A 57,671-nucleotide genomic window follows, 5' to 3' on the forward strand; every position below is an offset into this window, starting at 1 on the left:
GGTCTTCACCACGCAGGCCGGACCGGCCTGCGAGTAAACGGAGTTGAACATGACGCGCTCGGCGGACCGCATCGTCGAGCCGTCGGCCTTGACGCAGTCGGGCCGGGTCACCAGGGTGTCGCGCGGGATGGACACGGCGACGGCCTCGGTGCGGCCCTCGGGTATGTGCACCACCAGTGCGGTGTCGGACCGCGCCCCACTGACACCGCCACCCCCGCCCAGCTCCTTGTTCTCCGCCCCGGCGCGCGAGTCGGAGCCGAGGACGAGCAGGTTCTGACCGGTGGTGGGGAGCTTCTCGGGCCGGTCTTCGCCGAGTGCCTTGTTGATGTCGACGCCCTTGATGTTGCCGTCGAGATCCTTGAACATCCAGTACGCCGTGCCGCCGCCCGCGAGCAGGAGAACGAGGAGGACCCCGAGCGTGATCTTGAGGCCGCGGCGGCGCTTGTGTTCTTTCTTGCGGCCCCGCTTCGGTGCTTCCGCCCGTCGAGAGGCGCGCGGGCCCGGGGGTACGGCGTCGTGGCTCATCCTGCACGAGTCCCTTGGTCTGTGGCCCGTGAGGGCTGGGTGCGGAGTTGGGGACTCGGGTGGGGCCGGTCCACGCATGTGGGGGGGCTGGCCGAGAAGTATAGACAAACTTTCGATTCGCGTGTAAATCTTCGCGGACTCTTCGTGTCCCGCACACCGCCACCGCCGGTCGGCGATGTCCGAGGCGAACACCGGGCGGCAAGTCGGTGTCGATCGAACGGAGATTCTATGATGACCGGTGCCGGACCCCTGGCGCGTCCCTGACGCAGATGACCGTGCAGCAGCCGGTGCCGGGTCCGGGCGGGGAATCATGGGAAGGACGACCTCACATCATGCGGGCCAAGTCTGGGCGTACAGACCGCGGGGCCACCCCGGCGCGAGCTGTTCGGGAGCACCGGAGCGACGGACGTCAGGCGGTGGCCGCCGTCGGCGGGCAGTGGCTGGTGCGGGGCAAGGACCGAAGGCTCACCGCGTACGCGCGGCACCCCGACGGGGTCCTCCGCTGGACGGAGTCGCGGCCGGGAGGACCGGAATGGTCCGGCCCCGACCTCCTCGAGATCCCCCACCTGACGCACCTTTCGCTCGCGCAGGGCGCCGACGGCTATGTGCACTTCCTGGCGCGCCGCTCCGTTCCGAAGAAGGACGGACCGCCCGTGGTCGATGTGATGCACGCCATGCAGTACCAGAGCGGCCGCGCTCTCAGCGCATGGCATTCCCTGGGTAATCCGCGTAAGAACACCGACCAGGCGTCCGGCATGGGCGCGCCCGCCGGAGTCGTGAGTCCGTCGGGGCTGGTGCATTTCTTCGTGCGGACCGCGGCCGGTGGCGTGATGCTGCGGCGCGACGACAAGGCCGGCAAATGGGAGTCGTGGCACAACATGAACGCCCGCGGCGCGGAGGAGGGGATGGCCGTCACCCTGGGTGTGTCCGGCGCCGTCGATCTCCTCGTGCAGGGCCCGGGCGCCGCGATGCACTGGCGTCAGACGTCCCCGGACGGGGGCTTTTCGCGGGAGCAGGACATACCCGTCCAGATGGCGCCCGGCAGTGTCACGGCACTGGAGACCGCTCCGGGACGGTGCACGTACTACTGGACCGATCCGGCCACGGGGGGAGTGGTGGCCTATCGCATCGGGGGCTGGGTGACCCCGCTGGGCGGCAACCCGGCCGACGGGCCGGTCGCGGTTCTGCGGGCCGAGCTGGACGGTTACGACTGCACGGTCCTTGCGCACCGCGATCCCGACGGCCAGGTCGTGGTCGCCGCGTGCGGTACCGAGAACGAGGGCGGCGGTCTGTGGTGGTCTCCGACCGGTGAACGGACGAGCGAGCCCCCGGCCCTGGCGGTGGACGGCGCGGGGCGGGTGGTGCTGGGGATGATCGGTGCCGACGGGTCGCTGTGCATCGCTCGGCAGAATCCCGAGCCGGGGCTCGCCATGGGGCCCGCCGAGCGCGTCTGAACATTCGAACCCACGCACGAGACCTGTCGGTCATCGACTCCATGGTCGCTATATGTCCGGTATCGCTATTTTTTGCATTTTATGGCTTTTGGGTCTGACATTGACACGGAGCGTACAACTGATGAAGATGTGACCGCTCTGTGAAAGTTGAAACTTCTTTCAGTTGCCATCAATGACTGCTTGTGGCGAATAAAGCTCGCAGAGTAGCGGCATCCACGGGGGATCCGCGAGGACTCTGCCGGTCGTCGACCGCAGGTAGATCAAGGAGTGATGGCGTGCGGCGGCGACTTTCCGGCCCCGGTGGGGGGTGGCTGGGGTGACGATCATTCCCGGGCCTGCGGTGAGGCCTGTCGCGGACAGGATTCCCGGCCCTTCGCCGGTGCCCCCGGCACCGGCGCCCTCGTCCCCTCGGCAGCCGGACACGTCCGGCGGCGCGACGGACGACGTCTACGTCGAGCCGGGGCTCACGCCCCTCGGTGCCAGAGAGGCGAATCGCTCCGCCGTCGCCGATCTGCTCCAGTCCGCCGGCGTCTCCTTCTTCGCCGTGCGTGGAACCTCCGACCACGGGACTGTCGTCGCCGTCGCCGAGGAGGACCGGGAGGTCGCCCTGGGCGCCCTCTTCAGGGGCATGGGACAGTACGCGGGCCACCTCAGCGTGATCGACCCGCAGGCACCCGTGCCCTCCCCTCCGCGCTCGTCGCGGGACCCCAAGGCATGGCGTGGTGTCCGTTCGGCGTCCGCCGTGCAGGTCAGCTGGTATCGCACCGACGTCGGCAGGCACCTGGTCATGGGCCACGAGTACGGCTGCACGGTGGAGTTCTGGAGGTGGCACGGTACGCATCTCGTCGCGCCCCGGGCCAACAGGGTCACCTGGGCGGTGTCGGGTGAGGGTGGAAACGTCCTCGGGGCTCCGCGGCTGTTCAGCCGCTTCGTGTCCGACCACACGTCGCGGCACGACGCGCCCCCGCTCGCCACCAGGCCGGAGTTCCTGGTGAGTTGCGTCGAGGACATCGCCTTCCCCGTCGATGCCGTGTACACGTGGGTGGACGGGAACGATCCCGCCTGGCAGCAGCGCAAGGCCGCGGCGAAGGGTGAGGTCTACCACGCCGAGTCCGCGAGTGACGCCCGCTTCATCAGCCGCGACGAACTGCGCTACTCGGTCAGGTCGCTGCACATGTTCGCCCCGTGGATCCGCAACATCTACATCGCCACGGACGACCAGGTTCCGGCCTGGCTCCGCGAGGACCTGCCCGGGATCCGGGTGGTGAGCCACCGGGAGATCTTCCGGAACACGGCCGACCTGCCGACGTTCAACTCGCACTCCATCGAGAGTCAGCTGCATCACATCGAAGGGCTCTCCGAGCATTTCCTGTACTTCAACGACGACATGTTCATCGGCCGCCCAGTGGCCCCTCACGCCTTCTTCACACCGAGCGGAACAGCGCGGTACTTCCCCTCGCGCAACCGCATACCGCAGGGACCGGTCGTCGAGACGGACACCCCGGTCGACGCGGCCTGCAAGAACAACCGCGCCCTCCTGAAGGAACGTTTCGGCCGGGTGATCACCCAGCCCATGGAGCACATCCCGTACGCGCTGCGCCGCAGCGCGATGGAGGAAGCCGAAAGGGACTTCCCGCAGGCATGGGCCCGTACGGCCGCCAGCCGCTTCCGGGCGATGACGGATCTGTCCACGACCTCGTCGTTCGGGCTCTACTACGCGGCGCTGACCGGCCGGGCCCAGCCGGGAACCATGCCGTTCACCTACCTCCAGCTGGCGGTTCCCGACCTGGCGGACAGGCTGCAGCGCCTCCTCGACGGCCGGAGCCAGGACTCCTTCTGTCTGAACGACGCATTCTCCACGCCGGAGGACATCGAGGCGCAGCAGGAGCTGCTCGACGGTTTCCTCAACGCCTACTTCCCTGTTCCCAGTCCCTACGAGCGATGAGTCGGGGTTCATGACATGACCGATTCGAGTTCCGCTGCCAGGGTCTACAAGCGCATCGTGCCCCAGCCGGTGCGTGCCGTCGCGGGCAGCCGCGTGCCGCCCAAGGTCCGGCGCAAGGTCAAGGGCGGGCTCGTACGCACCCTGAACCGCCGTGAGGCGCGCCTGCACCGACGCGCGCTGCGGCTGGTCAGGAAGGGGGATTTCGCCAGTGCGTCCGAACGCAGGACGCGCACACCCGACGGCCGTGTCGGGCATGTGCACCAGGGCCTGACGGTCGACCTGGCGCGCCGCCTCGACCACGATCTCGTGACCTCGGCCCTGGATGCCGCCGACATCCCCTGGTTCGCGGTGCCAGCACTCGACGACCGGCGTATCTGCCTCGCCGTCGAACAGCAGGACAAGGGGCAGGTCCGCAGGGTTCTCCGCGCGCTGCTGGAGGAGCACACCGGGTACGTCGTGTCGGCTTCCCCCGTCAACAACGACACCCGTACGGTGCCGGGCAGCCACCTCAAGGCATGGAAGAACTACGGCAGGTCCAAGGCCATCCGGATCACCTGGCTGCGCACCGAACCCACCGAGAACCTGTGGGTGGGTGAGGACCAGGGCATCGAGATCGAGTTCTGGACGGTCAACACCGACCTGCCGAACGAGCGCCTGGTCGGCCCTCGCCCCAATCGGGTCCAGCGGGTCGTTTCCAGGGACGCCGTAGGGATCGAGATCGGCTTCGACCGGCTCTCCGGCTACTGCGACATCGACGGTGACATGGACCCCTCGGTCACCGTCGAACAGTTCGACATCGCCCGCCTCGAGGAGATCTCCTTCCCCGTCGACGCCGTGCTGCTGTGGCAGCACCCCGGTGCCTGGGGCGAGGAGCTGCTGCGGGCGTCGCTGCGCTCCCTCCACCAGTACGCCCCCTGGGTCGACGTCGTCCACGTCGTGGCCCAGGCGCCGGCCCCCGAGTGGCTGAGGGGCGACGACGGCAGGCTCGCCGTGGTCTCCGGCGGCCGGCACGGGGCCGACGGCTACCTCCACCTGCTTCCCGACCTCGCGGAACACTTCCTTCTGTTCCGGCCGGGCGCACTGCTCGGGCGGCCCACGCGTCCGTTCGACTACTTCACTCCCAACGGCACGACCCGGCCGCGGCGGGGACTGTGGACGGCCGAGGAGTCGTTCGCACCCTGGACCGTGCACGCGTATTCCGCGACCGGTCGCGCCGTGACGCAGTCCTTCGCACCGGGACCGCAGCCGTTCACCTGCTCGGGTCTGGGCCGGCTGGCGGAGGGTGAAGCGGTGGTGGAGCCCCCGCCCGACGGGCAGGTAGAGCCCAGGCTCACCGGAACGCACCCGGTCGACGGGCTGGCCCACCACTTCGCGTACGCCCATGGGCTCGCCGATCCGTCGGGCGAGACGACCGCCGTCGTGCATGCGGCCCTTCCCGGCCTCGCTCTGCAACTCGAGCGGCTCCTCGTGCGCCGTGACCTGCAACAGCTTCAGTTCTTCGGGCTCGGGAGCGACGAGGCTCTCAGCCGTGGCGGCAGCCAGGCGGTCATCGGTTTCCTGCACCGCTACTTCCCCGTGGCGAGCCCGTTCGAGCACGGCAATCCAGAGGACCCGGAAACGTACACGTGAGCACAAGTAATCCGGAGGCATCCGCTGTCGTCGGGGTGTACCGCACTTTCGTTCCCCGCTCCCTGAGACGCCGCGTCGCCCGACGCGTTCCCGTGCGCCTTCGCGCCGGTCTCAAGGGGCTGCTGCGGCGCCTGCACGTCCTCACCCTCGCCGCACGGTTCGTCCGGGGGCGCAGGGCGCGTCGACGCTGGCCCCACCTCTTCCGCGCCTCCGACCGCCTCGCGGTCCTCTCGGGCCGGGGAGGGATGATCGCGCTCGTGCGTGCCACCGCGTCCCCGCTGGGCCTGAGGGAGGCGAACCTGGAGCTGATCGTCTCGCTGCTCGAGGACGCGGGCATCGACTACTTCGCGGTACGGGGCAACTCCGACTTCAGGTCCGTCCTCGGAGTCTCGGAGGCGGACCGGGAGCGTGTGGTGGCCGCTCTCGCCACGACTCGCGTCACCGCGCCCGTCTACGTCTCCGCCTGCTCCGGCGAGCGGCTCGTCGGGAGATCGGCCCTGTGCGGATCCTCCCGGGCGCGGCGTACCGGCAGGCAGGCGCGTGCGCTGCGTACCGGCATGGTGTGGGCCGATCCCGGCAACTCCCTCGTGCTCGGGCTTCGTTACGGCTGCGATATCGAGTTCTGGCGCCCCGAGGGCGGCCGGCTGGTCGCCCCCCGCCCCAACCGCATCACCGAGGACGTCGCCCTGGACGAACCGCGGATCAGGGTCCCCGTGAGCCGGCTGACCGGGTTCGCCGCCCTGCACACCCGCCGCACCGGGTCGGTGCGCACGATCGAGGCCTGTGCCGACGTGCTCCCCGAGGACGTGCGTTTCCCCGTCGACGTCGTCTACACCTGGGTGGACGGGTCCGCCCCGGAATGGCAGCAGCGTCGTTCCCGGTTCGGCGAAGGCGGCTACCACGCAGAGTCGGCGAACGCGGCCCGCTACATCAGTCGCGACGAACTCCGTTACTCTCTGCGCGCGTTGGAGCAGAACGCGCCCTGGGTCCGCCACGTCTACCTGGTGACCGACCGGCAGAAACCGGACTGGCTCAACCTTCGCAGTTCCCGTCTCACGGTGGTCGACCACACGGAGATATTCCAGGATCAGGCCGCTCTGCCGACGTACAACTCGCACGCCATCGAGAGCCAGCTGCACCACATAGACGGCCTGTCCGAGCACTTTCTCTACTTCAACGACGACATGTTCCTGGGCTGCCCCACCACACCCAAGGACTTCTTCCTGTCGAACGGGATGACCCGCACCTTCTTCTCCCCCTCACAGGTGCCCAGATGGGGCCTCACCGACGGCGACCGGCCCGTCGACGCCGCCGGGAAGAACAACCGGAAGATCATCCTCGACAGCTTCGGCTCCGCCATCGTGCAGAAGCTCCGGCACGCGCCCTACGCATTGCGCCGCAGTGTCCTGTACGAGATGGAGAACGAGTTCGCCGAGGCGCACCACAGCACCTCGCACAGCAGATTCCGCAGCGCGACAGACATCTCCATCCCGTCCTCGCTCTACCACTACTACGCGTACTTCACAGGACGAGCCGTGCCCTCCGACATCAGTTTCGCCTACCTCGATCTGGCGAAGCCCGAAATATCCAGAAGGCTCGGCATCCTGCTGGCCCGGCGTGACCGGCAGGCGTTCTGCATCAACGACACGGTCTCGGACACGTTCGAGGTGAACAGACAGACCCTCATGCTGAACACGTTCCTCGAGTCCTACTTCCCGGTGCCGAGCCCGTTCGAGCGGAAGGGACACGAGGCCCGGTGAAGATCTCGTTCCTGATCAACAACATCTACGGCATCGGCGGCACCAACCGTACGGTGATCAATCTCGCCGAAGCGCTGGCGGTCCGCCACGAGGTCGAGATCGTCTCGGTCTTCAGACGCGCCACCGCGACGAAGTTCGAGATCTCCCCGCGCATCGCGGTGCGGGCCCTGGTGGACCTGCGCTCCGGATCGGCGGACGTGAAGGCCGCGGGCGGCGACGAGCCGAGCGCGGTCGTCCCGCGCCAGGAGGAGTTCTACGCCCAGTACAGCAAGTTCACCGACGCGCGGATCATCCAGGAGCTCAGCCGGACCACCGCGGATGTGGTGGTGGGCACCAGGCCCAGCCTGAATCTCTTCGTCGCGCAGTACACCCGTGACTCCGCCCTGCGTATCGCGCAGGAGCACATGACGCATCTGGCGATCCCGCCCGCCGTCCGGGCCGAGATGGCCCGCGTCTATCCGCGGCTCGACGCCGTGACGACGGTCACGGAAGCCGACGCGCGCTCGTTCCTGGAGAACACCCCGGTGCCGGGTATCCCCGTCACCGGCATTCCCAACAGTGTGCCGCGCCCCGTGGTCGAGCCCGCAGACGGCTCCCACAAGGTGATCGTGAGCGCCGGCCGCATGCACCACGTAAAGCGCTACGACCTGCTGATCCGCGCCTTCGGCATGCTCGCCGACGAGTTCCCCGACTGGCAGCTGCGGATCTACGGCGACGGGGGCGAGGCGGCGAAGCTGCGAGCACTCGCCACCGAACTCGGGCTCGCCGGGCGCGCGCTGCTCATGGGCGGCTTCTCACCGATCGAGTCGGAGTGGGCCAAGGGATCGATCGCCGCCGTCACCTCCAGCGCCGAGTCCTTCGGTATGACCCTGGTGGAGGCCATGCGCTGCGGACTGCCCGTCGTGTCCACCGACTGCCCCGTGGGGCCACGCGAGATCCTTCGCCACGGCGAGGACGGCCTGCTGGTCAGAACCGAGGACGCGGAGGCCGTCGCGCAGGGCCTGCGACTGCTGATGGCCGATGACAGGCTCCGGCGGGACATGGGACTGGCCGCCCTGCGGAACTCCGCCCGCTACGACCCCGAGGCGGTCGCGGCACGTTACGTCGAGCTGTTCGAGGACGCGATACGCCGGCGGTCCGCCTCGGACCGCGGCTACCGGCCCCCTGCCACGACCACGGCCGCCGCCGTCGCGGCGCAGCCCACCGTGCCTCCCGTCTCGATCGCGGCGGCCACGGTGGATGTGGCGGCCGACGACGCCTGCTGGCTGAGGTTCTCGGCCATCGGGCCGCTCGACGGCAAACACCGCTGGCAGTTCGTCCTCAAACACAGCCCGTCCGACGGGAACCGGCTGCCGGACATGCCTCTGCGTACCACTCGCAAACCGCTCGGCAACGGTGGCACGCGCTACACGGCCGCGCTGACCCCCTCCGCACTGGAGGACCTCGGCGACGGCAGGTGGCGGGTCACCATGACCTCGGCCAAGTCGGTCAACGTCCACATGAAAGCCGGGATCCGGGACACCCGGAAGCTGATCGGGGCGAGAGCTGCCGTCCTGGCGGCCGCCGGGCCGGCGCCGGTCGGATGGAACCTCCCCTACGCACAGCCGAACGGAAAGCTGATGCTCCGTACGGTTCTGCGGCAGGACCACGTCGAGTCGACCGCCGTCGACGTCGATGAGCACGGGATCACGCTGACCGGCGTTCTCTGCGGTGCGAGCCGGATCGAGCCCGGTGCGCTCCTCGTGGTCAGCAGGCGAGGGCCGTACCCGGCCAATTTCACCGTCCCGGTCCAGGTGCTCGCGGACAACGCCTTCCGAGCCGAAGTGCCGGTCCGCAAGGTGGTGGACCACCGCCTCGACCGCTGGGAGGACTGGGACTGGTGGCTCCAGCCCTCTCCTGACAACTGGCGCAAAATACGCGTGTGTCACCTCCTGGAGGACTTCCCGGACGTCAAGGGTGCGTTCGTGTACCCCGGTGTACGGGTCGTGGGGGACGAGACATCCGACTTCGTCTGCGTCCACCCGGCCAAGCCCGTTCAGGTGCGCCCGTACTGCTCGGCGTCCGGGGCCATGGCCATGAACGTCGTCGACCGCTAGAACTCCTTGAATGGGATGAAATGAACCGCACGATATTTGTCCTCGGGGATTCCGTTCCGGCGCCGCGCACGGACGAGGAAGCCCCCATGGCCGGCTGGGGGCAGAAGATCCAGGAGCTGCTCGTCGGCCCGCTCGAAGTCGCGAACTACGCGCGCAGCGCGATGACCACGCGCAAGTACTACACCGAACGATTCGCGGGGCTCCTCAACCGGATGAAGCCCGGGGACATCGTCCTCCTCGGGTTCGGCGGTGTCGACCACATGATCCACAACGGCATGCGGTACGTCCCGGTGCCGGAGTACCAGGAACTCCTCGGGCTCTTCACCGACTACATCCGGAGCGAGGGCGGAGTGCCGGTCATGGTCACTCCCACGGCGCGCTACGCCTTCTCCGCGACCGGCGAGGTGAAGAACACCAGGGGCGAGTACCCGCGAGCCATGGCGGAAGCCGCCGCCGAGCGAAACGTCCCTCTGATAGACCTCGCCGGCATCACGATGAGTCTGTGGTCCAGGATCGGCCCGACCCGGCTGCGCCAGTACTTCTGCTGGGTCGACGCGGGTGAACACTCCCTGCACCCGGACGGCAACATCGACTCCAGCCATCTGAACCACCCCGGCGCCTACGAGGTCGCCAGGCTGGTCGTCGCCGGGCTGGTCGAGCGGTCCGTCCTCACCCGGGCCGACGTGGACATGGCGGCGCTCATGGAACCCGAGGGGCTGCCCCCGGTCTCTCACGAGTTCACGGTCCAGTCGCCCGAATCGGCCCTGAACTACGGGATGCGCAACGGAGGCGCGCCGGCCTTCGCCCGCCCGGTCGCGGGCGCCGTGGTGGGCCCCATGACCAAGTTCTCGGGCACCGCCGCGCCCGGCACCGACTACCTGCTCTTCTTCGAACACGGGCAGTACATCGGAGGAACCGGTGTGGGCGGCGCGGGCCAGTGGCTGTGGCGCCGCGCGGTCGAGTGGACCCCGGGGGAACACGTCATCCAGTGCGTCGGGCTCCGGGCGGACGGGTGTTCACCGACGGCCGAGCAGCACTTCCAGGTGATCGCGGGGGTGGAGCCCGCCGTCATCACCGCGCCGAAGGAGAACAAGTTCGCGGCGCCGAAGGTGCGTTTCGCCGGACGAACCCAGCCGGGCGCGACCAAGGTCGTGCTGATGGAGGGCGGGCGGCTGATCGGCGCGACCGCCGTCGACGAGAAGGGCGAGTGGCACTTCACCCACGCCCACCGCTGGCGGGCCGGGCACCACGTCGTCGACGTCATCGCGCTGTTCGGCGCCCAGGAGTCAGCTCCTGCGACCGTACGGTTCAAGGTCGTCGGCATCCCGGAGAACAGCGGTATCCGCGCGGCGGGCAGTTCCCGTGAGGAGTGCGGCGAGGCGTGCAACCACAGGCCGTTCACCGGCACGTGGTGACCGGTACGCGGGAGCTTGCCGCCCGCCGGCCGTCGTGAACGAGGCCGGGCCGCACGGAACGGATTCCGTACGGCCCGGCCTCGGTGCGTGCGCGGTTACGCAGGGACGCTCGCCACGCCCTGCTCCAGGAACCGCTTCCCGTTGACCCGCTCCGAGACGCCCTCGCGGTCCAGGTACGGCGTGATGCCGCCCAGGTGGAAGGGCCAGCCCGCGCCGGTGATCAGGCAGAGGTCGATGTCCTGGGCCTCGGCGACGACGCCCTCGGCCAGCATCAGGCCGATCTCCTGCGCCACCGCGTCCAGGACGCGGTCGCGGACCTGGTCCTCGGTCAGGACGGTGTCGCCCTGCTTGAGGAGAGCCGCGACCTCCGGGTCCAGCTCCGGCTTGCCGGAGTCGTAGACGTAGAAGCCGCGCTTGCCGGCCTTCACCACGGCCGCGAGGTTCTCGGAGACCGTGAAGCGCTCCGGGAAGGCGCGGTTCAGGGTCTCGGAGACGTGCAGGCCGATGGCGGGGCCGACCAGCTCCAGCAGGACCAGCGGGGACATCGGCAGGCCGAGCGGCTCGATGGCCTTCTCCGCCGTCTCGACCGGGGTGCCCTCGTCGATGATGTTCTGGATCTCGCCCATGAAGCGGGTGAGGATGCGGTTGACGACGAACGCCGGGGCGTCCTTCACCAGCACCGCGGTCTTCTTCAGCTTGCGGGCGACACCGAAGGCCGTGGCCAGCGAGGCGTCGTCGGTCTGCTCGCCGCGGACGATCTCCAGGAGCGGGAGGACCGCGACCGGGTTGAAGAAGTGGAAGCCGACGACCCGCTCGGGGTTCTTCAGCTTCGACGCCATCTCGGTCACCGAGAGGGACGAGGTGTTCGTGGCGAGGATCGCGTGCGCCGGGGCGACCGCCTCGACCTCCGCGAACACCTGCTGCTTGACGCCGATCTCCTCGAAGACGGCCTCGATGATGAAGTCGGCGTCGGAGAAGCCCTCCGCCTTGTCCAGCACACCGGAGACCAGGGCCTTCAGGCGGTTGGCCTTGTCCTGGTTGATCCGGCCCTTGCCGAGCAGCTTGTCGATCTCGGCCTGGACATAGCCCACACCCTTGTCGACGCGCGCCTGGTCGATGTCCGTGAGGACGACCGGCACCTCGAGGCGGCGCAGGAAGAGGAGCGCGAGCTGGCTGGCCATCAGGCCCGCGCCCACCACGCCGACCTTGGTGACCGGACGGGCCAGGGCCTTGTCCGGAGCACCGGCCGGGCGCTTGGCGCGCTTCTGGACCAGGTTGAAGGAGTAGATCCCGGAGCGCAGCTCGCCGCCCATGATCAGGTCCGCGAGGGCCTGGTCCTCGGCGTCGAAGCCGGCGCCCAGGTCACCGCTCTTGGCCGCGGCGATGATCTCCAGCGCGCGGTACGCCGCCGGGGCCGCGCCGTGCACCTTGGAGTCGGCGATGGCCCTGCCGCGGGCGACGGCCTGGTCCCACGCGTCACCGCGGTCGACCTCGGGACGCTCCACCGCGATCTCGCCCTTGAGGACGGAGGCGGTCCAGATCAGCGACTGCTCCAGGAAGTCCGCGCCCTCGAAGATCGCGTCGGCGATCCCGAGTTCGAAGACCTGCTTGCCCTTGAGCTGGCGGTTCTGGTTCAGCGAGTTCTCGATGATCACCGAGACGGCACGGTCGGCGCCGATCAGGTTGGGAAGCAGCGCGCAGCCGCCCCAGCCGGGGACCAGGCCGAGGAAGACCTCGGGCAGCGAGAACGCCGGCAGCGCACTGGAGACGGTGCGGTACGAGCAGTGCAGCCCGATCTCGACGCCGCCGCCCATGGCCGCGCCGTTGTAGTACGCGAACGTCGGGACCGCGAGGCCGGAGAGGCGGCGGAAGACGTCGTGGCCGCCCTTGCCGATGGCCAGCGCGTCCTTGTGGTCCTTGAGGAGCTCGACGCCCTTGAGGTCGGCGCCGACGGCGAAGATGAACGGCTTGCCGGTCACACCGACGCCGACGATCGTGCCCTCGGCCGCCTCCTTCTCGACCTGGTCGACGGCGGCGTTCAGGTTCGCCAGCGACTGCGGGCCGACGGTGGTCGGCTTGGTGTGGTCGAAGCCGTTGTCCAGCGTGATGAGGGCGAAACGGCCCGCGCCGCCGGGAAGGTCGAGGTGGCGTACGTGCGCCTGCGTGACGACCTCACCGGGGAACAGCTCGGCCGCACCCTTCAGAAGCTCGGTGGTGGAGCTCACTTGCTGCCTCCGGCTGCGTTGTCGAAGTTCGGGTTCTCCCAGACGACCGTGGCGCCCATGCCGAAGCCGACGCACATCGTCGTCAGGCCGTAGCGGACCTCCGGCTGCTCCTCGAACTGGCGGGCCAGTTGAGTCATCAGGCGGACGCCGGAGGAGGCCAGCGGGTGGCCGTAGGCGATAGCGCCGCCGTACTGGTTGACGCGCGCGTCGTCGTCGGCGATGCCGTAGTGCTCCAGGAAGGCGAGCACCTGCACGGCGAACGCCTCGTTGATCTCGAAGAGACCGATGTCGCCGATGGAGAGGCCGGCCTTGGCCAGGGCCTTCTCCGTCGCCGGGATCGGGCCGTAGCCCATGACCTCGGGCTCGACACCCGCGAAGGCGTACGACACGAGGCGCATCTTGACCGGGAGGCCCAGCTCGCGGGCGGTCTCCTCGGACGCGAGCAGCGAGGCGGTGGCGCCGTCGTTGAGGCCCGCGGCGTTGCCGGCCGTCACGCGCCCGTGGGCGCGGAACGGGGTCTTCAGGCCCGCCAGGGACTCCAGCGTGGTGCCGGGGCGCATCGGCTCGTCGGCGGTGACCAGGCCCCAGCCCGTCTCGCCGGCCTCGGCGTTGGTGCGGCGCACGGAGACCGGCACCAGGTCCTGCTGGATCTTGCCGTTGGCGTACGCCTTGGCGGCCTTCTCCTGCGAACGGACCGCGTACTCGTCGGCGCGCTGCTTGGTGATCGAGGGGTACCTGTCGTGCAGGTTCTCCGCGGTCATGCCCATGAAGAGGGCGGACTCGTCGACCAGCTTCTCCGACACGAGACGCGGGTTCGGGTCCACGCTCTCGCCCATCGGGTGGCGGCCCATGTGCTCGACACCGCCGGCGATGACGACGTCGTACGCGCCGAAGGCGATGGAGCCGGCCGTCGCGGTGACGGCGGTCAGGGCGCCGGCGCACATGCGGTCGATGGAGTAACCGGGAACCGACTGCGGCAGACCGGCCAGGATTCCGGCGGTACGGCCGAGGGTGAGGCCCTGGTCGCCGATCTGCGTGGTCGCGGCGATGGCGACCTCGTCGATCTTCGCGGGGTCCAGGTCCGGGTTGCGGCGCAGCAGCTCCCGGATGGCCTTCACGACGAGATCGTCGGCGCGGGTCTCGTGGTAGATGCCCTTCGGGCCCGCTTTGCCGAACGGGGTGCGGACGCCGTCGACGAAGACGACGTCCCGGATGGTACGAGGCACGGTGGCTCTCCTCCAGGGTGCGGGATGGCACTGCTGCGGGCGCACGCATCGGCACGCCACGCCCCTCATGCTACTTGCGGGTAACCAGACTGCCCACCCCCCATCACCGGAGCGGTGAACGTCACACACCCAGGGGGCGTCGCCGGTGGCCAGGGAAGGCCGGGTAACTGGCGTGAAATCGATCCTCCTGGATGGGGCCGGCTCCGGGGTGGTCCCGACACGCGTGCGCCCCCGTCCCGGATCCTTCGTCCGGCAGGGGGCGCACGCGTACCGGGACGCGGGACGTGTCAGGCGTTCGTGTCCAGGGCCCGCAGCAGCAGGGGGCCGACCTGCTCGATCTGCCAGTGGCGCGCGCCGTGTCCCGCGAGCGCGGTCTCCACCGCGTCCGGGGTCAGGGTCTTGGGCGGTTCCCAGCAGATCCGGCGCACGGTGTCCGGGGTGATCAGATTCTCCTGCGGCATGTGGAGCCGCTCGGCGAGCTCCGACACGGCGGTGCGCGCGGACGACAGCCGTGCCGCGGCGGCCGGGTCCTTGTCCGCCCAGGAGCGGGGCGGCGGCGGGCCCGCCGGCTGCTGGCCGGGCTGCGGCAGCTCCGACTCGGGCAGCTCCCTGGCCCGGTCGACGGCCGCCTGCCACTGTTCCAGCTGACGGCGCCCCATCCGGTGCCCGAAGCCGGGCAGCGCGGTGAGTGCCTGGACGTTCGCAGGAAGGGCCAGGGCGGCCTCGATGATCGCGGCGTCACCGAGCACCTTGCCGGGCGACACGTCACGGCGCTGCGCCACCTGGTCACGAGCGGTCCACAACTCCCGTACGACCGCGATCTGACGGCGGCGGCGCACCTTGTGCATGCCGGACGTGCGGCGCCAGGGGTCCTTGCGCGGGGGAGCGGGCGGTGCCGAGGCGATCGCGGCGAACTCCTCCAGCGCCCATCCCAGCTTGCCCTGCCGGTCCAGCTCCTCCTCCAGGGCGTCGCGCAGGTCCACCAGCAGCTCCACGTCGAGCGCGGCGTAGCGCAGCCAGGGCTCGGGCAGCGGGCGGGTGGACCAGTCGACCGCGGAGTGGCCCTTCTCCAGGGCGTAGCCGAGGACGTTCTCGACTATGGCGCCGAGGCCGACGCGGGGGAACCCCGCCAGCCGCCCGGCGAGTTCCGTGTCGAAGAGCGAGGTCGGGGTCATGCCTATGTCGCGCAGACAGGGCAGGTCCTGGGACGCGGCGTGCAGAATCCACTCGGCTCCGGTGAGCGCCTCGCCGAGCCCCGACAGGTCGGGGCAGCCGACCGGGTCGATCAGGGCGCTCCCCGCGCCCTCACGGCGCAGCTGCACGAGGTAGGCGCGCTGCCCGTAGCGATAGCCCGAGGCGCGCTCGGCGTCGACGGCCACGGGGCCGGTGCCGGCGGCGAAATCCGCGATCACCCGCGCGAGCGCGTCATCGGTCTCCACCACCGGTGGGATGCCCTCGCGCGGTTCGAGCAAGGGGATCGGCGCCGGGGCGACGTCGTCCGGGGGAGCGCCCCCGGTGGTTCGCAGTGATGTGTCTGCTGCGGTCTCTTGGGCGTCGGTCACATGCCAAGGGTATCTGTGTATGCGCGTCGCCCGTCGACGGAACGTTCCGTCGACGGGCGGCCATGCACGTAAACCGGCCGGATACGCATCCGCGCAGGTGCCGGCAGGAGGAGGGGTCAGTGGATGATGCCCGTGCGCAGGGCCACGGCGACCATTCCGGCGCGGTCTCCGGTGCCGAGCTTGCGGGCGATGCGGGCGAGGTGGCTCTTGACGGTGAGGGCGGAGAGGCCCATCGAGACGCCGATGGCCTTGTTGGACTGGCCTTCGGCGACCAGGCGGAGCACCTCCACCTCACGGCCGGAGAGCTCCCGGTAGCCGCCCGGGTGGCTCGGGGAGCCGGGCGGCCTGCGGTGCATGCGGGCGGCGTTGGCGCCGATCGGCGCCATGCCGGGACGGGTGGGGTGACCGATGTTGGTGCGGGTGCCGGTGACGACATAGCCCTTCACCCCGCCCGCGAGGGCGTTGCGTACGGCGCCGATGTCGTCGGCGGCGGAGAGGGCGAGGCCGTTCGGCCAGCCGGCGGCTCGGGTCTCGGACAGCAGGGTCAGCCCGGAACCGTCGGGCAGGTGGACGTCGGCAACGCAGATGTCGCGCGGGTTGCTGACGCGGGGGCGGGCCTCCGCGATGGACGACGCCTCGATGACGTCACGAACTCCGAGGGCCCACAGATGGCGGGTGACGGTGGAACGGACGCGCGGGTCGGCCACGACGACCATGGCCGTCGGCTTGTTCGGGCGGTAGGCGACCAGGCTTGCGGGCTGCTCGAGGAGAACGGACACCAGGCCTCCTGGGGAGTGGCGGGACGGGCCGACTCGGGGATGAAGCCGGGGCGAACCGTGCTTGAAGGGTCATTGACCTCTTCGGCAGCAGATGCGTCCTCCTTTAGAGGAAGATCACGATTTTGTGAGTAACAATTCGGGCAAATAGGACGCGCGATCGATTGTACGAAAAGAGAGCCGGTCCCTGTGCGACCGGCTCTCTCCGAAGGTGACGCAGCGTTATGAGACCTGCGGGCCCCGGCGCTGGGGCAGTGTCACCACCGCCGCTTCGGCCGCGCCCGACGGCGGCAGCCCGGCGAGCTGGCAGAGCAGATCGCCCCACGCGGTCAGATGCGCCGCCATGTCCGGCACCCCGCCGCGCCCCTCGCGCGGCGTCCACGAGGCCCGGATCTCGATCTGCGTGGCCGGGCGGCGCGCGGAGAGGGCGCCGAAGTAGTGCGAACCGGCGCGCGTCACCGTGCCACCGGCCTCCCCGTACGAGAGCCCCCGGGCGTCCAGCGCCCCGGTGAGCCAGGACCAGCACACCTCCGGCAGCAGCGGGTCCGCCGCCATCTCCGGCTCCAGCTCGGCCCGCACGAGCGTCACCAGGCGGAACGTGCCCTGCCAGGCGTCGTGCCCGGACGGTTCGTGCAGGAGGACCAGGCGGCCGTCGGCCAGATCCTCCTCGCCGTCCACGACGGCTGCCTCCAGCGCGTACGCGTACGGGGCGAGCCGCTTCGGCGGCCGGGAGGGCTCCACCTCCAGTTCGGGGCGCAGCCGGGCGGTACGCAGCGCGTCTACCGCCGACCGGAACGCGAGCGGGACGGTTTCGCCGTCCGCACCCTCCTCGCTGTCAGTGTCATCGGAATGATCGGAAAATTGTCCCTGAGCCCGAGCCATGCGGGGAAGCGTAGGCGGAACCGGAGCGCCGTGCAGGGAGGGACACCCATGCGGCGTCCGGCTGATGGCCGCTCCATGCGAAGATTCTGTGCGTGAGTGCCAACGACCTTCCCCAAGAGTTCAGCTCCGTCCGATCAGGGGAGGGCCCGTCATCGGGCCTGCGGACCACCCCCGCCACCCATGAATCGGCGTTCCTCAAGGCCTGCCGCCGTGAGCCGGTGCCGCACACCCCGGTCTGGTTCATGCGTCAGGCGGGGCGCTCGCTGCCGGAGTACCTCAAGGCCCGCGAGGGCATCGCGATGCTCGACTCCTGCATGATGCCGGAGCTGGTCACCGAGATCACGCTGCAGCCCGTACGCCGTCACAAGGTCGACGCCGCGATCTACTTCAGCGACATCGTCGTGCCGCTCAAGGCCATCGGCATCGACCTCGACATCAAGCCCGGCGTCGGCCCGGTGATCGCCGAGCCGATCCGAACCCGCGCCGACCTGGCCCGGCTGCGCGACCTCACGCCCGAGGACGTCCTGTACGTCACCGAGGCCATCGGGATGCTCACCGCCGAGCTCGGCGCCACGCCGCTGATCGGATTCGCCGGTGCGCCGTTCACGCTGGCGAGCTACCTCGTGGAGGGCGGCCCGTCCCGCAACCACGAGCGCACCAAGGCCATGATGTACGGCGACCCGGAGCTCTGGGCCGAGCTGCTCGACCGGCTCGCGGAGATCACCGGCGCCTTCCTCAAGGTCCAGATCGAGGCCGGCGCCTCCGCGGTCCAGCTCTTCGACTCCTGGGTCGGCGCCCTGGCCCCGGCCGACTACCGCCGCTCGGTGATGCCTGCCTCGGCGAAGGTCTTCGACGCGGTCGCGTCCTACGGCGTCCCGCGCATCCACTTCGGCGTGGGCACCGGCGAGCTGCTCGGCCTGATGGGCGAGGCGGGCGCTGACGTCGTCGGCGTCGACTGGCGCGTCCCGATGGACGAGGGCGCCCGCCGGGTCGGACCCGGCAAGGCGCTCCAGGGCAACCTCGACCCGGCGGTGCTCTTCGCGCCGACCGAGGCGGTGGAGGCGAAGACCCGCGACGTGCTCGACGCCGCCGCCGGTCTCGAGGGCCACATCTTCAACCTCGGGCACGGCGTCATGCCGACCACCGACCCGGACGCCCTGACGCGCCTGGTGGAGTACGTCCACCAGCAGACGGCCGTCTGATCAGACGCCCTCCCGGAGGCTCGCCCGCACCGCCGACACGGCCTTGCGGGCGGCCACCAGGACCGGGTCCCATACCGGGGAGAACGGCGGGGCGTAGCCGAGGTCGAGGGCCGTCATGGCCTCCACCGTCATCCCGGCCGTGAGCGCCACAGCCGCGACGTCCACGCGCTTGGCAGCCCCCTCGCGGCCGACGATCTGTACGCCCAGGAGCCGGCCGGTGCGGTACTCCGCGAGCATCTTCACCGTCATCGGCATCGCTCCCGGGTAGTAGCCGGCACGGCCGGTCGACTCGATCGTCGCCGTGACGTAGCGCAGGCCGACCGCCTTCGCGTCCTTCTCCCGCAGCCCGGTCCTGGCGATCTCCAGGTCGCAGACCTTGCTCACCGCGGTACCGACCACGCCGGGGAACGTGCCGTAGCCGCCCCCGACGTTGGATCCGATGATCTGGCCGTGCTTGTTCGCGTGGGTGCCGAGCGCGATGTGCCGGGTGCGGTGCGCGACGAGGTCCATGACCTCGACGCAGTCCCCGCCCGCCCAGATGTCGTCCCGCCCCGTCACCCGCATCGACAGGTCCGTCAGGAGACCGCCGTGCGGCCCCAGCGGCAGACCGGCCTCGCGGGCCAGGGAGGTCTCCGGCTCGACGCCGATGCCGAGCACGACGACGTCCGCGGGATAGACGTCGGCATCCGTGGCCACCGCCGTGACACGGCCGTCCCGTCCGGTGTCGATCCGGGTGACCGAGGCACCGTTGACCGTGGTGATGCCCAGCCCGTCCATCGCGTCGTGGACCAGCCGTCCCATGTCCGGATCGAGCGTCGCCATCGGCTGCGCACCCCGGTTGAGCACCGTCACCTCGAAGCCGCGCTTGAGCATCGCCTCGGCCATCTCGACGCCGATGTAGCCCGCCCCGACGACGACCGCCCGCCGTCCCGGTGCCCGGTCCAGCGAGTCCAGCAGCGCCTGGCCGTCGCCCAGGGTCTGCACGCCGTGGACGCCCGGGGCGTCGATCCCCGGCAGGCCGGGTCGCACGGCCCGGGCGCCGGTGGCGATCACCAGCTTGTCGTAGCCCGTCCAGTACGTCTCACCGTTGCCTCGGTCCAGCGCCTTTACGCGGTGCCCGGCGACGTCGATCTCCGTCACCTCGGTGCGGGTGCGCAGATCGATGGAACGGGACCGGTGCTCCTCGGGCGTTCGCGCGATGAGCTCGTCCGGTCCCTCGACGTCCCCGCTCACCCAGTACGGGATGCCGCAGGCGGAGTACGAGGTGAACTCGCCGCGTTCGAAGGCGACGATGCTCATCTCGTCCGGTCCCTTGAGCCTGCGGGCCTGCGACGCGGCGGACATGCCCGCCGCGTCGCCTCCGACGACCACCAGTCGCTCCGCCGCCATGCCGGGTCCCTTCGCCGTCGTATGCCGGGTCAGGGGCCCACGCTACGGCGCCTGAGGGGCCGGTGGGGCCTCGGAGGGCTCCGTGGCCGGCCGGGGCGCCGCCGTACGGCGCCGGGACAGGCGGCCGCGCAGCAGCCGCCACAGGAGCACCAGGACGGCCGCGGCGGCCAGGAACGGAGCCGTGGCACCGATCGCCACCGCGATCCAGCGCAGCATCGTCACGAACGCGTCCCAGCCGGCGGACAGCGCGTCCACGAAGTCGGTGCCCTCCTCCTCGGGATCCTCGGTGTTCCCCTCCGGTTCGCTGAGGTCGAGGGTGATCGTCGCCAGCGAGGTGCGGTCCTTGAGCGACGCCTGCTGCGAGAGCAGGGACTCCAGGTCGGCCTGGCGGCTGCTCAGTTCACCTTCCAGCGTCACCACGTCGGTGAGCTTCTCTGCCTTGTCCATCAGGTCGCGGACCCGCGCCACGCTCGCCCGCTGGGTGGCGATCCGGCTCTCCACGTCGACGACCTGCCCGGTCACGTCCTTCGCGTTCGACGTACGGGACAGCAGCTTCCCGGTCCCTGCGAGGCTGCTCAGCACCTCGTCGTAGCGGGCCTGGGGCACGCGCAGGACGAGGTGGGACGCGTCGTGGGTGTCGTCGACGCGCTCGGTGCTCTCCTCGGCGACGAGCCCGCCGGCGCCCTCGGCGACGCCGCGGGCCGCGGCGACCGCCTTCGGCACGCTCTTCACCTCGACGTAGAGCGTGGCTGTCCGGATGACGTGGACCGCGACCGCGGATCCCGGCTTCGGCGCCGAGGAGGCGCCGTCGGCGGACTTGGCACCGGACTCCGCACCGGCGCCCTCGGCACCCGGAGCGGCCTGCTTGCTGTCGGACGCGGAGTTCAGCCCCTGCCCACCGCTGTCGGAGGCACCGCACGCACCGGTGGCCAGGAGGACCGCCAGCACTCCGGCCGCGGCGAGCGCACTCGGGCGGCGGTTCGGTCGTGCGGGTGGATAACTGTCCGTGTGGCGTTCGTATGACATAACGCGTCCCCCCAGGGCCGTTGTCGATGGTGCCGGTTCGACGTGCGGGACCCGTCCGTGGGTTGCCTTCCAGCGGTTTCGAAGTGGTCACGTTCAGGACTCGGGACGGGTTTGAGAGAGTGGACCCATGCAGCGTCCTCTTCAGCGCGACACCACACCGACGGGCCATGCCGTCGTCATCGGCGGCGGCATCGCCGGACTCGCCGCCGCCCACCGGCTGTTGGACTCCGGTCTCCGGGTCACCGTCCTGGAGGCCACCGCGCGGCTCGGCGGCAAGCTGATGACCGGCCCGGTCGCGGGCACCCGGGTCGACCTCGGTGCAGAGTCGATGCTGGCGCGGCGGCCCGAGGCGGTCGCGCTGGCCACCGCGGTGGGACTCGGCGACCGGCTCCGGCCGCCCGCCACCGCCACCGCGTCGGTCTGGACCCGCGACGCCCTGCGCCCCATGCCGAAGGGGCACGTGATGGGTGTGCCGGGGGACCCGTCCGCGCTCAGCGGTGTGCTCTCGCCCGAGGGCCTGGCCAGGATCGCCGAGGAGCGTGAACTCACCCCGACCGCCGTCGGTGACGACGTCGCGGTCGGCAGTTACGTCGCCGACCGGCTCGGCCGTGAGGTCGTCGACAGGCTCGTGGAGCCGCTGCTCGGCGGGGTGTACGCGGGCGACGCCTACCGGATCTCGATGCGCGCGGCCGTGCCGCAGCTCTTCGAGGCCGTGAAGGAGGGCGGCCCGCTCCTCGACGGCGTGCTCCGCATCCAGGAGAGGGCCGCCGCCCGGCAGCAGACGGGTCCGGTCTTCCAGGGCATCGAGGGGGGCATCGGCACCCTGCCGGGCGCCGTGGCCGACGCCGTGCGGGCCGGGGGCGGGGAGATCCTCACGGAGACCCCGGTGCTCGGCCTGACCCGGACCGGCGAGGGCTGGGACGTGCGCACCGACAGCCGGGTGATCACCGCCGACGCACTCGTCCTGGCCACCCCCGCCTGGTCCGCGTCCACGCTGCTCGCCGCGGAGTGCCCGGCCGCCTCGGTCGAGCTCGCCGCCGTCGAATACGCCTCGATGGCCCTCGTCACCATGGCCTTCCGGCGCACCGACATCGAGGGGAACGACGCACTCCGCGGCCGCTCCGGATTCCTCGTACCACCCGTCGACGGGCGCACGATCAAGGCCGCGACCTTCTCCAGCAACAAGTGGCAGTGGGTCGCGGACGCGGCCCCCGACCTCTTCGTGCTGCGCACCTCCGTCGGACGCTACGGCGAGGAGGAGCACCTGCACCGTGAGGACTCCGAGCTCGTCGCCGCGTCCCTCGGCGATCTCGCCTCCGCGACCGGACTGACGGCCAGGCCCGTGGACACCGAGGTCACCCGGTGGATCGGCGGGCTGCCCCAGTACCCCGTGGGCCACCTCACCCGGGTCGCCCGGATCCGCGACGAGGTCGCCAAGCTGCCCGGTCTGCGGGTGTGCGGAGCGGTGTACGACGGCGTCGGGATCCCGGCCTGCGTCGCGAGCGCGCACCGCGCCGCGGACGAGATCGTCCAGGACCTCGGGGGCGCGGCCGCGGGGGAGATCGAGAACACGCCGACCCGGGTTCGGGGCACCGGGAGCGAGGCGGGACAATAGCCGTATGAGTGCGCCAGAAAAGCTTCCGAACGCAGGCAAGAAGGCCAAGGACCTCAACGAGGTCATCCGCTACACCCTGTGGTCCGTCTTCAGGCTGAAGGACGTCCTTCCGCTCGACCGCGCCGGTTACGCCGACGAGGTCCAGGAGCTGTTCGACCAGCTCGCGGCCAAGGACATCACGGTCCGTGGCACCTACGACGTGTCCGGTCTGCGGGCCGACGCCGACCTGATGATCTGGTGGCACGCGGAGACCTCCGACGAGCTCCAGGAGGCGTACAACCTCTTCCGGCGCACGAAGCTGGGCCGTGCTCTGGAGCCGGTCTGGTCGAACATGGCACTGCACCGGCCCGCCGAGTTCAACAAGTCGCACGTGCCGGCCTTCCTGGCCGACGAGACCCCGCGCGACTACATCAGCGTGTACCCCTTCGTGCGCAGTTACGACTGGTACCTGCTGCCCGACGAGGACCGACGCCGTATGCTCTCGGACCACGGCAAGATGGCCCGTGGATACCCCGACGTGCGCGCCAACACCGTCGCCTCGTTCTCGCTGGGCGACTACGAGTGGGTCCTGGCCTTCGAGGCCGACGAGCTGTACCGCATCGTCGACCTCATGCGTCATCTGCGGGCCTCCGAGGCGCGGCTGCACGTCCGCGAGGAGGTCCCCTTCTACACGGGCCGCAGGAAGTCCGTCGCAGAATTGGTGTCCGGACTCGCATAGCCAGCGTTTCCGGTCATCCCGACCCGGAAGATCAGTGGGCGGGCAACGGCGTTTGTGACGCCGCCCGTCGTTCCAGCGACACCGGGTCCGGTGCCGGGTACACATCGGCCGATGGCCGGCGAACTGCCGCGGCCCGCGGGGGAGTCAGCCATTCCTCCCCGCGGACCGTCTCTCCTCGCCGGGTCCGGCCGATGTGTCCCGGGCCGCACAACTGGACATGACGTCACAAGGGCCGCTCCCGTACGGGAGCGGCCCTTGTGGCATCCGCTCTGTCCCGAGGGTCATCCGCCGGACGTGCGGGCCCGGTTCAGAAGGGCCGCGCGCAGCGCCGGATCCTCCAGGGCTCCCACGCCCCGTACCGCCACCGCCGCCAGCAGGTCGCGGTCCGCGCCGTGCACCGGCGCCGGCAGCGAGTCCAGCCAGCGCTGCCCGGACGGGGAGGCCCACGGGCTGTACGGGTGGTTCTCCACCCGTGCGATGGCCAGACAGCCCAGTGTCAGCACGAGCGGCAGCCCGAACCAGGCGACCACCGGGCCCGCCGCACCCGTCCCCTGACCCGGCATCAGCATGGCGATGGCCGCCAGGGCCACCACCAGCACCGCCGCGCCCCGTACCGCGCGTACGGCCGATTCCAGGCTCGTCCGGGTGCCGTGCGGTACGGCGAGCCCCGCCGCGACGAGGCGGTCGGCGAGGGCGCGCACGGCGTCGGCAGCCGCGGCGGCGGCCCGTAGTGGGGCTATCCGGGACTGCCCTTCCGGGCCGATCGCGCGGATCACGGTGCGTTCCACCTCGTCCCGTCCCTCCGGGTCGACGACCGTCGCCCAGCCCGTGTGGGCGAGCAGCAGCCGGCGCCGCAGGTGCATGGAGACGAGCGCCAGATCGGCCACCCGCTGCGGTCCGCCGGCCAGGAACGCGGTCTCGTACAGGTTGAGTTCGGGGGAGGCGGCGGCCTGTGCGGTGCCGGGCGGCCGCTGGGCCGCACCCGCGGTGACGAGGCACAGCCGGATGCAGGAGACGGCGGCCGCACCCCACGCGACCAGAAGGAGCATGACCCAGAGCATGGCCGAGTTCTATGCGAAACCGGCAGAGAAGCGCCATGCCCTGTTCACCATATGGACGTAACTCGGTCACAGGTGGTCGCCGGTGGCTGGATCCATGCGCCTGCCGGCGACGCGCTGCTCAGGAGCTGCTGCCGCAACTGGAACCGCCGCCGCAGCTCGATCCGCCGCCGCAACTGGACCCGCTGCTACTGCCGCAGCTCGATCCGCTGCTGCCGCAGCCCGACCCCGAGCCGCAGGTGGAACCCGTTCCCGAGTCGCCGCCCCCGCCGCTGGAGCCCCCGCAGCTTCCGCCGCCGGGACTCGCCCCGGCGCACCAGACAACCGGTACGAGCGCGGCGCCGGCGGTGGACGACGCGGAGGACGGGGAGACCGGCCGGCGCCGCCCTGCGGGCCGTTGCCGGGCGGCAGCCGCCAACTGCCCCTGCAGCTCCGGGTCGGGCAGTGCGCGCAGCCCCAGGGTGGCCACCAGATGGGCCGGGTCGGTCAGATGGGCGTGGGCCGCACGGTAGTCGTCGGCGGCTCTGCGCCCGGCCTTGGTGAGCCGTGCCCTGGCCGCCGCCGCCGTGACCGGACCGACCACGGCCCCGGTCAGGAGCGCCGGCAGCACCTTCACGAAAAAGGGGAACGGGGTGTCCGTGTAACCGTCGTGCAGGACGAACTCCGAGATGGTCAGGGCGATGCTGACCGGGAAGCCCAGCAGACATCCGATGCCCAGGGTGAGCGCCCAGGTCCGGCGCCGCCGGTTCTCCCCAGGTGGGACCAGGAGACCCCGGGCGGCGAGACCGTCGCCGATCTCCTGCACCGCCGGGTGCCGCATCACGCTCTCCCGCAGGGTGTGCAGGGCGCCGTTCGGCGCCGCTGCCAGCTCCTGGAGCACGGCGCGCTCCACCGCGTCACGGGCCTCGCCCCGCCGGACCGCGACGATGCCGGGCCCACCGACGGCCAGCCGCCCGTCCGCGTGCATGCGGGTGAGCGCGGTGTCCACCACCCTGGCGGGGCCGCCGCTGAGGAACGCCTCCTCGGAGAGGTCGTGCACATACGCCGCCGTGCCGCTGCCCCGACGGCCGGAGCGGCGGGTCGCGACGACCAGGAGCGTCGAGGAGACGGCCACGACGAGAGTCAGCAGAAGAGCGAGGGCGTTCATCGCGGTCACCTTCCCAGGAGGGCGGTACGGGCGGCGTGGACCAGGCGGGAGCCGCGCCGGGGCGGACGCGGCGCGGCCCGGTCCTGCCACCAGCGGGTCAGCCTCCGCCTGGCGGCGTCGTCGGCCGGGTGGCCCACGACGAGCAGATGCTCGGCGAAGCCGAGGGCGTCGCGGCGGTAACCGGCGGACATCGGCTTGTTCTCGGCGTAAGCGAGGAACGCCTTCCGGTAGCCGTCGCCGAGGATCTCGGGCAGTTCCGGCGCGACCTTGGCGACGACGTCGGCCCGTTTCGCTGCCAGGGCACGGCTCTGCACCTTGAGGCGCCGGGGGTCGAAACCGTCCGGCACCGGGGTGCCGGCCACCAGGGACGAGAGCAGCGCGGTCTGCGCCACGGCGGTCCGGTCGCGGGCTCCCGCAGGCCGGGTGCCGGGCTCCTCCGGCGGCGCGGGCCGCTGCCGGCCCTTCTGCGGAGCGGCGGCCGCCGCCAGCGTGGCCCGGATCGAGGTCAGTTCACCTGCCAGTTCTTCGGCCGGAGGGAAGTCGTCGTCGCGCTCCAGCAGGACCCCCGGCGGGTCGACGCGGGAGCGCAGCTCGCTCAGGACGTCCAGGACGGGGCGTGTCACGGGGTGGGCGTGCGTGTCGTGCCAGACGCCGTCCTTCTCGACGCCGCCCGCCACATGGACGTACGCGATGGCCTCCACCGGCAGTTCGTCGAGTGCGGTCGCGGGGTCCTCGCCGCGGTTGACGTGGTTGGTGTGCAGATTGGCGACGTCGATCAGCAGCCGCACACCGGTGCGCTCGACCAGCTCAGCGAGGAACTGCCCCTCGGTCAGCTCCTCGCCCGGCCAGGAGATCAGTGCGGCGATGTTCTCCAGGGCAAGCGGGACGGGCAGCGAGTCCTGTGCGATCCGCACGTTCTCGCACAGCACGTCCAGCGCGTCCCACGTCCGGGGCACCGGCAGCAGATGGCCCGCTTCGAGTGCGGGGGACGAGGTGAGCGGCCCTCCCGCGCGTACGAAGGCGATGTGCTCCGTCACCAGAGGGGTGCCGAGCAGCTCGGCCCGCGCGGCCAGGCCGGCGAGACGTCCGGGGTCGGGGCGTTCGGCGCCGCCCAGGCCGAGCGAGACCCCGTGCGGGACGACCGTGACCCCGCGTCCCCGCAGGCGCGCGAGGGACTCGGGGAGATGGTCCGTGCAGAGGTTCTCCGCGACCGCCTCGACCCAGTCGATCCCCGGCAGTGCCTCGACGGCGTCAGCGATCTCGGGCCGCCATCCGATTCCGATTCCCAGCCTCATGGTGTCCCCTCCCCGTTGTGTGCAGGGGTGATGGCCCCGTCAGGCTCCGGTGAACCCGAAAGGGGGGACGTTCAGAGCTTTATCTGAGGTTCCCGGACGGGTCCAGTCCGGGACGCCGTTCGATCGCGATGTTCCGGGGGTGCCGGGCGGCGCAAGGTCCGAGCGGCGGCGACGGCACCGGAGAGCGGCGGTTCCTCGGGCTCCCCGAACGAACGAAGGGGAGCATGACTGATGACCAGCACCGGGAACAGGCCATGGAGCGGCCCCGAGGGCAACCGCCTCCGTCCGGCGCTGGGACTGAGGACCGTCCCGTAGCCGGAACAACCCTCAGGGCTGAGGCAGCGGAGCCATGCTCGGTGGCACCGGGCGCGAGGTGAAGGACTGGTCGCCGCGCGGTGTCACCGGCACGGGAACCTGGGGGACGCCGTCGCCCGACGGCACGGGTGGCCCCGAGGGACTGGCCGTCGAAGCGCCGGCCGCTTCGCGCGCCAGGCCGTCGAAGTCCACGAACCCTGTGCGTTCCAGCATCGTGATGTGGTCGAGCACCGTCTGGTTGGCGTCGGAAGCCAGCTGCCGGATCAGGGAGTTGCGCGTGGTGTGCCGGACCTGCGCGATCAGCGAGAACACCTTGCCGTGCGCGGCGCGCAGGAGGTTGGCGAACTTCTGCTCGTACTCCTGGCCCCCGGCGGCGGTGAGTTCCGTGAGCCAGCCCTGCTGCTGCGCGGTCGGCTGGTTCGGGAGCTCCACGCCGAGCTTGGCCGCCACGTCGCGGGCCCGCCGGTCCAGATCCGTGTGGCCGACCACCAGATGGTCGCCGGCGAGCTTCACCCCCTCGCTCGGCGCACGCTCGATCGCCTGCTGGCCCGCGGGCAGCTCCCACAGCCCGGCGAGGCGCACCTTGATGAGGAAATCCCGGTCGGTCGCGGAGAGCGGGCCCCACTGGGTGGCGACGCTGGACGCGTTCAGGTTGGCCTCGCCGGTGCCGGAGCGGTCGGCATAGGACCACACGGGAAAGGCGAGCGCGCCGAGCGTGGCGACCAGCGCGGCGATGATGAGGGCCGTTCCGTTGATGCGTCGCAGCAAGATGTCTCCCAAGCCGTTACGTGACAGCGTCGGGTCAGCCGCCGGCTGACTCGTCGTGCAACCTGCTTGGCGGAGATGCCGACGTGGAGGTACGGGGAGATACGTATCGCGGCGCGGGGATGTTCAGCGGGGCGGGAGACGGCTGCGCGCGCTACCGTCGCCCGCCCGCCGGTCAGCGGCGCAGGGCCGGGTGGTCGGCGACGACCGTGCAGGAGCCCGGAGCCACCTCCGTGAATCCGGCGTCCCGCACCACCGGCAGACCGCTCGCGGTGAGTACGCTCCAGTGGGCGGCGTCCGGGGTGGAGACGGAGAGCGGGAACCCCGCCTCACGCCATGCCTTGCGCTCCGTGTCCGACAGCTCCCACCAGGCGAGCTGCGCGCCGTGACCGGCCTGCGCCATCGCCTTGCCCGCCGACATGCCGACGTCCGGGTTCATCCAGAGCACCGGACCGGCCGGATCCGGCATGGCCGGGGCCTCCGGGTCGTCCAGGTCCGTGCCCGACACCTGGAGCTTGGCCAGCTCCTTGGGCCAGCCGTCCAGGGGAACCGGCGGGAACACCCGGACCTCGGCGTGCTCGCCCGTGACCGTGATCCCGGGCAGCGCGGACGCCTTGCGCCACTCCGCGCCGCGTGCCCGCCGCACCACCTTGCGGATCCGCGCGTCCTGCCAGTCGCGCACGGCCTGCGCCCACTCGCCCTCGCCCTCGCTGCCGACCTCCTCCTCGCCGAGCGAACGGGGGTCGGAGAGGAGCGTGAGCACCGCGCGGGCGGCGGTCACCAGGGCGTCGTTCCGCGCCGGGGGGTCGGTCTTCTCGATGTGCACCACCAGCGGCAGAACGAACTGCGGAGCCTCGTCACGAGGTGTCGGCTCCGTGCGGAACGGGCTGTCGCCGGAGGCCTCCGGCGCTGCGGGAAGGGGCTCTGGAATGCTGTCGCTGCTCACGCACCCAGTCTGCCAGGCCCCCGCGGCAACCCGTTCTTGGCGGAACGAAGGGCTCCGGGTGAGGATGCACGTCATGAAGAGCGACCTCTTTTCCAGCGAGCACATGGCGCAGCCGGCCACCGCCCCCGGCATGACCCTGCAGAACGCCAAGTCCATCAAGTACGCCGTGAACGGTGAGATGCACGCGCGTCAGGGCTCGATGATCGCCTTCCGGGGCAATCTCCAGTTCGAGCGCAAGGGCCAGGGCATCGGCGGCATGCTCAAGCGCGCGGTGACCGGTGAGGGGCTGGCCCTGATGGCGGTCACGGGCCAGGGCGAGGCGTGGTTCGCCCACGAGGCGGCCAACTGCTTCATCGTGGACATGGAGCAGGGCGACGTCCTGACCGTCAACGGCCGCAACGTCCTGTGTTTCGACGCGAGCCTGTCCTACGAGATCAAGACCGTGAAGGGCGCCGGAATGACCGGCGGCGGACTCTTCAACAGCGTCTTCAGCGGATACGGCAAGCTCGGCCTGATCTGCGACGGCCACCCCATAGTCATCCCCGTCACCGCGCAGCAGCCGGTGTACGTGGACACGGACGCGGTCGTCGGCTGGAGCGCCCAGCTCTCCACCTCGCTGCACCGCTCGCAGAGCATCGGCTCGATGGTCCGCGGCGGCTCCGGCGAGGCGGTCCAGCTGATGCTCCAGGGCGAGGGGTTCGTGATCGTGCGCCCCAGTGAGCTCAAGCCGGAGAAGCCGTCGGCCAAGTGATCCGCCGCCCGGCGCGAGTGAGTACGCTCGTACGTATGGACGATGCGTACTGCGAGACGCCCGCGCCGGCCCCGGCACCCGTGGACGCGGGCCCGCCGTACGCCGAGTGCGTGCTGTGCCAAAAGCCGACCGAGTACCCGGAGTCGACGAAGGGCAGCACCCTCTGCCCGGTCTGCGCCTGGCAGGAGGCGGGGCGCACCGCCTGCTCCGGCTGACGTGCGGACGGGGCGTGGTCAGCCGCGCATCAGCTCGGAGACCTTGACGAAGCGGTAGCCGCGCTCGCGCAGCTCCGGGACGATCCGGCGTACGGCCTCGTCGGTGACGGGGGCCGCGCTGCGGGTGCAGTGCATGACCACCAGCGACCCGGGCTCCACCCCGTCCAGCACCTGCTCGGCCACCGCGTCCGCATCCGTGGCGAAGGCGTCACCGCTGACCACGTCCCACTGGACCGCCGTCACCCCGGTCGGTGCCAGCGCCTTCAGCGACGCGTCGTCGTAGCAGCCGCCGGGGAAGCGGAAGTAGGGCACGAGATTGCGCGCACCCGTCTTCCGGATCGCGGTGAAGGCTCGCTCCACATCCCCCCGCATGCCGGCCTCCGCGACGGTCGGCAGTCCGTAGCAGGGGGAGGAGAAGGCGTAGTGGCTGTACGAGTGGTTGGCGATCTCGAACAGGGGGTCGGTCCCGATCGAGCGGGCCTGGGCCGGGTACTCCTGCGCCCACCTGCCGGTCATGAAGACCGTCGACGGGACCTTCATCCGGCGGAGCGACGCGATCAGCCCCGGGTTGTCGAAGCGCTCGCCGGCGGCGGCACGTGGCCCCTGATCCGCCGTCATGTCCGCGTCGAAGGTGAGCGCCACGACCTTGTTCCGTGAGCCGGAGGCATCCGCCCGCCTCTCGAAGACCGGCGTGAGACCGCCGGGGCCCGGGGCCAGTACGGGCGGACCGCTCTCCGATGCCCGCGACGGGGACGCGGGTCCCGTCGCTGGTCCCGTCGCTGGTCCACCGGAAACCGTCGGAAGCGCGGTGTTCCCGGCACGGGTGGCCTCCGAGCCGGCGCAGCCGGCCAGAACCCCACTCAGAACAGTCAGCGCGATCATCGTACGTACGGATTGGATCACTGCAGGACGTTAGCTGATGACTAATCGGATAATACGTACGGCGCTCCGACCGTGTCGCGGCCGGAGCGCCGGATCACCTGCCTGCTCGTGCCCCGGTCAGCGCCAGGGGCCCGTCACCGCGAACGTCGTCCCCGGCGTGTAGCAGTTCACGAACATCGTCCCGCCGTCCGGTGAGAACGTGACTCCCGCGAACTCGCCCCACTCCGGCTCATCGGCCGTCCCGATGTTCTGCCGCCCGCGTGCCATCGGGTAGACCTCACCCCGGCGCGTGACCCCGAGCACGTGCTGTGCGCCGCCCCCGTCCTCACAGACCATCAGCCCGCCCCCGGCGGCGAGGCAGATGTTGTCCGGGGACTCGCCCGGCAGCTGGATGTCGGTGTCCGGGCCGAAGACGATCACCAGGGTGAGCCTGCGCTTCTTCGGTTCGTAGCGCCACACCTGGCCGAAGTGGTCGGCGGCCGACCCCTCGTCGCTGTGCGCGAAGCTGGAGACGAAGTAGACCGACGAACCGCCCCAGTAGCAGCCCTCCAGCTTCTGGGCGTGCGTGATGCCCCTGGGGCCGAAGTCCTGCAGCCGGATCGGCGTTCCGGCAGCCTGCGGATCCGGTACGGGGACCCATTCGATCCGGTCGAAGCTCGCACCCGTCTCCTGGATCGCGGAGAGGTCGGGTACGCCGGGGACCCGCATGGCCTCGAGCGCACCGCCGGCCCGCAGCGAGCCCGTCCCGCCGAGCGGCTTCTCGGGGAGGAAGCGGTAGAAGAGCCCGAACGGCCTCTCGAAGGCGTCCTCCGTCTCGTACACGACGCCGTTGCCCGGGTCGACCGCGATGGCCTCGTGCTGGAAGCGGCCCATCGCGGTCAGGGGGACCGCCCCGGTGCGGCGCGGATCCGCGCCGTCCACCTCGAAGATGAAGCCGTGGTCCTTCGTGTAGCCGTTGGTCCCGGCCTTGTCCTCGGTCTCCTCGCAGGTCAGCCACGTGTTCCAGGGGGTGGGGCCGCCGGCGCAGTTGACGGCCGTGCCCGCGATGGCGACGCGCTCGCCGCGGACATTGCCGCGGCCGTCGATCTCGAGTGACGTACAGCCGCCCTTGCCCATGGGGTCGTAGGTCAGGCCCTCGACCGTGGGTACACCGATCTTTCCGGTGACGCGGTTCTCGTGGTTGCGCACGAGGTGGACCCGGCCGTTGCGCCCGGCGAAGGCGGCCATGCCGTCGTGGTTGCTGGGGACCAGGCCCTCGCCGGAGAGGAGCGGGTCGCCCTCCCGGGAGAGCACCCGGTAGCGGAAACCTTTCGGCAGATCGAGCAGGCCGTCCGGGTCCGGTACGAGGGGGCCGTAGCCGCTGTGGCCACGGGCCTCGGCGGTGCCGGAGAAGAGCTCGGTGAAGGCCCCGGTGAAAGCGACCGAGGCGGCGGTCGCGGCGCTCCCGGCCAGGATCTGCCGTCGTGTTGCGAGTCGTCGAGGTGCGGATGACATGAGGTAACTCCCTGTTGGCGGACAGGTGAAGTGACCCGCATGTGTGTAGCACGCGACGCGCCGCGCGGGAACCATGCGAGCCACGATGCCCCTGTGTCCCCGCTGTGTCCCCGGGGCGGAAGAGGCCCCGGGGACGGCCGGCATCAGGCCAGCGACGCGGTGAGCGTGATGGTCGTGCCCGAGAGCGCCTGGCTGACCGGGCAGTTCGCCTTGGCGTCCTCCGCGGCCTTCACGAAGCCGGCCTCGTCGAGACCCGGTACCTCGCCCTCCACCGTGAGGTGGATGCCGGTGATACCCGTGCCGGGCTGGAAGGTGACCTCGGCCTGCGTGTTCAGCCGGGTGGGCGGGGTGCCCGCCGAGGCCAGGCCGTTGGACAGGGCCATCGAGAAGCAACTGGAGTGCGCTGCCGCGATGAGCTCCTCGGGGCTGGTCTTGCCGTTCGCCTTCTCCGCGCGGGACGGCCAGGAGACCGGGTACTCCCCGATTCCGGAGGAGTCGAGGGTGACAACGCCGTTGCCCTCGAGCAGGTTGCCTTCCCAGACCGTGTGCGCCTGACGCGTGGTAGCCATGCTGGATCCCTTCAAACGGTGTGCGCGGTCATCCGGACGTACGCGGCACCCGGAGGCACCCGCACGTCCTTCAACCCCCGAACCTACTGCGCCACCAGTCCCTTTGCGTCACGTGCCAGTGCCGTCAGCCGCGAGATGGCCCGGAAGTACTTCTTCCGGTACCCGCCGTTCAGCATCTCGTCACTGAACAGCCGGTCGAAGGGGAGGCCGGAGGTGAGCACCGGGACCTCTCGGTCGTACAGCCGGTCCGCGAGTACCACCAGGCGCAGCGCCGTCGACTGGTCGGGCACCGGCTGCACGTCGGTGAGGCACACCGCCGTGATCCCGTCCGTCAGTGCGCCGTACCGGCTCGGGTGGACCCGGGCGAGGTGGCCGAGGAGGGCCGGGAAATCATCGAGCGCGGCTCCGGGAGTCGCGTACGCGGCCCTGGTGACCTCGTCGTCGGAGTACGGCGGCGGCGCCTCGGGCAGTCCCCTGTGGCGGTAGTCCTCACCGTCGATCCGCAGCGGCCTGAAGTGCGAGGACAGCCCCTGGATCTCGCGCAGGAAGTCGGCTGACGCGAAACGGCCCTCACCGAGCTTTCCGGGCAGCGTGTTCGACGTGGCGGCCAGCGCGACTCCCGCTTCGACGAGCCTGCTGAGCAGCGACGACACCAGGACGGTGTCGCCCGGGTCGTCCAGCTCGAATTCGTCGATGCAGAGCAGCCGGTGCCCGCTCAGGGTCTGCACGGTCTGCTGGAAGCCCAGCGCACCGACCAGGTTCGTCAGCTCGACGAAGGTGCCGAAGGCCTTGAGCGAGCTGTCCGCGGGGGTGGCGTGCCAGAGCGAGGCGAGCAGGTGGGTCTTGCCGACGCCGTACCCGCCGTCGAGATAGACGCCGCGGGGCCCGGCGGGCGCGGCCCGCTTCTTCGTGAACCATCTGCGCTTCCCCGACCCCGTCGCGTGAGCCCCGCCGAGCCCCGCCGCGAACGAGCTGAGGACCTCGACCGCCTCGGTCTGACTCGGCTGGTTCGGGTCGGGTACGTACGTATCGAAGCGCACCGAGTCGAAGCGCGGCGGCGGCACCATCTCGGCGACCAGGCGGTCGGCGGGGACGCGCGGCTCGAGGGCGCACAGTGACTGCGGGGCCGTTTCGGCTATGGGGCTATGCCCCGGCACGGCTGTGGAGGACGACACAACTCTCCACCTTAAGGGCCGTGCCAGACTGCTGGGCATGCGACGCCTGCTCCCTGTGACGGACCTGACAACCCCGGCCGCCGCCGCCGACCGCGAGTGGACACTCGACGAGCTGGCGGACGCCTACGCGTATCCCGACGGGGGGCGTCCCTGGCTCCGCGCCAACATGGTCTCCACCCTGGACGGCGCCGCCCAGCACGACGGCCGCTCCCAGGGCATCTCGTGCCCCGCCGACATGCGGATCTTCGGGACCCTGCGAGGCCTGGCCGACGCGGTCGTCGTCGGCGCCGAGACGGTCCGCCAGGAGGGCTACCGGCCCGCGCGGGCCCGCGAGGCCTTCGCCGCCCGGCGAGAGGCGGCCGGGCAGGGACCGGCCGCGGCCATCGCGGTGGTCAGCGCGAGCCTGGACCTGGACTTCTCCCTCCCGCTCTTCGTCTCGCCGCTGGTCCCGACGTTCGTGCTCACCGGAGCGGCGGCGCCCCCGGACCGGGTCCGCGAAGCCCGGGAGGCGGGAGCGGAGGTGCTGTTCGCCGGGGACGGTGCCGCCGTCGACCCGGCGCGAGCGGTGGGTGAACTTGCCGCGCGGGGCCTCACCCGGCTCCTCACCGAGGGCGGGCCTCGTCTGCTCGGCCAGTTCGTGGCGGGCGGGGTGCTGGACGAGCTCTGCCTGACGCTGTCCCCGCTGCTCACCGCCGGAGACGCGCAGCGCATCGCGGGCGGACCCGCCGTCGCCGTGCCGGAACGTTTCTCCCTTGTCTCGCTCCTGGAGGAGACGGGATTCCTCTTCACTCGTTACGGGAAGATCCGACACTGAGCGGAATGACTCGTTCCGGTTGACCTCGGGTGGGCACACTTAGTCCTGCTACCCCGTGCAATTGCGGGGAAGGATGGTTTCAGCAACAACGGCCGTCCCGCGGCCGACGAGATGAAGCGGAAGGGCGCCTGCCGTGTTCACAAGCGTTTTGATGATCGAGAAGCCCCTCACCCCCGAGGACGTGGAGTTCGTCACCACCCTCCACGGTGAGGAGCGGATCTCGTTCGTCGTACTGATGCAGCCCCGCAGCGACCAGGCCGACGTACTGCTGCGCGCGATCGACGACGTCGCGATCGGTGAGCTCCGGGAAGCGGTCCGTGAGGGGGACCGGCCGGAGGGCGATGAGGCCCGCGAGCCTGCCGAGATGGCGCTGGAGTACTCGCTCCGGGAGCTGCGCGAGGCGGGCTCCGAGGCCGTCGGACAGGTGGTCGAGGACCACCCCCTGGACAAGCTGAAGACCGTGGTCGACGCCTCCGGGGCCGATGAGGTCATCGTGCTGACGGCGCCGCATTACGTCGAGGAGTTCTTCCACCGCGACTGGGCCTCCCGGGCCCGCCACAAGGTCGGCGTACCGGTGCTCAAGCTCTTCGCGCACAGCGAATAGGCTGTGACGGACCCAGAACCACCTCACAGCTCGGGAGAGAGACGTATGGCACCCGGTATTCCTGCCGCCCTGGAACGGCCGCACTTCATCGGCATCGGCGGCGCCGGAATGTCGGGCATCGCGAAGATCCTCGCCCAGCGCGGCGCGAAAGTGGCGGGCAGCGACGCCAGGGAGTCCGCCACCGCCGAGGCCCTGCGCGCCCTGGGAGCCACCGTCCACATCGGGCACGCCGCCGGACACCTGGCCGACGACGCGACCTCGGTGGTCGTCTCCAGCGCCATCCGCGCGGACAACCCCGAGCTGGTCCGCGCCGCGGAGCTGGACATCCCCGTCGTGCACCGCTCCGACGCGCTCGCCTCCCTGATGGAGGGCCTGCGCGCCATCGCGGTCGCCGGCACGCACGGCAAGACCACCACCACGTCGATGCTCGCCGTCGCCCTGTCCGAGCTGGCGCTCGACCCCTCGTACGCCATCGGCGGCGACCTGGAGGGTCCCGGCACCAACGCCACGCACGGCGACGGCGACATCTTCGTCGCCGAGGCCGACGAGAGCGACCGGAGCTTCCAGAAGTACGCCCCCGAGGTCGCGATCGTCCTCAACGTCGAGCTGGACCACCACGCGAACTATGCGTCGATGGACGAGATCTACGAGTCCTTCGAGACCTTCGTCGGCAAGGTCGTCCCCGGCGGCACCCTGGTCATCGCCGCCGACCAGTCCGGGGCCGCCGAGCTGACCCGCCGGGTCCGCGAGCTCTCCTCGCTCACCGTCGTCACCTACGGCGAGTCCGAGGGCGCCGACGTCCGCGTGCACAAGGTCACCCCGCGCGGGCTGACCAGCGAGGTCACGGTCGTCCTCAACGGGAAGTACCTCACCTTCACGGTGTCCGTGCCCGGCCGCCACTACGCGCACAACGCGGTCGCCGCGCTCGCGGCCGGTGTCGCCCTCGGCATCCCGGCGCACAACCTGGCCTCCGCCATCGGGAAGTACACCGGGGTCAAGCGCCGCCTCCAGCTCAAGGGCGAGGCGGCCGGCGTCCAGGTCATCGACTCGTACGCGCACCACCCCACGGAGATGACCGCCGACCTGGAGGCCATGCGCGGGGCGGCGACCGGGTCCCGCATCCTGGTGGTCTTCCAGCCCCACCTCTTCTCCCGCACCCAGGAGCTCGGCACGGAGATGGGCCAGGCCCTCGCTCTCGCCGACGCCTCGCTGGTCCTGGACATCTATCCGGCCAGGGAGGACCCGCTCCCCGGCATCACGAGCGCCCTGATCATCGACGCCGCGAAGACCGCGGGCGCCGACGTCACGGCCGTCCACGACAAGGCGGACATTCCCGCCGCCGTCGCGGGAATGGCGAAGCCCGGCGATCTGGTTCTCACCATGGGAGCGGGCGATGTCACCGACCTCGGCCCGCAGATCCTGGACCACCTGTCGAGCTGAGGGAGCCACCGTGCCGTACGACGTCGAGAAACCGGACGAGCAGTGGCGGGCGGAGCTGTCGCCCGCCGAGTACGCGGTGTTGCGCAAGGCCGGCACCGAGCCCGCTTTCGTGGGTGAGTACACCGACACCAGGACAGCGGGCGTGTACTCCTGCCGTGGCTGCGGCGAGGAGCTGTTCCGCTCCGACACCAAATTCGAGTCGCACTGCGGCTGGCCGTCCTTCTACGACCCGAAGGACACGGACGCGGTCGAGCTGATCGTGGACAACAGCCTCGGTATGACCCGGACCGAGGTGCGCTGCGCGCGCTGCGGCTCGCACCTGGGGCACGTCTTCGAGGGCGAGGGCTATCCCACGCCCACGGACCAGCGCTACTGCATCAACTCGATCTCGCTGACGCTCGCGCCGGACGAGAGCTGAGAGCCCGGTCCGGTCGTCCGCCGGGCCCGGCCCTCACAGACGGCCGCCCGTCAGGAGACCTGCTCCTGACGGGCGTTCCGCGTGGTGTGGTCCGGTGCCGCCTGCCCGAGGGCCCGCGGCACCGGACCACCGGCGCACTCAGGTCTTGACGAGTTCGACCGGCTCCCGCTCCACCGGGATCTCCCGTTGCAGCCGCTCGCCCTCGATGTCGAGGTCGGGCAGCACCCGGTCGAGCGGGCGCGGCAGCCACCAGGCGGCGCGTCCCAGAAGGTGCATGACCGCCGGGACGAGGGCCATACGGACCACGAAGGCGTCGACGAGCACGCCGATCGCCAGGGCGAACCCGATGGACTTGATGATCGGGTCGGGCATGAACACGAATCCGCCGAACACGGCAGTCATGATCACCGCCGCGGCCGTGACCACGCGTGCGTTGTGGCCGACCCCGCTGATGACGGACTCACGGGCGTCGGCGCCGTGGACGAAGTCCTCCCGCATCCGCGAGACGAGGAAGACCTCGTAGTCCATGGCCAGCCCGAAGAGGATGCCGATCAGGAGGATGGGCAGGAAGCTGACCAGCGGCCCGGGCGTGTCGAGGCCGACCAGATCCGCCAGGTGGCCCTCCTGGAAGATCGCGACGGTGATCCCGAAGGTGGCACCGATGGTCAGCAGGAAGCCCAGCGCCGCCTTGACGGGCACCAGGATCGACCGGAAGACGAGCATAAGCAGCAGGACGGACAGCCCGACCACCAGCAGGAGATAGACCGGCAGCGCGCCGGCGAGCTTCTCGGAGACGTCGATACCGACCGCGGTGGCACCTGTCAGCGCGATGTCGGCGCCCCCGACGACCTCCACCCGGTCACGGATCTCGTTGACGGTGTCCTCGGTCGCGGCCGCGGTCGGCCCCGTCTCGGGGATCACGGCCAGGAGGGCGGTGGTGCCCTTCTCGTTCAGCTGAGGGGCGGCGACGGCCAGCACTCCGTCGGTGTCCATGATGAGCGCGGCCGTCTCCTTGGCCGCCGCACCGGTCGCCTGCGCGGTGTCGCCGGACACGACGGCGACCAGACGGCCGTTGAAGCCCTCACCGAATCCCTCGGTGGTCAGGTCGTAGGCCTCGCGGTTGGGTGACCCGACCGCCTCGGTGCTCGCGTCGGGCAGCGCCAGACGCATGTCCTGCAGGGGCAGGGCCAGAGCGCCGAGGCCGGCCACTCCGAGAATCAGGACGGGGACGCGCAGCCGTGCCACGATCCGGCCCCATCGGAAGCCGAATCCCGCCTCGGACCCGGCGGGGGCGGCGGCGGGTTCCCGGTCCTTCGTCCGCTGCTTCCTGGGCAGGACACGGATGCCCGCGAATCCGAGGACGGCCGGCAGGAGTGTGAGGGACACCAGCACCGCGAGAGCGACCGTGGCCGCGGCGGCCAGACCCATGACCGTGAGGAAGGGGACACCGGCGACAGCGAGCCCGGCCAGTGCGATGACGACGGTCGCGCCCGCGAAGACGACGGCCGAACCGGCGGTCCCCGCCGCCCGGCCGGCGGCCTCCTCCCCGTCCATGCCTTCCGAAAGGTAGTGGCGGTAGCGGGAAGTGATGAACAGTGCGTAGTCGATGCCGACGGCCAGGCCCAGCATGAGCGCCAGGATGGGCGCGGTGCTGGTCAGCTCGACGGTGCTGCTGAGGGCGAACAGCCCGGCCATGCCGGCACCCACGCCGACCAGGGCGTTCAGCAGGGTCATGCCCGCCGCCACCAGGGAACCGAAGGTGAGGACCAGTACGAGGGCGGCGACAGCGACACCGATGATCTCGGTCGAACCGATCTCCGGTACGCCCCGCATGATCTCGCCGCCGTGCTCGACGCGCAGATCCGCGACAGACGCGCCCGCCTCCGAGAACGCCTCCCGCTGGGCATCGGTGATGCCGTCGACGCCCGACGTGAACTGCACCTGGATCAGGGCGTACCGGCCGTCCTGCGACACCGCCTTGGACACGAAGGGGTCCAAGGCCGCGAGGACACCGGGAACCTCCCCGGCCTCCGCGGTCACGGGGGCCACATCCGCGGGCGTGAGCTTCCCGCCCTCGGGTGCGGCGACGACTATGGTCCCCGTCGCGCCGCTCGCCTGCGGGAACTCCCGGGCCAGCGAGTCCAGGGCCTTCTGGGACTCGGTGCCCGGGATCGAGAACTTGCTGGTGGTGGGCCCGCTGAAGGCTGCCGCGCCCCCTCCGAGCAGGGCGAGCAGCAGGAGCCAGAGGGCAAGGACGCGCCCTCGGCGGCGGAAGGACAGCCGGCCTAGCCGGTACAGCAGGATTGCCATGCGAAAGAGGCGTCTTTCTCTTGGGACTGGCTCTTGGGACCGGACGACTTCTGTCAGCCGGTCGGTCGGCCGAGGGTTCTCAGCGCTCCCTGGACCATTTCGGTACGCATCGTGCCGGGGTCGGCATCCACGTCGGCGGCGACCGTCACAGCCACGCCGCCGATCACCATCTGCGCCGTGATCCGCGCCCGCGGTTCCCGCGAACGGCCGGCCAGGGCGTCCGCGAGCTGGTCGACCGCCCGGGGGATGACGGCCAGTACCGGGTGGCCGAGCATGTCGGGCAGCTCGGCGAAGATGATCTTCACCTCCAGGTGGAAGCGCATCGCCAGGCCGACGTAGCCCGTCACGGCCGGCTCGACGGCCTGCTCGCCGCGCAGTGCCGTCAGCTCCTCGCTCATGGCGGTGAGGCTCTCGGCCGGCGGGGTCAGCAGTTCGGTGAGGATCGCGTCCTTGCCGGCGAAGTGGTACAGCAGGGACGCCTTGGAGCAGTGGGCCTCGACCGCGATGTCGTGCAGTGAGGTCCCTTTGAAGCCGTGCTCGGCGAAGAGGCGCAGTGCGGCGTCGAGGATCTGACGGCGCATCGCGGAGGGCGGACGGGGCATGAGGTCACCGTAGCTGGCCGATCGGTCAGTTCTGACCGATCGGTCAGGGTGATTCCTGTGATGCGCGCCACGTCGAGGTCGCAGCACCCTCGGGGGCTGCGAGGAAGGAGTGCGGCCGTGGTCCGCATGGCCGCGCCGACGGCGTCCAGGAACGGAAGATGGCCCTCCCCTGGGGCTGGAGGGCCATCTGTGAACTCGGTTTCGACTTTGTCGCGCCCCGGCCGGCGAGGTCCGGACGGAGGGCCTAGTCCTCGTCGGACCCGGACCCGGACTCCGCCGTCGCCTCGGCCCGGAGCAAGGGGTGCACGACTCCGGGGAACACCCGGGCCCGCACGATCTCCTCGGCCGCACCGCCCTGTACGACGGTCTCCGCCACGCCCCACGGGCGTCCTGCCAGGTGGATGGTGAGCGTGTACGAGGACGGGCAGCCCATGCACTCGTAGCGGTCCGCCCAGACCTCCACGTCCGTGACGCTGCCCGGGTAGCGCTTCACATGCCGGTGCCGGGCATGGCAGTGGTCGCACGTCTCGCCCGGCTCACACGTACCACCGCAGGGACACGGCACGTCCAGGGAGTCGGCGGGCTGCCACCGCTGGACGAGCCGGGCGTCGCGGGTCGCGCCCATGTCCTTCATCGCCTTCAGGTTCCGGGCGGCGACGTTGTACGACTCGCCGGTCGCGGCCATCCGGTCCCGGATCACGTCCTTGCGCCCGCGGTTCGTCGTCATGTGTTCCTCCTGGGTATACGCAGCCCGTCAGGAGGCCCACGAAATCGTCCTCCCTACGGTACCTGCCCCGCCGCCGGTTCGGACGGCCGGACGGCGGGGCAGGACGACGGGGACAGCCCCCGAGAGCTGACACGCACAACCCGGGTAAAGGAGCACCACGATGGCAACACCCCTGTCTGCCGACAGACTGCTCAAGGCCCTGCGTGACGAGGGTCTGCACGTCGTCGAGCACCGGAGCTGGCGCACGCACAACCGCAACCACAAGGGTTCGTGGGGGCCCGTGCACGGTGTGATGATCCATCACACCGTGACCTCGGGCACCCAGAGCACCGTGAACCTCTGCTACGACGGCCATTCGAGCCTGCCCGGCCCGTTGTGCCACGGGGTGATCGCCAAGGACGGCTCGGTCCACATGGTCGGCCACGGCCGGGCCAACCACGCCGGACTCGGCGACGACGACGTACTGCGCGCGGTGATCAACGAGACGTCGCTGCCCGCCGACAACGAGGCCAACACCGACGGCAACCGCTCCTTCTACGGCTTCGAGTGCATCAATCTCGGGGACGGCAAGGACCCGTGGCCGGCCGCGCAGCTGGAGGCCATCGAGAAGGCGGCGGCAGCGATCTGCCGGGCCCACGGCTGGAACCAGCGCTCGGTGATCGGCCACAAGGAGTGGCAGCCGGGCAAGATCGACCCGCGCGGTTTCACGATGGACTCGATGCGCGGCAGGGTCGGGACACGCCTCGGAGGGGATCCGGACGGCCCGCCCGCGCCCCCGCCCCCGGCAAAGTACGAGCCGTTCCCCGGAGCCTCGTTCTTCCGGGTGGGGCGGCGCAGTGCCGTCATCACGGCGATGGGGAAGAGACTGGTGGCCGAGGGCTGCGGAAGGTACCAGGTCGGACCCGGTCCCGACTGGTCGGACGCGGACCGCGCGTCGTACGCCGCCTGGCAGCGCAAACTCGGCTACTCGGGGAGCGGCGCGGACGGCATCCCGGGGAAGGCCAGCTGGGACAAGCTCAAGGTGCCCAACGTCTGAGCCCGCCGCGTGACGCCGGCGTGGCGGCCCCTCCCCGTCGAGGGCCGCCGCGCCCTGCGGCCCGCCGGGGCGGGAACAGCCGGCCGTCCGTACCCGCGGTGCCGCCTGCGGTCACCCGCGGCGCACCCGCCCCACGATCCTTCTGCCGAGGCGCCCGATCGAGCGCGAAGGCCGGTTCCACGCGCGGAACGCTTCGAGGGTGCGACTGCTCCCCTCACGCTCCACGGCCTCCTCCACGGCGGCGAGCTCCTCGGCGGAGAGGGCGCGCACCGCGGGGCGCAGCACCTCCTCCAGCAGGGCGGTCCGGGTCGCGGTCCAGTCGTCGCCCGCGTGTGGGTGCGCGTTCCAGACGGTGAAGCAGTCCGCCGCGTACGCGGGATCCGCCCGCAGCAGCGCCGGGACCCCGTCGCCCCGGGCGGCCCGGCCGTACGCCGCGATCAGGTCCGCGTCCCCGCTGTGCACGAAGGCGTACAGCTCCTCCCCGGGCCGGCCGGGAGCGAGCAGCCGCTCGGCCAGGGCTGCGAAGGCGTGCTCCAGGGACTGGGGCCCGGCCGGTTCGGCGCGGCTGCGCAGTGTCCTGGCACGGTCCGCCCAGCCGGGTCCGGCCGTCCCGGAGCGCATCTCGCGCGCGAAGTCCAGCAGCATCAGGCAGGCGCGCGCCCGGGACCCGAGCTCCTGGGGGAAGCCCTGCAGCAGCTCGTGGGCGAGCTCGGGGGCGTCCTCGTCGCCGGACGGGGCGGCGAGCGCGGCGTCGACCAGGTGCGCCCAGGTACCGGCCGTGCGGTGGGCGTCGGACGTGGTCTCGCCCAGCAGCAGCCGGGCCTCGCCCGCCGTCAGGGTGTCCTCGCCCCACACCAGGCCGACGGCGGTCCGCAGTACCAGGGGCTCGGCGAACGGGGACATGCCCGCCGCGCGCAGCACCGTGTGCAGGATGCCCACCCTGTCAGCACCCCGAGCCTTGGCGCCGGGTGCCTCGGCGCACATCCGCAGATGAGGCAGCAACTGCGTCCCGGTGAACGGCAGAGGCACCCGGATCAGCAGCCGTTCCGTGTCCGCCGGGTGGTCCGGGGCGAGCCGGTCCAGCTCACCGAGGAGCGCCGTACGGACGTCGAACTGCTCGTCCAGCAGATGCGGCAGCGCGGGGCAGGCACCCGCCTCCGGGTCGTCGAGCAGCGCGCGGGCCAGCCGGCCCACGACGTCGGGCAGCAGCTCCGCGCGGTCGACGCCCAGGAGCCGGACGATCCGCAGCAGCTGCACGGTCCGCGCGACGCCCCGGGGCACCCCGGCGGCGAGCTCGGCCAGCAACTCGTCGCCGAGTTCCTCGACCAGCCCGGCGAGCGCGAGTTCCCCGTCGGCCTCCTCGAACGCCGAACGCGCGGGCGGCTCCAGGGCCACGTCGCCGCCGCGCACGGCCTCCGTCACCAGCAGCGCGGCCAGCGGTGCGGTGACGGAGGCGGGGCAGCGGCCGTCGAGGGCGGTCAGCAGCCGGAGCGCCGCGGCGCATTCAGCGGCCGTACGGTCGTCGGCGGGCGCGGTCAGCGCGTCGGTCAGCTGCCGGGTGCGCTTCTCGTCCAGCGCGTAGGGCCGCTCGGCCGCCCAGTCGGCCGCCGCGGCCCGCCCGTCGGACCCGAGGGCGATGCCGGCGCCGAGCGCCGTGACGGCGAGGGGCCCCGCGGCGAACGGCTCGCCCGGCAGTTCCGCCGCCTCCCGGAAGAGCTCGGGGGAGCGGCTGCGCCAGATCCGGGCGGCGGTCCCCGCCCAGGCGTCGTCCGCCGTCCCGGAGGGGCGCGGGCCGGAGGCGGCGTGCACGCGGAACCGCGGATCGCGGGCGTCGGGCGCGTCCTCCGGAAGAACGCCGATGACCTGGTGCGTGGTGCGTCCGGGATGCCGGGTGTACGTGGTGAAGGTCAGACGCTCGGCGTGCTCCCGAGGCAGTACGGCGACGGCCAGCGCGACCCAGCGGGCCACGTCCGCGCTCTGCCGCTCCACGAGCACGACCGGCGGCGCTGCGGGGTCCTCGCTCACGCGGCGCAGATCGCTGAGGACGGCGGCGAGCCACGGGCTGCGGGACACGGCGAAGTCCCCGAGCCCTTCACGGGTGAGTCCGCGTGAGGGGCCGTGCGAGGTGGACATCGCGGTCAGGGGATCGGGCAGCGTGCGGTCCGGCGCGGAGGAGAGCCACTCCGGGGCACCCCACGCGGCGACCGGCAGCACCCGGCCGGGTATCGGTGTACCCGGCAGGAGGTGTATGGCGTGGGCGTGGAATCCGCCCGCACCCGTGGCCACCGTACGGCTGAGCAGATGGCTGCCGTCGGAGAGCGCCGCGAAGCCGAACGCCACGGGCAGCGACCGGAGCCGGGCGTCGCTGAGCCCGTCGGCCGTACCCTCCGGGGCCTCGTAGGCCAGAAGCGGTGCGGCCTCCGCGCGCACCGGCCCGGCGATCGTGGGGTCCACGGCGGTGAACCGGCCGGCGGGCGCCCCGTCCCCGGACGTGACGGAGGTGTAGTGCAACTGCGGGAGGCTCATGCGTAGGCCCTCATCGTCCCTGCCACGTGCGTCCCCGTCACACGCACCGGCCGCCGCTCGCCGCCCTGTCGGTGCGGCCCGGCCCGGCGGAGCGACGACCCCGGCGGGGAGCTTTCCGTAGTCGTGCGGGCGACGCTATCAAGCCCTGACGCACTGTTGGGCCGCACAGCGTCCGAGGACGTTCTAGGTTGGCCGTATGACCGAAGTGACGCTTTCCGCAGGCGTGGTTGAGTACGAGGACACGGGCGGCGACGGGCCCGTCGTGGTCCTCCTCCACGGGGTGGCGATGAACGGTTCGCTCTGGCGCCATGTCGTCGCCGGGCTGCACTCCGATTTCCGGTGCGTCGTACCCACGCTCCCACTGGGCGGCCACCGCAGGCCGATGCGACCCGACGCCGATCTGACGGTGCTCGGAGTCGCCCACCTGGTGGCGGAGTTCCTGGACGAGCTGGACCTCCATGACGTCACCCTGGTGATGAGCGACTGGGGCGGGGCGCAGGCACTCGTATCGGAAGGCAGGGACCGGCGGATCGGCAGGCTGGTGATCACGTCCTGCGAGGCGTTCGACAACTTCCCGCCCGGCCTGCCCGGCCGCAGTCTGCACGCCGCGGCCAGGGCCCCTGGAGGGCTGCGGCTCGCCTTCGCCCTGCTGAAGCTGAAGCCGATGCGCAGACTCCCCGTGACCTGGGGGTGGATGAGCAGGAGGCCGGTCCCGCACGACGTGATGGACGACTGGTTCCGGCCGCTGTGGACCTCCGCCTCGATCCGGAGGGATCTGCGGGCGTACGTGCTCGGGGTGCCGCCCCGGGACGAGCTCCTGGCATGGGCGGAGGCGCTGCGTACGTTCGACCGGCCCGCGCTCGTCGTCTGGGCGGCCGAGGACAGGGTCATGCCGCCCGCCCACGGCCGGCGGCTGGCGGATCTGCTGCCCGAGGGCGAACTCGTGGAGATCGCCGACAGTTACACCCTCATCCCCGAGGACCAGCCGCAGCGGCTGACCGAGGCGATCAGGACGTTCGTACCGCTGCCTTGACGCAGCCCGGCCGGGCACGGGAAGCGCACTCACGCGCACCCGTGCCCGGCCGGCGGGACCGGACGGGCCCTCAGACCTCCGCTGTCTCCGGCGGGGTGGAACGCCGCATGCCGAACCCGGCCAGCAGCGCGCCGACGACACACAGGACCGCGGTGACGATCACGGCGGAGTGCACACCGTTCATGAACGCGTTCCCGCTGCCCTCGATCACTGCGGCCCTCAGCTGCGCGGGCATGTCGGCCGACGCGGGGGAGACCCCCATGGACACCGCGTCCTTGGCCTCTTCGAAGCCGGCCGCCGCGTTCGCCGGGACACCGGCCGCGGTCAGCTCACCGGTGAGGGTCGAGCCCACCTTGCCGCTGATCAGCGACACCAGCACGGACGTGCCGAGCGCCCCGCCGATCTGCAGCGAGGTGGCCTGCAGACCTCCGGCGACACCGCCGTCCTTCTTCGGCGCGTTCCCGACGATGGCGTCGGACGACGCGGACATCACCATGCCGACGCCCAGACCGATGGCGAGGAAGGGCGGCCACATCGCGGCGTACGAGGAGCCGGCGTCCCAGGTCAGGATCCAGAGGGAGGCCGCGGCCTGGAGCAGCATGCCGAGGGGCATGGTCAGCCGCGGGCCGAAGCGCTGGGTCAGTGCGGCACCGAGCGGGGACGCGACCACCGTGGCCAGGCTGAGCGGCAGGGTGCGGACACCGGCCTCGACCGGGGAGAAGCCGCGCACGTTCTGCAGGTACAGCATCAGGAAGAAGATGACACCGAGCAGGACGAAGAAGTTGATCGCGGTGACGGCCGTGCCGATGGTGAGTGACCGGTTGCGGAAGAGACGCATCGGCAGCAGCGGGTGCTCCTGGCGCGTCTCGTACCAGCAGAAGACGGCCAGCAGGACCAGGCCCGCGGCCATCGACCCCAGCGTTCCGCCGGAGGTCCAGCCCCAGGTCTCGCCCTTGACCACGCCGAAGACCAGGGCGACCAGGCCGACCGCGAGCAGGATCACGCCGGGCACGTCGAAGCGGTGGTGCCCGGTGGAGTCCTTGCTCTTCGGGAGCACGAGCAGACTGATGACCAGTGCGACGACGCCGATGGGCGCGTTGATGTAGAAGACCGACTCCCAGTTGACGTGCTCGATGAGCAGGCCGCCGACGATCGGTCCGAGCGCGGTGGAGCAGGACGCCACCATGGCCCACAGACCCACGGCCATACCGAACTTCCGGGGCGGGAAGACCGCCCGCAGCAGGCCGAGGGTGTTGGGGATCAGCAGGGCGGCGAAGAGCCCCTGTGCCGCGCGGAAGGCGATCACACCCCCGATCGACCCCGACAGGCCGATCGCGACCGAGGCCAGGGTGAAGCCCACGGTGCCGACCATGTAGACCGTGTGCCGCCCGAGGCGGTCACCGAGCTTGCCGCCCAGGATCAGCAGGGCGGCCATGGCGATCAGATAGGCGTTGGTGACCCACTGCAGGTCGGCGGTGGACGCGTCGAGGTCCCGGCCTATCTCCGGGTTGGCGATCGCCACGACGGAGCCGTCGAGGTTGACCATGAACAGTCCGATGGCCACGGCGATCAGCGTCAGCCAGGGGTTGCTGCGCCTGCTCCGGGGCACGTCGGGTGGACTGCTTTCGGGCAGGGAGGAGGTGTCCACGGTGGTGGAGGACATGCGGAAGCCTTGTCTGTGAAACTTCGGGATGGCGAGAGACGTGCCCGGGCCACGACGGCCGCGCCGCGGCCACGGTCGGAGCAGCGGCCACCGGCAGCGGCCGGCCTTGCGGGGGAACGGTCGGTGCGGGAGTCAGACGGTGGGGGAGTGGAGGTGCCCGCTCAGTGATGCCAGCGCGCCCAGGGCCGCGCCGAGAGCGTCGAGCTCTCCCTCGGTGAGGGTGTGCAGCGCGCGCGCCATGTGCGCTTCCTTGAGCGCCCGCGCCTCGGCGAGCCGCTCCCGGGCCGTGGCCGTCGGGTGCAGATGTGCGATCCGCTTGTCGGCAGTGTCCTGCCTGCGCTCCAGCAGCCCCAGGTCGGTGAGCTGGGAGACGAGGACGCTGACGTTGTTGGGCTTCATCAGCAGGGCCTCGGCCGCTTCACGGACGGTGATCCCTTCGCGCTCCTCGACGAGGAAGAGCAGCGCCAGCTGGCCGTCAGGAAGCCGGGGATGCGGGAACTCGTGCGCGACCTTCCGCTCCATACCCCGGTGCAGCGCGGGCAGGGACACCACGAGCGCGGACGCTACGTGGTGGATGTCCTGGCCGGGCGCGGTGGGGTCGGGCATGACCACAGCATAGGTACCGAATAATAGGTATGTCAAAATACTTAAATTGGGTGTCATACCGCCAGGGGCCCGCGGTCAGGAGCGGGTCATGGCCTGAAGCTGATCTACGGCCGTGCTTAAGAAATCCTCGATGGACCTGAAGCCCCGGGTGCGGCACATTTCTCGGTGACGGCGAAGAGCGGTGACAGGCGGTCCGCCTGGTCCCGTCCGCCGTGTCCCCCGCCACCCCGGGCCAGCAGGCCGTCCTCGGCATGCCCGGGAACGGGGCGTCCGCCACGTACCAGGTACAGGAGCCGCAGCCGTGAAGGCACTCGTGAAGCACAAGGCCGAGCCGGGACTGTGGCTGATGGACGTACCGGAGCCGGAGACCGGCCCCGGGGACGTGCTGATCAAGGTCCTGCGTACCGGGATCTGCGGCACCGACCTGCACATCCGCGACTACGACGGCTGGGCCCAGCAGGCCGTGCGCACGCCGCTCGTCCTGGGCCACGAGTTCGTCGGCGAGGTCGCCGGGATCGGCGCGGACGTCGTCGACATCAAGATCGGCGACCTGGTCAGCGGCGAGGGGCACCTGGTCTGCGGCAAGTGCCGCAACTGCCTCGCCGGCCGCCGGCACCTGTGCCGTTCCACCCTCGGGCTGGGCGTCGGCCGGGACGGGGCGTTCGCCGAGTACCTGGCGCTGCCCGCCTCCAACGTCTGGGTGCACCGGGACAAGGTCGACCTCGACATCGCCGCGATCTTCGACCCGTTCGGCAACGCCGTGCACACCGCGCTGTCCTTCCCGCTGGTCGGCGAGGACGTGCTGATCACCGGCGCCGGCCCCATCGGCATCATGGCCGCCGCCGTCGCCCGCCACGCGGGCGCCCGCAACGTCGTCATCACCGACGTCAGCGAGGCGCGGCTGGACCTGGCCCGCAAGGTCGGTGTGGACCTGGCCCTGAACGTCGGCGGCGGCACCATCGCGGACGGCCAGCGCCGGCTCGGCCTGCGCGAGGGCTTCGACATCGGCCTCGAGATGTCGGGGCGCCCCGAGGCCATGCGGGACATGATCGCCAACATGACGCACGGCGGCCGGATCGCGATGCTCGGACTGCCAGCGGCCGAGTTCCCCGTCGACTGGTCCAGGGTCGTCACCTCGATGCTCACCATCAAGGGCATCTACGGCCGCGAGATGTACGAGACCTGGTACGCGATGTCCGTACTCCTGGAGGGCGGTCTCGACCTCGCCCCCGTCATCACCGGCCGGTACGACTACCGCGACTTCGAAGCCGCCTTCGACGACGCCGCGAGCGGTCTCGGCGGCAAGGTACTGCTCGACTGGGCCGCCTGAAGCTCCTCGTACGCACCCGTATCCACCTGGGAGACATCCTTCATGTTCGATTCCGTACGCGACGACCTGCGCACCACCCTCGACGAGATCCGGGACGCCGGACTCCAGAAGCCCGAGCGGGTCATCGGCACGCCCCAGTCCGCGACCGTCGCCGTCACCTCCGGTGGACGCGCGGGTGAGGTGCTCAACTTCTGCGCCAACAACTACCTGGGCCTGGCCGACCACCCCGAGGTCGTCGCCGCCGCCCACGAGGCGCTCGACCGCTGGGGCTACGGGCTCGCGTCCGTCCGCTTCATCTGCGGCACCCAGGAGGTCCACAAGGAGCTGGAGCAGCGCCTGTCGTCCTTCCTCGGGCAGGAGGACACGATCCTCTACTCGTCCTGCTTCGACGCCAACGGCGGAGTCTTCGAGACTCTGCTGGGCCCCGAGGACGCGGTGATCTCCGACGCCCTGAACCACGCCTCCATCATCGACGGCATCCGCCTCTCCAAGGCGAAGCGCTACCGCTACGCCAATCGCGACATGGCCGACCTGGAGCAGCAGCTCAAGGAGGCGTCCGGCGCCCGGCGCAGGCTCGTCGTCACCGACGGTGTCTTCTCCATGGACGGCTACGTCGCCCCGCTGGCCGAGATCTGCGACCTCGCCGACCGCTACGGCGCGATGGTCATGGTCGACGACTCGCACGCCGTCGGCTTCGTCGGACCCGGCGGCCGGGGCACCCCCGAACTGCACGGGGTCATGGACCGCGTCGACATCATCACCGGCACCCTCGGCAAGGCGCTGGGCGGTGCGTCCGGCGGCTACGTCGCGGCGCGCGCCGAGATCGTCGCGCTGCTGCGCCAGCGTTCGCGCCCGTACCTCTTCTCCAACTCGCTCGCCCCGGTCATCGCCGCCGCCTCCCTCAAGGTCATCGACCTGCTGGAGTCCGCGGGCGACCTGCGCGACCAGCTGAACGCCAACACCGCGCTCTTCCGGTCCCGGATGACCGCGGAGGGCTTCGACATCCTGCCGGGCGACCACGCCATCGCCCCCGTGATGATCGGTGACGCGGCGAAGGCGGGCCGGATGGCGGAACTCCTCCTGGAGCGCGGTGTCTACGTGATCGGGTTCTCGTACCCGGTCGTCCCGCAGGGCGCCGCACGCATCCGCGTCCAGCTGTCCGCCGCGCACTCCACCGACGACGTCCACCGTGCGGTGGACGCGTTCATCGACGCGCGAGCCGCGCTGGAGGCGTAGAAGCACCCAGCGAGCTGGGACAATGAGCGCATGATCGATGCACGGCGGCTGCGCATCCTCCGTGCGGTGGCCGGCCACCGCACGGTGACCGCTGCGGCCGCCGCGCTGTATCTGACCCCGTCCGCGGTCTCCCAGCAGCTCGCCGCGCTGGAGCAGGAGACCGGGCACCGGCTGGTCGAGCGCGGGGCTCGCGGTGCCCGGCTGACCGCCGCCGGAGAGATCCTGCTGACGCACGCCAACGCCGTCCTCGCCCAGCTGGAGCGGGCGGAGGCGGAGCTCGCCGCCTACAGCGCGGGCGTCGCGGGGACGGTCACCGTCGCCGCGTTCGCCACGGGCATCGGGCTCGTTCTCGCCCCCGCGATCGCCGAGCTCACCCGCACCGCACCGGGCATCCGGGTCCGGGTGCAGGACGCCGAGGGTGACGCGAGCGTGCCGATGGTGCTGGACCGGCAGGTCGACGTCGCGGTCGCCGTCGAATACCGGGGCGCGCCCGGCGACGACGACCGCCGGCTGACCCGGGTGCCGCTGTACTCCGAGCCCTTCGACGCGGTGCTGCCGGTCGGTCACCGTCTGGCGGGCCAGGACCACGTCGCCGTCGCCGATCTCGCCAAGGACACGTGGATCGGCCCGTACCCCGGCAACCCCTGCCACGACGTGGTGGTCCTGGCCTGCGAGTACGCCGGTTTCGAGCCCCTGCTGGAGCACTCCTCCGACGACTTCCACGCCGTGGTCGCCCTGGCCGGGGCGGGTGCCGGGGTGGCACTGGTGCCCCGCTCGGCGCTGCGCGGCACGGAGCTCGGCGGTGTGGTCGTACGGCCGGTGGAGGGAGTGGCCCCGACCCGGCGGGTCTTCGCCGCCGTACGGCAGGGGGCCGAGGGGCATCCGCTGATCAAGCCGGTCCTGGAAGCGCTGTGCGCGGCGGCGGGGCCGGCCTAGACCCGCTCGGGGTGTCTTCCGATGTCATGCGCTGATCATGCCAAGGGGGCGATCCGTCGGGGAAGGGGATGCTTCGCGCCGCTGGGGAGCAATGATGCTTCACGCCGGCTGCAGCAGGTCCCACCGGTTGCCGTAGAGGTCCTCGAACACCGCGACGGAACCGTACGTCTCGTGCCGCGGCTCCTCCAGGAAGCGGACCCCGGCGGCCCGCATCCGCTCGTGGTCACCCGCGAAGTCCTCCGTGTGCAGGAAGAAGCCGACCCGGCCGCCCGTCTGTGCCCCGACGCTCGCCCGTTGGGCCCCGTTCCCGGCACGCGCCAGCAGCAGTCCGGCGCCGGTGGTGCCGCGCGGCCGCACGACCACCCAGCGGGAGCCGTCCCCCCGGTCGGTGTCCTCCACCAGCTCGAACCCGAGGGCGCCGGTGTAGAAGGAGAGGGCTTCGTCGTAGTCGCGGACGACCAGCGTGACCAGGGCGATGTGGGACATGGGAATCCTCGTGCTCGATGTACGGACAGTGCGTACGTTATACGTAACACCGACGCGTGGCCGGCACCTCCGGGGAGAATGCGCGTCATGGACACGAGCGACCTCGCCGCGCTGACGGAGCGCGCCCGCAGCCTCGCCGCCCAGGGCGACCGCCGCATCCTCGGTATCGCGGAAGCCCCCGGCGCCGGGAAGTCGACGCTGGCCGCCGGGCTCGTCGAAGCCCTCGAGGGACGCGCGGTGCTCGTCCCGATGGACGGCTTCCACCTCGCCGGGGCGGAGCTGGAACGCCTCGGCCGGGCGGAGCGCAAGGGCGCGCCCGACACCTTCGACGCCGCCGGATACGCGGCCCTGCTCAGGCGGCTGCGCCGGCCCGAAGGCCCCGGCCCGGTGTACGCGCCCGCCTTCGACCGGGCGCTGGAGGAGCCGGTCGCCGGTTCGTTGTGCGTCCCCGTGGACATCCCGCTCGTCGTGACCGAGGGCAACTACCTGCTGCTGGACGACGGGCCCTGGGCGCCGGTGCGCGGCCTGCTGGACGAGGTGTGGTTCCTGGACGCCGACCCCGGACTGCGGGTGAGCAGGCTGGTGGACCGGCACGTGCGGTTCGGCAAGTCCCGCCCGTATGCAGAGCGCTGGGTCGCCGGGTCCGACGAGCGCAACGCCCGGCTGGTCGACCGGCACCGCGACCGCGCCGACCTCGTCGTACGGCTCGGCTGAGCCGGTCGCGGCACGCGTGGAAGCACGCTGGTGCCCGCCCCGGCGGCCGGGCAGGATGCTGTGTGCCGCGTCGCGTCCAGCCAGGAGGTACCCATGCCCAGCACCGACCACCCCGCGCCCTTCACCGCCGACGACTACCGGGCCAGGATGACCCGCGCCGCCGAGTCCGCCGACGCCGCGGGTCTGGCCGGCGTACTCGTGGCACCGGGCCCGGACATGGTCCACCTCACCGGCTACCGGCCGACCGCCGACACCGAGCGCCTCACCCTGCTCGTACTCAGGGCGGGGCACGACCCGGTCCTCGTAGTCCCGGCCCTGGAGGCGGCGGACGCGGAACGGGCGGCAGGTTCCCCCGCCCTGACGCTGCGGGACTGGACCGACGCCGCGAACCCCTACACCCTGACCGCCGGACTGCTCGACGCCAAGGGCCGTTTCGGCATCAGTGACAACGCCTGGGCGCTGCATCTGCTGGCCCTGCACAAGCTCCTCCCCGACACTTCATACGCCTCGCTCACCGATGCCCTGCCGATGCTGCGCGCGGTCAAGGACGCGGCCGAGCTGGAGCGGCTCGCCGCGGCGGGGGCCGCGGCCGACGCCACGTACGAGCGGATCCTGAAGGTCCGCTTCTCCGGCCGGCGGGAGAGCGACGTGGCCGCCGACCTGGCGACGCTCCTCATGGAGCACGGGCACTCGCAGGTCGACTTCACCGTGGTCGGATCGGGCCCGAACGGCGCCAACCCGCACCACGAGGCGGGAGAGCGCACCATCGAGCAGGGCGACATGGTCGTCCTGGACTTCGGCGGGCTGAAGCACGGCTACGGCTCCGACACCTCCCGCACGGTCCACGTCGGTGAACCCACCGCCGAGGAGCAGCGGGTCCACGACGTCGTACGGGAGGCGCAGGAGGCCGGCTGCAACGCCGTGCGGCCGGGGGCGGCCTGCCAGGACGTCGACCGGGCGGCCCGTGCGGTCATCACCGAATTCGGTTACGGCGAACGGTTCATCCACCGCACGGGCCACGGCATCGGCGTCACCACCCACGAGCCGCCGTACATGATCGAGGGCGAGGAGCAGCCGCTCGTACCCGGGATGTGCTTCTCCGTGGAGCCGGGCATCTACCTCCCCGGCCGCTTCGGTGTCCGCATCGAGGACATCGTGACGGTCACGGAGACCGGGGGCAGGCGGCTGAACACCACCGCGCGCGAGATGGCGGTCGTCGAGTAGGCCCGCCGAAGAGGAGGGCCTCTGCCGGACCGGGCGCCCGCCGGTCGCAACCCGCGCTGAGCGCGGTGCTCGCGGCACTCACTCGTCGGCCAGCACCACGCACGACTCCGGGGGCAGGTGCAGCAGCCCGTCCGCACCCGGGGCCCCGGCCGGTTCCCAGGCGGCCAGCACCCTGCCCCCGCCGGCCCGGTGCCGGCCGGCGCCCAGCGGGATGGCCGCGGGCTTCCCCGAGAGGTTGACCGCGATCCGCAGGTCACCCCTGCGGTAGGCGATCCAGCGGGCCTCCTCGTCGTACGCCGTCCGCACCGACGCCAGGTCCGGATCGGAGAGGTCCGGCAGGGTGCGGCGCAGGGCGATCAGCTCGCGGTACCAGGCGTACAGCCGGGTGTGCGGCTCACGCTCCGGTTCGCTCCAGTCGAGGCAGGAGCGGGCCCTGGTGGCCGGGTCCTGCGGATCGGGGATGTCCTCCTCGGCCCAGCCGTGCGCCGCGAACTCCCGCCGCCTGCCGTCGCGTACGGCGCGGGCGAGATCCGGATCGGTGTGGTCGGTGAAGAACTGCCAGGGGGTGCGGGCGCCCCACTCCTCGCCCATGAAGAGCATCGGGGTGAACGGCCCGGTCAGCACGAGCGCCGCCGCACACGCCTGGAGCCCCGGGGAGAGCCCGGCGGCGAGCCGGTCACCGAGGGCACGGTTGCCGACCTGGTCGTGGGTCTGGGCGTAGCCGACGAAACGGTGGGCGGGCGTCCGGGCCGCGTCGACGGGGCGGCCGTGCGCGCGGCCCCGGAAGCTGGAGTACGTACCGTCGTGGAAGAACGCCTTCGTCACGGTCTTGGCGAGGGCGGCCAGCGGGGCGGTCGCGAAGTCGGCGTAGTAGCCCTGGGACTCGCCGGTGAGCGCGGTGTGCAGGGCGTGGTGGAAGTCGTCGTTCCACTGGGCGTGCAGCCCGATGCCGCCCTCCGTGCGCGGAGTCGTCGTACGAGGGTCGCAGAGGTCGGACTCCGCGATCAGCCCGAGCGGCCGGCCGAGCTCCGAGGCGAGGGCGTCGACGGACGTGGAGAGCTCCTCCAGGAAGGTGAGCGCCCTGCCGTCGGCCAGTGCGTGGACGGCGTCCAGGCGCAGGCCGTCCAGGCGGTAGTCCCGCAGCCAGGCGAGTGCGCTGCCCAGCAGGTAGGCGCGCACCTCGTCCGACCCCGGGGCGTCGAGATTGACCGCCGAACCCCAGGGGGTGTGGTGGGTGTCCGTGAAGTACGGGCCGAAGGCCGGGAGGTGGTTGCCCGAGGGGCCCAGGTGGTTGTGGACCACGTCCAGGACGACCGCGAGACCCAGACCGTGGGCCGTGTCGACAAAGCGCTTCAGTCCCTCCGGGCCGCCGTAGGGCTCGTGCACCGCCCAGAGGGACACCCCCTCGTAACCCCATCCGTGCGCGCCCGGAAACGGACAGACGGGCATCAGCTCCACATGGGTGATGCCGAGGTCCACGAGCTGGCCGAGCCGCTCGGCCGCGGCGTCGAAGGTGCCCGCTCCGGTGAACGTGCCGACGTGCAGCTCGTACAGGACCGCGCCGGGCAGCCCGCGGCCGGCCCACGTGGTGCGCCATGCGTACGCGTCATGGTCGACGACCGCGCTCTCGCCGTCGGGCCCGTCCGGCTGGCGGCGGGAGCGCGGGTCGGGCAGCACGGGCCCCTCGTCCAGCGAGAAGCCGTAACGGTCACCGTCCGCCGCCTCGGCCTCCGCCGTCCACCAGCCCGCACGCAGCGGGTCGTGGTCCATCGGCAGGCGGCCGCCCGCCGTGCACAGCACGGCCGACCCGGCCTCGGGGGCCCACACCTCGAACTGCATCCACCACTCCTCGTCCGTGCACCCGGTGCCTCGCCGGAGGCCCCATGATCGACGGAATTCTCGACGCCGGCCCCGGGACACTGGAGCGAGCCCGTAACTGGCCGTTAGGGTCTGGTCCTGATCATTGCCCTACCGGGTTCTGCTCATTCGCTAGCCCGGGCAGTAATACGAGGTCCCTCCCACGGCTGCTGGAGGCCGAGATGACCGTGCCGAGCTTCCCACCCGGTTTCCTGTGGGGCGCCTCCGCTTCCGCTTTCCAGACGGAGGGGGCCTACGACACCGACGGCAAGGGGCCCTCCGGCTGGGACGCCTTCGCCGCCCAGCCCGGCCGGATCAAGGACGGCACCGACACCACCCGAGGCACCGGCTTCCACGAGCACTACCGCGAGGACGTCGCCCTGCTCGCCGGACTCGGCGCGGACGCCTTCCGCTTCTCCATCAGCTGGCCCCGGGTCGTGCCCGGCGGCAGCGGCTCGCTCAACCCCGCCGGACTCGACTTCTACGACCGGCTCGTCGACGAACTCTGCGCCCACGGCATCACCCCCGCCCCGACTCTCTACCACTGGGACACCCCGCTCCCGCTGGACGAGGCGGGCGGCTGGCTCAACCGGGACACCGCCTACCGCTTCGCCGAGTACGCGGGAATCGTCGCCGAACGCCTCGCCGACCGGGTCCCCATGTGGATCACCATCAACGAACCGGCCGAGGTGACGCTGCTCGGCTACGCGCTGGGCGAGCACGCCCCCGGCCGCACACTCCTCTTCGACGCGCTGCCGGCGGCCCACCACCAACTGCTCGCGCACGGGCTGGCCGTACGGGCGCTGCGCGCCGCCGGCGCCGGGAACATCGGCATCGCGCTCTCGCACACCCCCGTCTGGACGGCCGGGGACACCGACGAGGACCGTACGGGAGCGGAGCTCTACGACACCCTGACCAACTGGCTGTTCGCCGACCCGGTCCTCACCGGCCGCTACCCCGGCGAAGGCTTCGACGCCCTGATGCCGGGACCGGTCGAGGACGATCTCAAGGTCATCTCCGCACCCCTGGACTGGTACGGCGTCAACTACTACAACCCCACCCTGGTGGGCGCGCCGAGGCCAGGGGCGCTCGACTCCTTCTCGGGCTACCCGATGCCCGCCGGGCTCCCCTTCGGCATCCGCGAGATCGAGGGGTACGACACCACCGACTTCGGCTGGCCCGTCGTCCCCCAGGGGCTGGCCGACACACTCGGCCGGCTGCGGGACCGCTTCGGTGACCGGCTGCCGCCCGTCTACATCACGGAGAACGGCTGCGCGGTCGACGAGCCCGTCGCCGACGGACGCCGCATCGCCTTCCTGGAAGGGCATCTGGAAGCACTGCGTACGGCCATCGACGCGGGCGTCGACGTGCGCGGCTACTTCACCTGGTCGCTGACCGACAACGTCGAGTGGACCGAGGGCGCGAGCAAGCGGTTCGGCCTGGTCCACATCGACTACGAGACCCTGCGCAGGACCCCCAAGGAGTCCTATGCCTGGTACCGCGACGTGATCCGCGCGCAGCGCACGGGCGGCACCCCCGGTCCGGCGCTCACACCGGGTGAACGCGCTCCCGGATGACGCGGTGGCAGGTCCGGGCGAACGCGGCGGCCACCGGGAGCCGACCCCGGCCCGTCGGGCCCGCGACGGACCGCCGGACCGGGCGCCGGACCGGCGGTCACGGCGCGGGCAGCCGGTGAAACAGCGGCCTCCCGGCGGGCGGCGGGCCGTATCCGTCCGCTGCCACGCAGGTCAGGTAGGCCGGAAACGGGCATCGTCTGGACACCTCGGGCCTGTCGGCCCGACAATCGGTACCGTGACGTCCTCCTTCGAGCCCTACACGTATCCCGCGCGGCTGTCGGACGCCCAGCGCGACCGTGTTCTCGATGTGCTCAGAGACGGCGCCGCGCAGGGGAAGCTCTCCCACGACACCTTCCTGCGGCGCATGGAACTGGTCCTGACGGCCCGGCGGCCCGAAGAGCTGGCGGCGCTCACCTCCGATCTGGACTCCGGCGGTCGCTGGTCCCGCGGTCTGTTCCGCGCCGTGGGCGGCGTC

General features: G+C 71.3%; 49 protein-coding genes (1 of these 49 running past the window's edge). 24 read left to right on the plus strand and 25 right to left on the minus strand.

The window, feature by feature from the left end:
• The coding region (locus tag BFF76_RS06225; RefSeq protein WP_208604818.1) for an LCP family glycopolymer transferase at positions 1 to 525 on the minus strand (525 nt) is incomplete at its 3' end.
• 332 nt (positions 526 to 857) lie between these two features.
• On the opposite strand from BFF76_RS06225, the gene BFF76_RS06230 reads away from it, so the two are divergent.
• The 6 genes from BFF76_RS06230 (at position 858) to BFF76_RS06255 (ending at position 10,824) form a co-directional block, all read left to right on the plus strand.
• Positions 858 to 1,979: a PLL family lectin gene (locus BFF76_RS06230; protein ID WP_065847536.1), complete on the plus strand. Its 1,122-nt coding sequence runs from the start codon at positions 858 to 860 to the stop codon at positions 1,977 to 1,979.
• 379 nt (positions 1,980 to 2,358) lie between these two features.
• Positions 2,359 to 3,924: a stealth family protein gene (locus BFF76_RS06235; RefSeq protein ID WP_244167235.1), complete on the plus strand. Its 1,566-nt coding sequence runs from the start codon at positions 2,359 to 2,361 to the stop codon at positions 3,922 to 3,924.
• 15 nt (positions 3,925 to 3,939) lie between these two features.
• The gene (locus tag BFF76_RS06240) at positions 3,940 to 5,553 is read left to right on the plus strand and encodes a sugar phosphotransferase (protein WP_065847538.1); all 1,614 of its coding nucleotides are present in this window, start codon (positions 3,940 to 3,942) and stop codon (positions 5,551 to 5,553) included.
• A 92-nt stretch (positions 5,554 to 5,645) separates the two neighbouring features.
• Positions 5,646 to 7,313, plus strand: a complete 1,668-nt coding sequence (locus tag BFF76_RS06245) for a stealth family protein (protein WP_234351802.1) — start codon at positions 5,646 to 5,648, stop codon at positions 7,311 to 7,313.
• A complete protein-coding gene (locus BFF76_RS06250) occupies positions 7,310 to 9,409 on the plus strand; it encodes a glycosyltransferase family 4 protein (RefSeq protein ID WP_065847540.1) in 2,100 nt (699 codons plus the stop codon). Before BFF76_RS06245 ends, BFF76_RS06250 begins: the two co-directional genes overlap by 4 nt.
• 20 nt (positions 9,410 to 9,429) lie before the next feature.
• Complete coding sequence (locus BFF76_RS06255; protein WP_063839378.1) at positions 9,430 to 10,824, plus strand: GDSL-type esterase/lipase family protein; 1,395 nt, start codon at positions 9,430 to 9,432, stop codon at positions 10,822 to 10,824.
• Positions 10,825 to 10,919: 95 nt separating this feature from the next.
• On the opposite strand, the gene BFF76_RS06260 is transcribed toward BFF76_RS06255, so the two are convergent.
• The 5 genes from BFF76_RS06260 to BFF76_RS06280 form a co-directional block, all read right to left on the minus strand.
• Positions 10,920 to 13,049, minus strand: coding sequence for a 3-hydroxyacyl-CoA dehydrogenase NAD-binding domain-containing protein (locus tag BFF76_RS06260; RefSeq protein ID WP_031095704.1), 2,130 nt, complete (start codon positions 13,047 to 13,049; stop codon positions 10,920 to 10,922).
• Complete coding sequence (locus tag BFF76_RS06265) at positions 13,046 to 14,275, minus strand: thiolase family protein (protein WP_031095701.1); 1,230 nt, start codon at positions 14,273 to 14,275, stop codon at positions 13,046 to 13,048. Before BFF76_RS06265 ends, BFF76_RS06260 begins: the two co-directional genes overlap by 4 nt.
• A gap of 287 nt (positions 14,276 to 14,562) precedes the next feature.
• Positions 14,563 to 15,837, minus strand: a complete 1,275-nt coding sequence (locus BFF76_RS06270) for an HRDC domain-containing protein (RefSeq protein ID WP_053929260.1) — start codon at positions 15,835 to 15,837, stop codon at positions 14,563 to 14,565.
• A 116-nt stretch (positions 15,838 to 15,953) separates the two neighbouring features.
• Complete coding sequence (locus BFF76_RS06275; protein WP_031095695.1) at positions 15,954 to 16,616, minus strand: response regulator transcription factor; 663 nt, start codon at positions 16,614 to 16,616, stop codon at positions 15,954 to 15,956.
• A 219-nt stretch (positions 16,617 to 16,835) separates the two neighbouring features.
• Positions 16,836 to 17,495, minus strand: a complete 660-nt coding sequence (locus tag BFF76_RS06280) for a DUF3000 domain-containing protein (protein ID WP_031095694.1) — start codon at positions 17,493 to 17,495, stop codon at positions 16,836 to 16,838.
• 92 nt (positions 17,496 to 17,587) lie between these two features.
• Here BFF76_RS06280 and hemE point away from each other — a divergent pair, with 92 nt between their 5' ends.
• Positions 17,588 to 18,697, plus strand: coding sequence for a uroporphyrinogen decarboxylase (hemE, locus tag BFF76_RS06285; RefSeq protein ID WP_078958811.1), 1,110 nt, complete (start codon positions 17,588 to 17,590; stop codon positions 18,695 to 18,697).
• Here the strand turns inward: hemE and BFF76_RS06290 are convergent, their stop codons facing one another.
• Together BFF76_RS06290 and BFF76_RS06295 are read right to left on the minus strand one after the other, a co-directional pair.
• Complete coding sequence (locus BFF76_RS06290; protein WP_065847542.1) at positions 18,698 to 20,086, minus strand: FAD-dependent oxidoreductase; 1,389 nt, start codon at positions 20,084 to 20,086, stop codon at positions 18,698 to 18,700.
• 42 nt (positions 20,087 to 20,128) lie between these two features.
• Positions 20,129 to 21,112, minus strand: coding sequence for a DUF4349 domain-containing protein (locus BFF76_RS06295; RefSeq protein WP_065847544.1), 984 nt, complete (start codon positions 21,110 to 21,112; stop codon positions 20,129 to 20,131).
• 127 nt (positions 21,113 to 21,239) lie between these two features.
• On the opposite strand from BFF76_RS06295, the gene hemG reads away from it, so the two are divergent.
• Both hemG and hemQ read left to right on the plus strand, forming a co-directional pair.
• Positions 21,240 to 22,727 carry a protoporphyrinogen oxidase gene (gene hemG / locus BFF76_RS06300; protein WP_065847546.1) on the plus strand — a complete coding sequence of 496 codons (1,488 nt, stop codon included), beginning with the start codon at positions 21,240 to 21,242 and terminating at the stop codon, positions 22,725 to 22,727.
• Between the two features lie 4 nt (positions 22,728 to 22,731).
• Positions 22,732 to 23,445, plus strand: a complete 714-nt coding sequence (gene hemQ, locus BFF76_RS06305) for a hydrogen peroxide-dependent heme synthase (protein WP_031095680.1) — start codon at positions 22,732 to 22,734, stop codon at positions 23,443 to 23,445.
• A 281-nt stretch (positions 23,446 to 23,726) separates the two neighbouring features.
• On the opposite strand, the gene BFF76_RS06310 is transcribed toward hemQ, so the two are convergent.
• From BFF76_RS06310 to BFF76_RS06330, 5 genes are all read right to left on the minus strand, one after another.
• Positions 23,727 to 24,506, minus strand: coding sequence for a TIGR04222 domain-containing membrane protein (locus BFF76_RS06310; RefSeq protein ID WP_065847548.1), 780 nt, complete (start codon positions 24,504 to 24,506; stop codon positions 23,727 to 23,729).
• Between the two features lie 118 nt (positions 24,507 to 24,624).
• Positions 24,625 to 25,650, minus strand: a complete 1,026-nt coding sequence (locus tag BFF76_RS06315; protein ID WP_053929265.1) for a TIGR04222 domain-containing membrane protein — start codon at positions 25,648 to 25,650, stop codon at positions 24,625 to 24,627.
• A 5-nt stretch (positions 25,651 to 25,655) separates the two neighbouring features.
• Positions 25,656 to 26,945 (minus strand): MbnB/TglH/ChrH family RiPP precursor modification enzyme, encoded by a 1,290-nt coding sequence (locus tag BFF76_RS06320; protein WP_065847550.1) that lies wholly within the window; start codon positions 26,943 to 26,945, stop codon positions 25,656 to 25,658.
• Positions 26,946 to 27,272: 327 nt separating this feature from the next.
• A complete protein-coding gene (locus tag BFF76_RS06325) occupies positions 27,273 to 28,025 on the minus strand; it encodes a DUF4142 domain-containing protein (protein ID WP_208604820.1) in 753 nt (250 codons plus the stop codon).
• Positions 28,026 to 28,200: 175 nt separating this feature from the next.
• Positions 28,201 to 28,971 (minus strand): peptidyl-tRNA hydrolase, encoded by a 771-nt coding sequence (locus BFF76_RS06330; protein WP_065847553.1) that lies wholly within the window; start codon positions 28,969 to 28,971, stop codon positions 28,201 to 28,203.
• A gap of 73 nt (positions 28,972 to 29,044) precedes the next feature.
• On the opposite strand from BFF76_RS06330, the gene BFF76_RS06335 reads away from it, so the two are divergent.
• Entirely contained in the window at positions 29,045 to 29,722 is a 678-nt protein-coding gene (locus tag BFF76_RS06335; RefSeq protein WP_031095668.1) for an AIM24 family protein, read from the plus strand.
• A gap of 35 nt (positions 29,723 to 29,757) precedes the next feature.
• On the plus strand, positions 29,758 to 29,937 hold the full coding sequence (locus BFF76_RS06340; RefSeq protein WP_031095666.1) for a hypothetical protein: 180 nt from the start codon (positions 29,758 to 29,760) through the stop codon (positions 29,935 to 29,937).
• An 18-nt stretch (positions 29,938 to 29,955) separates the two neighbouring features.
• Here the strand turns inward: BFF76_RS06340 and BFF76_RS06345 are convergent, their stop codons facing one another.
• The 4 genes from BFF76_RS06345 to zapE all read right to left on the minus strand — a co-directional run bounded on the left by BFF76_RS06345 (position 29,956) and on the right by zapE (position 34,057).
• Positions 29,956 to 30,819 carry a polysaccharide deacetylase family protein gene (locus BFF76_RS06345; protein WP_079122325.1) on the minus strand — a complete coding sequence of 288 codons (864 nt, stop codon included), beginning with the start codon at positions 30,817 to 30,819 and terminating at the stop codon, positions 29,956 to 29,958.
• Positions 30,820 to 30,936: 117 nt separating this feature from the next.
• Positions 30,937 to 32,313, minus strand: coding sequence for an alkaline phosphatase PhoX (locus tag BFF76_RS06350; protein ID WP_031095662.1), 1,377 nt, complete (start codon positions 32,311 to 32,313; stop codon positions 30,937 to 30,939).
• A 143-nt stretch (positions 32,314 to 32,456) separates the two neighbouring features.
• Positions 32,457 to 32,882: an OsmC family protein gene (locus tag BFF76_RS06355; protein ID WP_031095661.1), complete on the minus strand. Its 426-nt coding sequence runs from the start codon at positions 32,880 to 32,882 to the stop codon at positions 32,457 to 32,459.
• A gap of 83 nt (positions 32,883 to 32,965) precedes the next feature.
• Positions 32,966 to 34,057, minus strand: coding sequence for a cell division protein ZapE (gene zapE, locus BFF76_RS06360; protein WP_065847555.1), 1,092 nt, complete (start codon positions 34,055 to 34,057; stop codon positions 32,966 to 32,968).
• Positions 34,058 to 34,094: 37 nt separating this feature from the next.
• On the opposite strand from zapE, the gene BFF76_RS06365 reads away from it, so the two are divergent.
• The 4 genes from BFF76_RS06365 (at position 34,095) to msrB (ending at position 37,333) form a co-directional block, all read left to right on the plus strand.
• Entirely contained in the window at positions 34,095 to 34,871 is a 777-nt protein-coding gene (locus tag BFF76_RS06365) for a pyrimidine reductase family protein (RefSeq protein ID WP_031095657.1), read from the plus strand.
• A 151-nt stretch (positions 34,872 to 35,022) separates the two neighbouring features.
• A complete protein-coding gene (locus tag BFF76_RS06370; RefSeq protein WP_031095654.1) occupies positions 35,023 to 35,475 on the plus strand; it encodes a hypothetical protein in 453 nt (150 codons plus the stop codon).
• Positions 35,476 to 35,520: 45 nt separating this feature from the next.
• The gene (gene murC / locus BFF76_RS06375) at positions 35,521 to 36,915 is read left to right on the plus strand and encodes a UDP-N-acetylmuramate--L-alanine ligase (protein WP_031095652.1); all 1,395 of its coding nucleotides are present in this window, start codon (positions 35,521 to 35,523) and stop codon (positions 36,913 to 36,915) included.
• Positions 36,916 to 36,925: 10 nt separating this feature from the next.
• Positions 36,926 to 37,333 carry a peptide-methionine (R)-S-oxide reductase MsrB gene (gene msrB / locus BFF76_RS06380; protein WP_031095649.1) on the plus strand — a complete coding sequence of 136 codons (408 nt, stop codon included), beginning with the start codon at positions 36,926 to 36,928 and terminating at the stop codon, positions 37,331 to 37,333.
• 138 nt (positions 37,334 to 37,471) lie between these two features.
• Here msrB and BFF76_RS06385 read toward each other — a convergent pair whose 3' ends face one another.
• The 3 genes from BFF76_RS06385 to BFF76_RS06395 form a co-directional block, all read right to left on the minus strand.
• On the minus strand, positions 37,472 to 39,643 hold the full coding sequence (locus BFF76_RS06385; RefSeq protein WP_031095647.1) for an MMPL family transporter: 2,172 nt from the start codon (positions 39,641 to 39,643) through the stop codon (positions 37,472 to 37,474).
• A gap of 53 nt (positions 39,644 to 39,696) precedes the next feature.
• Positions 39,697 to 40,245 (minus strand): TetR/AcrR family transcriptional regulator, encoded by a 549-nt coding sequence (locus BFF76_RS06390; RefSeq protein ID WP_031095645.1) that lies wholly within the window; start codon positions 40,243 to 40,245, stop codon positions 39,697 to 39,699.
• 244 nt (positions 40,246 to 40,489) lie between these two features.
• Positions 40,490 to 40,972 (minus strand): hypothetical protein, encoded by a 483-nt coding sequence (locus tag BFF76_RS06395; protein WP_031095643.1) that lies wholly within the window; start codon positions 40,970 to 40,972, stop codon positions 40,490 to 40,492.
• A 160-nt stretch (positions 40,973 to 41,132) separates the two neighbouring features.
• Here BFF76_RS06395 and BFF76_RS06400 point away from each other — a divergent pair, with 160 nt between their 5' ends.
• Positions 41,133 to 42,008, plus strand: coding sequence for a peptidoglycan-binding protein (locus BFF76_RS06400; RefSeq protein WP_065847557.1), 876 nt, complete (start codon positions 41,133 to 41,135; stop codon positions 42,006 to 42,008).
• 111 nt (positions 42,009 to 42,119) lie between these two features.
• Here the strand turns inward: BFF76_RS06400 and BFF76_RS06405 are convergent, their stop codons facing one another.
• The gene (locus BFF76_RS06405; protein WP_065847559.1) at positions 42,120 to 44,534 is read right to left on the minus strand and encodes a GTPase-associated protein 1-related protein; all 2,415 of its coding nucleotides are present in this window, start codon (positions 44,532 to 44,534) and stop codon (positions 42,120 to 42,122) included.
• A 196-nt stretch (positions 44,535 to 44,730) separates the two neighbouring features.
• On the opposite strand from BFF76_RS06405, the gene BFF76_RS06410 reads away from it, so the two are divergent.
• Positions 44,731 to 45,567 (plus strand): alpha/beta fold hydrolase, encoded by an 837-nt coding sequence (locus BFF76_RS06410; protein WP_065847561.1) that lies wholly within the window; start codon positions 44,731 to 44,733, stop codon positions 45,565 to 45,567.
• 70 nt (positions 45,568 to 45,637) lie between these two features.
• On the opposite strand, the gene BFF76_RS06415 is transcribed toward BFF76_RS06410, so the two are convergent.
• Together BFF76_RS06415 and BFF76_RS06420 are read right to left on the minus strand one after the other, a co-directional pair.
• Complete coding sequence (locus BFF76_RS06415; RefSeq protein WP_065847563.1) at positions 45,638 to 47,230, minus strand: MFS transporter; 1,593 nt, start codon at positions 47,228 to 47,230, stop codon at positions 45,638 to 45,640.
• A 132-nt stretch (positions 47,231 to 47,362) separates the two neighbouring features.
• A complete protein-coding gene (locus tag BFF76_RS06420) occupies positions 47,363 to 47,836 on the minus strand; it encodes a MarR family winged helix-turn-helix transcriptional regulator (RefSeq protein WP_031095635.1) in 474 nt (157 codons plus the stop codon).
• Positions 47,837 to 48,137: 301 nt separating this feature from the next.
• On the opposite strand from BFF76_RS06420, the gene tdh reads away from it, so the two are divergent.
• Genes tdh through BFF76_RS06435 form a run of 3 tightly spaced genes read left to right on the plus strand, consistent with a single transcriptional unit; the run spans position 48,138 to position 51,338 of the window.
• Entirely contained in the window at positions 48,138 to 49,166 is a 1,029-nt protein-coding gene (gene tdh / locus BFF76_RS06425) for an L-threonine 3-dehydrogenase (RefSeq protein WP_031095633.1), read from the plus strand.
• Between the two features lie 42 nt (positions 49,167 to 49,208).
• Positions 49,209 to 50,402 (plus strand): glycine C-acetyltransferase, encoded by a 1,194-nt coding sequence (locus tag BFF76_RS06430; protein WP_031095631.1) that lies wholly within the window; start codon positions 49,209 to 49,211, stop codon positions 50,400 to 50,402.
• A gap of 30 nt (positions 50,403 to 50,432) precedes the next feature.
• Positions 50,433 to 51,338: a LysR family transcriptional regulator gene (locus BFF76_RS06435; RefSeq protein WP_065847565.1), complete on the plus strand. Its 906-nt coding sequence runs from the start codon at positions 50,433 to 50,435 to the stop codon at positions 51,336 to 51,338.
• Between the two features lie 99 nt (positions 51,339 to 51,437).
• Here the strand turns inward: BFF76_RS06435 and BFF76_RS06440 are convergent, their stop codons facing one another.
• Positions 51,438 to 51,824 carry a VOC family protein gene (locus BFF76_RS06440; protein WP_031095626.1) on the minus strand — a complete coding sequence of 129 codons (387 nt, stop codon included), beginning with the start codon at positions 51,822 to 51,824 and terminating at the stop codon, positions 51,438 to 51,440.
• 87 nt (positions 51,825 to 51,911) lie between these two features.
• Between BFF76_RS06440 and BFF76_RS06445 the strand changes: the two genes are divergently transcribed.
• Positions 51,912 to 52,538, plus strand: a complete 627-nt coding sequence (locus BFF76_RS06445; protein ID WP_065847567.1) for a nucleoside/nucleotide kinase family protein — start codon at positions 51,912 to 51,914, stop codon at positions 52,536 to 52,538.
• Positions 52,539 to 52,631: 93 nt separating this feature from the next.
• Positions 52,632 to 53,762 carry an aminopeptidase P family protein gene (locus tag BFF76_RS06450; RefSeq protein WP_031095622.1) on the plus strand — a complete coding sequence of 377 codons (1,131 nt, stop codon included), beginning with the start codon at positions 52,632 to 52,634 and terminating at the stop codon, positions 53,760 to 53,762.
• Between the two features lie 78 nt (positions 53,763 to 53,840).
• Here BFF76_RS06450 and treZ read toward each other — a convergent pair whose 3' ends face one another.
• A complete protein-coding gene (treZ, locus tag BFF76_RS06455; protein WP_065847569.1) occupies positions 53,841 to 55,601 on the minus strand; it encodes a malto-oligosyltrehalose trehalohydrolase in 1,761 nt (586 codons plus the stop codon).
• 200 nt (positions 55,602 to 55,801) lie between these two features.
• On the opposite strand from treZ, the gene BFF76_RS06460 reads away from it, so the two are divergent.
• On the plus strand, positions 55,802 to 57,196 hold the full coding sequence (locus tag BFF76_RS06460; RefSeq protein ID WP_031095615.1) for a GH1 family beta-glucosidase: 1,395 nt from the start codon (positions 55,802 to 55,804) through the stop codon (positions 57,194 to 57,196).
• 235 nt (positions 57,197 to 57,431) lie between these two features.
• Positions 57,432 to 57,671, plus strand: the 5' portion of a protein-coding gene (locus tag BFF76_RS06465; RefSeq protein WP_053929273.1) for a DUF1707 and FHA domain-containing protein. The gene runs 327 nt beyond the window's last position; 240 of the gene's 567 nt are visible here — the first part of the coding sequence; its start codon is at positions 57,432 to 57,434; its stop codon lies off the right edge, out of view.

The organism is Streptomyces mutomycini (genome assembly GCF_001700505.1).
In the GTDB taxonomy this organism is placed as follows: Bacteria; Actinomycetota; Actinomycetes; order Streptomycetales; family Streptomycetaceae; genus Streptomyces; species Streptomyces mutomycini.

Coding starts and splice junctions, on each gene's coding strand:
- BFF76_RS06230 (WP_065847536.1), top strand. CDS start 858: ATGCGGGCCAAGTCTGGGCGTACAGACCGCGGGGCCACCCCGGCGCGA.
- BFF76_RS06240 (WP_065847538.1), top strand. CDS start 3,940: ATGACCGATTCGAGTTCCGCTGCCAGGGTCTACAAGCGCATCGTGCCC.
- BFF76_RS06255 (WP_063839378.1), top strand. CDS start 9,430: ATGAACCGCACGATATTTGTCCTCGGGGATTCCGTTCCGGCGCCGCGC.
- BFF76_RS06280 (WP_031095694.1), bottom strand. CDS start 17,495: ATGGCTCGGGCTCAGGGACAATTTTCCGATCATTCCGATGACACTGAC.
- BFF76_RS06290 (WP_065847542.1), bottom strand. CDS start 20,086: ATGGCGGCGGAGCGACTGGTGGTCGTCGGAGGCGACGCGGCGGGCATG.
- BFF76_RS06295 (WP_065847544.1), bottom strand. CDS start 21,112: ATGTCATACGAACGCCACACGGACAGTTATCCACCCGCACGACCGAAC.
- hemG (WP_065847546.1), top strand. CDS start 21,240: ATGCAGCGTCCTCTTCAGCGCGACACCACACCGACGGGCCATGCCGTC.
- hemQ (WP_031095680.1), top strand. CDS start 22,732: ATGAGTGCGCCAGAAAAGCTTCCGAACGCAGGCAAGAAGGCCAAGGAC.
- BFF76_RS06310 (WP_065847548.1), bottom strand. CDS start 24,506: ATGCTCTGGGTCATGCTCCTTCTGGTCGCGTGGGGTGCGGCCGCCGTC.
- BFF76_RS06315 (WP_053929265.1), bottom strand. CDS start 25,650: ATGAACGCCCTCGCTCTTCTGCTGACTCTCGTCGTGGCCGTCTCCTCG.
- BFF76_RS06320 (WP_065847550.1), bottom strand. CDS start 26,945: ATGAGGCTGGGAATCGGAATCGGATGGCGGCCCGAGATCGCTGACGCC.
- BFF76_RS06335 (WP_031095668.1), top strand. CDS start 29,045: ATGAAGAGCGACCTCTTTTCCAGCGAGCACATGGCGCAGCCGGCCACC.
- BFF76_RS06340 (WP_031095666.1), top strand. CDS start 29,758: ATGGACGATGCGTACTGCGAGACGCCCGCGCCGGCCCCGGCACCCGTG.
- BFF76_RS06345 (WP_079122325.1), bottom strand. CDS start 30,819: ATGATCGCGCTGACTGTTCTGAGTGGGGTTCTGGCCGGCTGCGCCGGC.
- BFF76_RS06350 (WP_031095662.1), bottom strand. CDS start 32,313: ATGTCATCCGCACCTCGACGACTCGCAACACGACGGCAGATCCTGGCC.
- BFF76_RS06355 (WP_031095661.1), bottom strand. CDS start 32,882: ATGGCTACCACGCGTCAGGCGCACACGGTCTGGGAAGGCAACCTGCTC.
- BFF76_RS06365 (WP_031095657.1), top strand. CDS start 34,095: ATGCGACGCCTGCTCCCTGTGACGGACCTGACAACCCCGGCCGCCGCC.
- BFF76_RS06370 (WP_031095654.1), top strand. CDS start 35,023: ATGATCGAGAAGCCCCTCACCCCCGAGGACGTGGAGTTCGTCACCACC.
- murC (WP_031095652.1), top strand. CDS start 35,521: ATGGCACCCGGTATTCCTGCCGCCCTGGAACGGCCGCACTTCATCGGC.
- BFF76_RS06385 (WP_031095647.1), bottom strand. CDS start 39,643: ATGGCAATCCTGCTGTACCGGCTAGGCCGGCTGTCCTTCCGCCGCCGA.
- BFF76_RS06390 (WP_031095645.1), bottom strand. CDS start 40,245: ATGCCCCGTCCGCCCTCCGCGATGCGCCGTCAGATCCTCGACGCCGCA.
- BFF76_RS06395 (WP_031095643.1), bottom strand. CDS start 40,972: ATGACGACGAACCGCGGGCGCAAGGACGTGATCCGGGACCGGATGGCC.
- BFF76_RS06400 (WP_065847557.1), top strand. CDS start 41,133: ATGGCAACACCCCTGTCTGCCGACAGACTGCTCAAGGCCCTGCGTGAC.
- BFF76_RS06405 (WP_065847559.1), bottom strand. CDS start 44,534: ATGAGCCTCCCGCAGTTGCACTACACCTCCGTCACGTCCGGGGACGGG.
- BFF76_RS06410 (WP_065847561.1), top strand. CDS start 44,731: ATGACCGAAGTGACGCTTTCCGCAGGCGTGGTTGAGTACGAGGACACG.
- BFF76_RS06415 (WP_065847563.1), bottom strand. CDS start 47,230: ATGTCCTCCACCACCGTGGACACCTCCTCCCTGCCCGAAAGCAGTCCA.
- BFF76_RS06420 (WP_031095635.1), bottom strand. CDS start 47,836: ATGCCCGACCCCACCGCGCCCGGCCAGGACATCCACCACGTAGCGTCC.
- BFF76_RS06430 (WP_031095631.1), top strand. CDS start 49,209: ATGTTCGATTCCGTACGCGACGACCTGCGCACCACCCTCGACGAGATC.
- BFF76_RS06435 (WP_065847565.1), top strand. CDS start 50,433: ATGATCGATGCACGGCGGCTGCGCATCCTCCGTGCGGTGGCCGGCCAC.
- BFF76_RS06440 (WP_031095626.1), bottom strand. CDS start 51,824: ATGTCCCACATCGCCCTGGTCACGCTGGTCGTCCGCGACTACGACGAA.
- BFF76_RS06445 (WP_065847567.1), top strand. CDS start 51,912: ATGGACACGAGCGACCTCGCCGCGCTGACGGAGCGCGCCCGCAGCCTC.
- BFF76_RS06450 (WP_031095622.1), top strand. CDS start 52,632: ATGCCCAGCACCGACCACCCCGCGCCCTTCACCGCCGACGACTACCGG.
- treZ (WP_065847569.1), bottom strand. CDS start 55,601: ATGCAGTTCGAGGTGTGGGCCCCCGAGGCCGGGTCGGCCGTGCTGTGC.
- BFF76_RS06460 (WP_031095615.1), top strand. CDS start 55,802: ATGACCGTGCCGAGCTTCCCACCCGGTTTCCTGTGGGGCGCCTCCGCT.